55 protein-coding genes, 1 tRNA gene and 1 riboswitch (2 of these 57 only partly in view) are annotated in these 55,424 nt (G+C 66.2%); of the genes, 16 read left to right on the forward strand and 40 right to left on the reverse strand.

The genetic code is table 11. The features are described from left to right. The 10 genes from rpoN to AC13EK_RS10585 form a co-directional block, all read right to left on the reverse strand. Positions 1-1,130 carry the 5' portion of an RNA polymerase factor sigma-54 gene (gene rpoN / locus AC13EK_RS10540; RefSeq protein ID WP_017501512.1) on the reverse strand. It extends 388 nt beyond the left edge of the window, so only the first 1,130 of its 1,518 coding nucleotides appear in the window; the start codon lies at positions 1,128-1,130; the stop codon falls past the left edge of the window. A 45-nt stretch (positions 1,131-1,175) separates the two neighbouring features. Then, on the reverse strand, positions 1,176-1,961 hold the full coding sequence (lptB, locus tag AC13EK_RS10545) for an LPS export ABC transporter ATP-binding protein (RefSeq protein WP_010336951.1): 786 nt from the start codon (positions 1,959-1,961) through the stop codon (positions 1,176-1,178). Between the two features lie 152 nt (positions 1,962-2,113). Further along, positions 2,114-3,748, reverse strand: coding sequence for an arylsulfatase (locus AC13EK_RS10550; RefSeq protein ID WP_069337535.1), 1,635 nt, complete (start codon positions 3,746-3,748; stop codon positions 2,114-2,116). Positions 3,749-3,840: 92 nt separating this feature from the next. Continuing rightward, positions 3,841-4,779, reverse strand: coding sequence for a TauD/TfdA dioxygenase family protein (locus AC13EK_RS10555; protein WP_483022191.1), 939 nt, complete (start codon positions 4,777-4,779; stop codon positions 3,841-3,843). A 31-nt stretch (positions 4,780-4,810) separates the two neighbouring features. After that, positions 4,811-6,220: an MFS transporter gene (locus tag AC13EK_RS10560; RefSeq protein ID WP_010336955.1), complete on the reverse strand. Its 1,410-nt coding sequence runs from the start codon at positions 6,218-6,220 to the stop codon at positions 4,811-4,813. Positions 6,221-6,242: 22 nt separating this feature from the next. Then, positions 6,243-8,678, reverse strand: a complete 2,436-nt coding sequence (locus AC13EK_RS10565; RefSeq protein WP_483022192.1) for a TonB-dependent receptor — start codon at positions 8,676-8,678, stop codon at positions 6,243-6,245. An 8-nt stretch (positions 8,679-8,686) separates the two neighbouring features. After that, on the reverse strand, positions 8,687-8,845 hold the full coding sequence (locus AC13EK_RS10570) for a hypothetical protein (RefSeq protein WP_004209804.1): 159 nt from the start codon (positions 8,843-8,845) through the stop codon (positions 8,687-8,689). 287 nt (positions 8,846-9,132) lie between these two features. After that, positions 9,133-9,984 (reverse strand): formate dehydrogenase accessory sulfurtransferase FdhD, encoded by an 852-nt coding sequence (gene fdhD / locus AC13EK_RS10575; protein WP_069337537.1) that lies wholly within the window; start codon positions 9,982-9,984, stop codon positions 9,133-9,135. Then, positions 9,981-12,248 carry an FdhF/YdeP family oxidoreductase gene (locus AC13EK_RS10580; RefSeq protein ID WP_069337538.1) on the reverse strand — a complete coding sequence of 756 codons (2,268 nt, stop codon included), beginning with the start codon at positions 12,246-12,248 and terminating at the stop codon, positions 9,981-9,983. The genes fdhD and AC13EK_RS10580 overlap by 4 nt, the downstream gene beginning before the upstream one ends. Before the next feature lie 136 nt (positions 12,249-12,384). Next, a tRNA-Leu gene (locus AC13EK_RS10585) sits at positions 12,385-12,471 on the reverse strand. A gap of 140 nt (positions 12,472-12,611) precedes the next feature. Here AC13EK_RS10585 and AC13EK_RS10590 point away from each other — a divergent pair. Next, positions 12,612-13,127, forward strand: a complete 516-nt coding sequence (locus tag AC13EK_RS10590) for a hypothetical protein (RefSeq protein ID WP_004209808.1) — start codon at positions 12,612-12,614, stop codon at positions 13,125-13,127. On the opposite strand, the gene gltB is transcribed toward AC13EK_RS10590, so the two are convergent. From gltB to AC13EK_RS10620, 6 genes are all read right to left on the reverse strand, one after another. After that, the gene (gene gltB / locus AC13EK_RS10595) at positions 13,128-17,663 is read right to left on the reverse strand and encodes a glutamate synthase large subunit (RefSeq protein WP_069337539.1); all 4,536 of its coding nucleotides are present in this window, start codon (positions 17,661-17,663) and stop codon (positions 13,128-13,130) included. It lies immediately after the preceding gene. A gap of 85 nt (positions 17,664-17,748) precedes the next feature. Next, positions 17,749-18,468 carry a DUF2059 domain-containing protein gene (locus AC13EK_RS10600; RefSeq protein WP_483022193.1) on the reverse strand — a complete coding sequence of 240 codons (720 nt, stop codon included), beginning with the start codon at positions 18,466-18,468 and terminating at the stop codon, positions 17,749-17,751. Then, the gene (locus AC13EK_RS10605) at positions 18,468-19,919 is read right to left on the reverse strand and encodes an NAD(P)-dependent oxidoreductase (RefSeq protein ID WP_069337541.1); all 1,452 of its coding nucleotides are present in this window, start codon (positions 19,917-19,919) and stop codon (positions 18,468-18,470) included. Before AC13EK_RS10605 ends, AC13EK_RS10600 begins: the two co-directional genes overlap by 1 nt. A gap of 165 nt (positions 19,920-20,084) precedes the next feature. Further along, a complete protein-coding gene (locus tag AC13EK_RS10610; protein ID WP_048936215.1) occupies positions 20,085-20,894 on the reverse strand; it encodes an undecaprenyl-diphosphate phosphatase in 810 nt (269 codons plus the stop codon). A 183-nt stretch (positions 20,895-21,077) separates the two neighbouring features. After that, positions 21,078-22,007, reverse strand: coding sequence for a complex I NDUFA9 subunit family protein (locus tag AC13EK_RS10615; RefSeq protein WP_069337542.1), 930 nt, complete (start codon positions 22,005-22,007; stop codon positions 21,078-21,080). Positions 22,008-22,110: 103 nt separating this feature from the next. Further along, on the reverse strand, positions 22,111-22,689 hold the full coding sequence (locus AC13EK_RS10620; protein ID WP_069337543.1) for a TMEM165/GDT1 family protein: 579 nt from the start codon (positions 22,687-22,689) through the stop codon (positions 22,111-22,113). Positions 22,690-22,782: 93 nt separating this feature from the next. Beyond that, positions 22,783-22,891, reverse strand: a riboswitch (yybP-ykoY riboswitch). A gap of 34 nt (positions 22,892-22,925) precedes the next feature. Here AC13EK_RS10620 and AC13EK_RS10625 point away from each other — a divergent pair. Beyond that, complete coding sequence (locus AC13EK_RS10625; RefSeq protein ID WP_069337544.1) at positions 22,926-23,342, forward strand: DUF1801 domain-containing protein; 417 nt, start codon at positions 22,926-22,928, stop codon at positions 23,340-23,342. Between the two features lie 9 nt (positions 23,343-23,351). Here the strand turns inward: AC13EK_RS10625 and AC13EK_RS10630 are convergent, their stop codons facing one another. From AC13EK_RS10630 to AC13EK_RS10650, 5 genes are all read right to left on the reverse strand, one after another. Beyond that, complete coding sequence (locus tag AC13EK_RS10630; RefSeq protein ID WP_170828704.1) at positions 23,352-23,753, reverse strand: hypothetical protein; 402 nt, start codon at positions 23,751-23,753, stop codon at positions 23,352-23,354. Positions 23,754-23,850: 97 nt separating this feature from the next. Then, positions 23,851-24,411, reverse strand: a complete 561-nt coding sequence (locus AC13EK_RS10635; protein ID WP_010336965.1) for a hypothetical protein — start codon at positions 24,409-24,411, stop codon at positions 23,851-23,853. 15 nt (positions 24,412-24,426) lie between these two features. Continuing rightward, the gene (locus AC13EK_RS10640; protein WP_004209834.1) at positions 24,427-24,981 is read right to left on the reverse strand and encodes a demethoxyubiquinone hydroxylase family protein; all 555 of its coding nucleotides are present in this window, start codon (positions 24,979-24,981) and stop codon (positions 24,427-24,429) included. After that, positions 24,978-25,472 (reverse strand): disulfide bond formation protein B, encoded by a 495-nt coding sequence (locus tag AC13EK_RS10645; protein WP_010336967.1) that lies wholly within the window; start codon positions 25,470-25,472, stop codon positions 24,978-24,980. Before AC13EK_RS10645 ends, AC13EK_RS10640 begins: the two co-directional genes overlap by 4 nt. Positions 25,473-25,545: 73 nt before the next feature. Further along, positions 25,546-26,901, reverse strand: coding sequence for a S41 family peptidase (locus AC13EK_RS10650; protein ID WP_069337546.1), 1,356 nt, complete (start codon positions 26,899-26,901; stop codon positions 25,546-25,548). A gap of 175 nt (positions 26,902-27,076) precedes the next feature. Here AC13EK_RS10650 and AC13EK_RS10655 point away from each other — a divergent pair, with 175 nt between their 5' ends. Continuing rightward, on the forward strand, positions 27,077-27,814 hold the full coding sequence (locus tag AC13EK_RS10655) for a hypothetical protein (protein ID WP_004209837.1): 738 nt from the start codon (positions 27,077-27,079) through the stop codon (positions 27,812-27,814). A gap of 6 nt (positions 27,815-27,820) precedes the next feature. On the opposite strand, the gene AC13EK_RS10660 is transcribed toward AC13EK_RS10655, so the two are convergent. Genes AC13EK_RS10660 through AC13EK_RS10675 form a run of 4 tightly spaced genes read right to left on the reverse strand, consistent with a single transcriptional unit; the run spans position 27,821 to position 30,636 of the window. Next, complete coding sequence (locus AC13EK_RS10660) at positions 27,821-29,071, reverse strand: murein hydrolase activator EnvC family protein (protein WP_277788062.1); 1,251 nt, start codon at positions 29,069-29,071, stop codon at positions 27,821-27,823. Between the two features lie 57 nt (positions 29,072-29,128). Beyond that, entirely contained in the window at positions 29,129-29,551 is a 423-nt protein-coding gene (locus tag AC13EK_RS10665) for a 23S rRNA (pseudouridine(1915)-N(3))-methyltransferase RlmH (protein ID WP_004209840.1), read from the reverse strand. A 53-nt stretch (positions 29,552-29,604) separates the two neighbouring features. Then, a complete protein-coding gene (rsfS, locus tag AC13EK_RS10670) occupies positions 29,605-29,994 on the reverse strand; it encodes a ribosome silencing factor (protein WP_004209841.1) in 390 nt (129 codons plus the stop codon). 12 nt (positions 29,995-30,006) lie between these two features. Next, positions 30,007-30,636, reverse strand: coding sequence for a nicotinate-nucleotide adenylyltransferase (locus tag AC13EK_RS10675; protein WP_069337464.1), 630 nt, complete (start codon positions 30,634-30,636; stop codon positions 30,007-30,009). Between the two features lie 35 nt (positions 30,637-30,671). Here AC13EK_RS10675 and AC13EK_RS10680 point away from each other — a divergent pair, with 35 nt between their 5' ends. Then, complete coding sequence (locus AC13EK_RS10680) at positions 30,672-31,688, forward strand: acyltransferase family protein (protein ID WP_081331715.1); 1,017 nt, start codon at positions 30,672-30,674, stop codon at positions 31,686-31,688. Between the two features lie 11 nt (positions 31,689-31,699). Here the strand turns inward: AC13EK_RS10680 and AC13EK_RS10685 are convergent, their stop codons facing one another. Both AC13EK_RS10685 and AC13EK_RS10690 read right to left on the reverse strand, forming a co-directional pair. Then, positions 31,700-33,148 carry a DNA recombination protein RmuC gene (locus tag AC13EK_RS10685; protein WP_069337462.1) on the reverse strand — a complete coding sequence of 483 codons (1,449 nt, stop codon included), beginning with the start codon at positions 33,146-33,148 and terminating at the stop codon, positions 31,700-31,702. A 172-nt stretch (positions 33,149-33,320) separates the two neighbouring features. Beyond that, complete coding sequence (locus AC13EK_RS10690; protein WP_069337461.1) at positions 33,321-34,304, reverse strand: GlxA family transcriptional regulator; 984 nt, start codon at positions 34,302-34,304, stop codon at positions 33,321-33,323. A 130-nt stretch (positions 34,305-34,434) separates the two neighbouring features. Here AC13EK_RS10690 and AC13EK_RS10695 point away from each other — a divergent pair, with 130 nt between their 5' ends. From AC13EK_RS10695 to AC13EK_RS10705, 3 genes are all read left to right on the forward strand, one after another. Continuing rightward, on the forward strand, positions 34,435-35,265 hold the full coding sequence (locus AC13EK_RS10695) for an alpha/beta fold hydrolase (protein WP_069337460.1): 831 nt from the start codon (positions 34,435-34,437) through the stop codon (positions 35,263-35,265). 133 nt (positions 35,266-35,398) lie between these two features. Continuing rightward, positions 35,399-36,184: an SDR family NAD(P)-dependent oxidoreductase gene (locus tag AC13EK_RS10700; RefSeq protein WP_069337459.1), complete on the forward strand. Its 786-nt coding sequence runs from the start codon at positions 35,399-35,401 to the stop codon at positions 36,182-36,184. A gap of 58 nt (positions 36,185-36,242) precedes the next feature. Continuing rightward, the gene (locus AC13EK_RS10705; RefSeq protein ID WP_069337458.1) at positions 36,243-36,755 is read left to right on the forward strand and encodes a hypothetical protein; all 513 of its coding nucleotides are present in this window, start codon (positions 36,243-36,245) and stop codon (positions 36,753-36,755) included. On the opposite strand, the gene AC13EK_RS10710 is transcribed toward AC13EK_RS10705, so the two are convergent. Further along, positions 36,710-37,894, reverse strand: a complete 1,185-nt coding sequence (locus AC13EK_RS10710; protein ID WP_069337457.1) for an aminotransferase — start codon at positions 37,892-37,894, stop codon at positions 36,710-36,712. The genes AC13EK_RS10705 and AC13EK_RS10710 overlap by 46 nt on opposite strands. Before the next feature lie 96 nt (positions 37,895-37,990). Between AC13EK_RS10710 and AC13EK_RS10715 the strand changes: the two genes are divergently transcribed. Beyond that, on the forward strand, positions 37,991-38,767 hold the full coding sequence (locus tag AC13EK_RS10715; RefSeq protein WP_069337456.1) for a carbonic anhydrase: 777 nt from the start codon (positions 37,991-37,993) through the stop codon (positions 38,765-38,767). Between the two features lie 4 nt (positions 38,768-38,771). On the opposite strand, the gene AC13EK_RS10720 is transcribed toward AC13EK_RS10715, so the two are convergent. Beyond that, complete coding sequence (locus AC13EK_RS10720) at positions 38,772-40,229, reverse strand: amidohydrolase family protein (protein WP_069337455.1); 1,458 nt, start codon at positions 40,227-40,229, stop codon at positions 38,772-38,774. 102 nt (positions 40,230-40,331) lie between these two features. Here AC13EK_RS10720 and AC13EK_RS10725 point away from each other — a divergent pair, with 102 nt between their 5' ends. Further along, the gene (locus AC13EK_RS10725; protein ID WP_069337454.1) at positions 40,332-41,168 is read left to right on the forward strand and encodes a LysR family transcriptional regulator; all 837 of its coding nucleotides are present in this window, start codon (positions 40,332-40,334) and stop codon (positions 41,166-41,168) included. Positions 41,169-41,345: 177 nt separating this feature from the next. Here the strand turns inward: AC13EK_RS10725 and guaA are convergent, their stop codons facing one another. After that, positions 41,346-42,917 (reverse strand): glutamine-hydrolyzing GMP synthase, encoded by a 1,572-nt coding sequence (gene guaA, locus AC13EK_RS10730; RefSeq protein WP_010336491.1) that lies wholly within the window; start codon positions 42,915-42,917, stop codon positions 41,346-41,348. Positions 42,918-43,099: 182 nt separating this feature from the next. After that, positions 43,100-44,335, reverse strand: coding sequence for a TCR/Tet family MFS transporter (locus AC13EK_RS10735; RefSeq protein WP_069337453.1), 1,236 nt, complete (start codon positions 44,333-44,335; stop codon positions 43,100-43,102). 142 nt (positions 44,336-44,477) lie between these two features. On the opposite strand from AC13EK_RS10735, the gene AC13EK_RS10740 reads away from it, so the two are divergent. Together AC13EK_RS10740 and AC13EK_RS10745 are read left to right on the forward strand one after the other, a co-directional pair. Then, the gene (locus AC13EK_RS10740; RefSeq protein WP_010336493.1) at positions 44,478-44,645 is read left to right on the forward strand and encodes a hypothetical protein; all 168 of its coding nucleotides are present in this window, start codon (positions 44,478-44,480) and stop codon (positions 44,643-44,645) included. A 234-nt stretch (positions 44,646-44,879) separates the two neighbouring features. Beyond that, a complete protein-coding gene (locus tag AC13EK_RS10745) occupies positions 44,880-45,791 on the forward strand; it encodes a dienelactone hydrolase family protein (RefSeq protein WP_069337452.1) in 912 nt (303 codons plus the stop codon). A gap of 24 nt (positions 45,792-45,815) precedes the next feature. Here the strand turns inward: AC13EK_RS10745 and AC13EK_RS10750 are convergent, their stop codons facing one another. Both AC13EK_RS10750 and AC13EK_RS10755 read right to left on the reverse strand, forming a co-directional pair. Next, positions 45,816-46,349: a peroxiredoxin gene (locus tag AC13EK_RS10750; RefSeq protein ID WP_004209859.1), complete on the reverse strand. Its 534-nt coding sequence runs from the start codon at positions 46,347-46,349 to the stop codon at positions 45,816-45,818. 21 nt (positions 46,350-46,370) lie between these two features. Then, on the reverse strand, positions 46,371-46,763 hold the full coding sequence (locus tag AC13EK_RS10755; protein WP_004209861.1) for a VOC family protein: 393 nt from the start codon (positions 46,761-46,763) through the stop codon (positions 46,371-46,373). 101 nt (positions 46,764-46,864) lie between these two features. Between AC13EK_RS10755 and AC13EK_RS10760 the strand changes: the two genes are divergently transcribed. From AC13EK_RS10760 to AC13EK_RS10775, 4 genes are all read left to right on the forward strand, one after another. Next, positions 46,865-47,371 (forward strand): hypothetical protein, encoded by a 507-nt coding sequence (locus AC13EK_RS10760; protein ID WP_234792395.1) that lies wholly within the window; start codon positions 46,865-46,867, stop codon positions 47,369-47,371. A gap of 40 nt (positions 47,372-47,411) precedes the next feature. After that, positions 47,412-48,485 (forward strand): DNA replication/repair protein RecF, encoded by a 1,074-nt coding sequence (recF, locus tag AC13EK_RS10765; RefSeq protein ID WP_069337450.1) that lies wholly within the window; start codon positions 47,412-47,414, stop codon positions 48,483-48,485. Between the two features lie 107 nt (positions 48,486-48,592). Next, positions 48,593-49,126 carry a CHAP domain-containing protein gene (locus tag AC13EK_RS10770; RefSeq protein WP_069337449.1) on the forward strand — a complete coding sequence of 178 codons (534 nt, stop codon included), beginning with the start codon at positions 48,593-48,595 and terminating at the stop codon, positions 49,124-49,126. Between the two features lie 80 nt (positions 49,127-49,206). Beyond that, positions 49,207-49,962 (forward strand): CHAP domain-containing protein, encoded by a 756-nt coding sequence (locus AC13EK_RS10775; protein WP_069337448.1) that lies wholly within the window; start codon positions 49,207-49,209, stop codon positions 49,960-49,962. 38 nt (positions 49,963-50,000) lie between these two features. Here the strand turns inward: AC13EK_RS10775 and AC13EK_RS10780 are convergent, their stop codons facing one another. The 7 genes from AC13EK_RS10780 to AC13EK_RS10810 all read right to left on the reverse strand — a co-directional run bounded on the left by AC13EK_RS10780 (position 50,001) and on the right by AC13EK_RS10810 (position 54,845). Continuing rightward, complete coding sequence (locus AC13EK_RS10780; protein WP_004209867.1) at positions 50,001-50,279, reverse strand: DUF3297 family protein; 279 nt, start codon at positions 50,277-50,279, stop codon at positions 50,001-50,003. Positions 50,280-50,335: 56 nt separating this feature from the next. Continuing rightward, the gene (locus AC13EK_RS10785) at positions 50,336-51,166 is read right to left on the reverse strand and encodes a S1 family peptidase (protein WP_069337447.1); all 831 of its coding nucleotides are present in this window, start codon (positions 51,164-51,166) and stop codon (positions 50,336-50,338) included. Positions 51,167-51,170: 4 nt separating this feature from the next. Further along, positions 51,171-51,593 (reverse strand): DUF350 domain-containing protein, encoded by a 423-nt coding sequence (locus tag AC13EK_RS10790; RefSeq protein WP_004209870.1) that lies wholly within the window; start codon positions 51,591-51,593, stop codon positions 51,171-51,173. 73 nt (positions 51,594-51,666) lie between these two features. Then, entirely contained in the window at positions 51,667-51,975 is a 309-nt protein-coding gene (locus AC13EK_RS10795; RefSeq protein ID WP_037518720.1) for a hypothetical protein, read from the reverse strand. 163 nt (positions 51,976-52,138) lie between these two features. After that, positions 52,139-53,380: an SAM-dependent methyltransferase gene (locus AC13EK_RS10800; RefSeq protein WP_004209872.1), complete on the reverse strand. Its 1,242-nt coding sequence runs from the start codon at positions 53,378-53,380 to the stop codon at positions 52,139-52,141. A 32-nt stretch (positions 53,381-53,412) separates the two neighbouring features. After that, positions 53,413-54,159 (reverse strand): molybdopterin-binding protein, encoded by a 747-nt coding sequence (locus AC13EK_RS10805; protein WP_069337446.1) that lies wholly within the window; start codon positions 54,157-54,159, stop codon positions 53,413-53,415. Further along, entirely contained in the window at positions 54,156-54,845 is a 690-nt protein-coding gene (locus tag AC13EK_RS10810) for a cytochrome b/b6 domain-containing protein (protein ID WP_234792394.1), read from the reverse strand. The genes AC13EK_RS10805 and AC13EK_RS10810 overlap by 4 nt, the downstream gene beginning before the upstream one ends. 290 nt (positions 54,846-55,135) lie before the next feature. Here AC13EK_RS10810 and AC13EK_RS10815 point away from each other — a divergent pair, with 290 nt between their 5' ends. After that, positions 55,136-55,424, forward strand: partial view of an outer membrane protein gene (locus AC13EK_RS10815; RefSeq protein WP_037507272.1) — the 5' portion only. It continues 272 nt past the right edge of the window; 289 of the gene's 561 nt are visible here — the first part of the coding sequence; its start codon is at positions 55,136-55,138; its stop codon lies beyond the right edge, outside the window.

Raw genomic sequence — 55,424 nt, forward strand, 5'->3', positions numbered from 1 at the left:
TTGCGGAAGAAATCCTCCTGCTGGCGGACGATCTCGCTCGCCACCTTGATGATCGTCTTCTGCCGCTGGTCGAGCGCCTTCACCAGCCAGTTGGCGCTGGCGAGGCAGTCCGCAAGCCAGGCCTTGCTCGCCTTGTCCTGCGGGCCGCCGGCCAGTTCGACATAATAGGTGCGGTTGACCAGCACGCGCGGCAGGGTGGCGCTGTTGACCTCTATGCCCCAGCCTTCGCGGGTGCGGCTGACGAACAGGTCGGGCGTGACCGGCGTGGCGCTGTCGCTGGCGAAGCGCAGGCCGGGCTTGGGATCATAGCCGCGCAGTTCGCGGATCATGTCGGCCAGATCTTCTTCATCCACGCCGCAGATGCGGCGCAGCTGGGGCAGGGCGCCCTTGGCCAGCAGGTCGAGATTGGCGAGCAGCCGCTGGATGCAGGGATCGTAGCGGTTCGCCTCCTTCGCCTGAAGGGCGAGGCATTCGGCGAGCGAGCGGGCGCCCACGCCGGTGGGATCGAAGCTGTGGATAACTTCCAGCACGGCCTCGACCGTAAAGAGTGGAACGCCCAGGCCATGGGCGGTCTGGAGCAGATTGGCCTCCAGATAGCCCGCTTCGCTGATCTGGCCGATCAGCTGGGTGGCGATCAGCAGGTCCATGCCCGACAGCGTGCTGCGGGCCTGATCCATCAGATGTTCCTGCAGGCTGGGCGCGGCATTGGCGAAACTGTCGAAATCGACCGCTTCGCCCGAACCGCTGCCGCCGCCGAGCATGTCGAGCGAGCCTGAGCCGCTGCCCGCGGCCATGCGGTCGGCCGGGCCATCGTCGATGAAGGTTTCCGCGCCATGATCGACATCGAGCGGACTGTCGGCGCCGCCCAGCCCCTGGGCGATCAGATCGTCGCTGGCGCCGGTTTCGGCGGCCAGGGTGGGCGCCTCCACCTCACGGTCGACGCCGCTGCCTTCCCGGCCGCCGTCATCGGCGGCGCCCTGTTCGAGCAGCGGGTTCTTTTCGAGTTCGCCCGCGACGAACGCCTCGATCTCCAGATTGGACAGCGCCAGCAGCTTGATCGCCTGCTGGAGCTGCGGCGTCATCACCAGAGACTGGCTCTGGCGGATGTCGAGGCGTGGCCCGAGCGCCATCAGCCGGGCCGTCCTGCATCAGCGAGGGGGCGCCGGCCGATCATGTCAGAGCTGGAAATTCTCGCCCAGATAGAGGCGGCGAACATCGGGATGGGCGACCAGTTCGGTCGGGCTGCCGGCGAACAGCACCTGGCCGCTGTAGATGATGCAGGCGCGGTCGACGATTTCCAGCGTCTCGCGCACATTATGGTCGGTGATGAGGACGCCGATGCCGCGCGTCTTGAGCTGCTTCACCAGGTCGCGAATGTCGGCGATCGACAGCGGATCGATGCCGGCGAAGGGCTCGTCGAGCAGCACGATCGAGGGATCGGCGGCCAGCGCGCGGGCGATTTCGCAGCGGCGCCGTTCGCCGCCCGACAGCGCCATGGCGGCGGAATCGCGCAAACGGGTCAGGCCGAATTCGTCGAGCAGCTGTTCCAGCTTCTCGGCACGGGCGGCCTTGTTGGGTTCGGCCATTTCCAGCACGGCGCCGATATTCTGTTCGACCGTCAGGCCCCGGAAGATCGAGGTTTCCTGCGGCAGATAGCCCAGACCCAGGATCGCGCGGCGATACATGGGCAGGCCGGTAATATCCTGGCCGTCGAGGATGATGCGGCCCTGATCGGGACGGACGAGGCCCATGACCGAATAGAAGCAGGTCGTCTTGCCCGCGCCATTGGGGCCGAGCAGGCCGACGACCTCGCCCTTGCCCACGGTCAGCGACACGTCGGACAGGACGACGCGCTTGTCATAGCTTTTCGCGATCGAGATGACGGACAGGCCCTCGCCCACTTCCTGCGGAGCGAGCGGTCGCGCTGAAGCGGCCCTGTCCTGGATCGTCACATCGTCCATCACTTCAATCCTTGTGCCGCCAAATCGGGGTGCGGCGGACATGGGTCCGTCTGCGGCAATTGGCAAGCTTTGTGCATGGGATCGCCGCCGGGGCAAGGGGAAAATGCGATGGAGAAGAGGGGGATGGGCGCGCCAGCCCCCTCATGCGCGGGTTATTCCACCATGATGCGCGGGTTGGGCAGGACGACACCGACATCGCTGGCATAGGCGTCCCACGCCTTTTCCAGCGCCGCCCGGCGTGCCGGTTCGCGGGCGGACAGGTCCGTGGTCTCGCCCGGATCGGCGACGATGTTGAACAGATGCCATTGGCCATCGCCGGCATCGGTGATCTTCCAGTCGCCCTGGCGCAATGCGCGCGAGCCGAACAATTCGGTGCCGATCGCCTCGCTGGCGGGATGGACCGTCGGCGCCGTGCCGGCGAGCCAGGGCGCCCAGCTGGTGCCGCGGATCGGCTGGACGGTGCGGCCCTGGAACGTCCCCTTGGGCGGGGCGATACCGGCCAGGTCGATCAGGGTGGGGGCGATGTCCATGACGTTGAGATAGTCATGGGCGATGCTGCCGGGCTTCTTGACGGCCGGGCCGGAGAGGAAGGCGGTGGTGCGTGTGCCACCCTCGGTCGCGAATGCCTTGTAGAGCCAGGATGGCGTGGTTGCCGCCTGCGCCCAGCCGGGGCCATAGCTGATATAGCTGCTGTCCTTGCCGAGATTGTCATAGCTGTTGTCGGCCGCCTCGGCGCGGGCGCGGAAGCGGGGATTCCTGGCATGGACCAGGTCCATCCCCTCGGCGCCATTGTCGGCGAGGAAGAGGATGACGGTATTGTCATATTCGCCGCTGGCCTTGAGCGCATCGATCACCCGGCCGACATTCTGGTCGAGCCGGTCGACCATCGCGGCATAGATTTCCATCGTCCGCGACGCGGTCTTCTTCTCGTCCGGGGTCAGCTCTGCCCAGGGCTTGCTGTTTTCAAGGGGGTGCTGCGCGGCGCTGGCCGGGACCAGGCCGAGCGCGATTTGCTTCTTGAGCCGCTCGGCGCGCAGCGCTTCATAGCCCGCCTCATAGCGGCCCTTATATTTGGCGATGGTTTCGGCCGGAGCCTGCAGAGGCCAGTGCGGCGCGGTGAAGGCGAGATAGGCGAAGAAGGGCTTGTCGTCCTTGGTCGTCTTGATCTGGTCGATCAGTTTGGTGGCGAAGGCGTCGGAGGAATAATAGTCGCTGGGCAGGCTTTCGAGCGTGCGGCCATCCTCGCGATAGGTGGTGAAGCCGGGCTTGGGCGTGGCCGAAATGTCGGTGCCATAATGATTGCCCGCCCCCTGCAGCAGCGCGAAGCTGTGCTGGAAACCGCGGGCATGGGGATCCTGCTCGGGGGTGAGGCCCAGATGCCATTTGCCAGAGAAGAGGGTGCGATAGCCGCCGGCGGTCAGGACTTCGGGCAGGGCGGCGATGTCGGTGCGCAGATAGCCTTCATGGCCGGGCTTGCCGACCTGATTGGGGGCCTGCATTTCCGCCATGGTGCCAAGGCCGGCGCGATGATTGTCGGTGCCCGACAGCAGCATCGAGCGGGTCGGCGAGCAGGTGGGCGCGGTGTGGAAGCCGGTCAGGCGCACGCCCGACAAAGCGAGCCGGTCGAGATTGGGTGTGGATATCTCGCTGCCAAAGGCGCCGAGATCGGAATAGCCCAGGTCGTCGGCGACGATCACCAGGAAATTGGGACGCTTTTCCTGCGCCGCCGCGGGCGTGGTGAGGGCGGTGGCCAGCGCCAGGCTGGCAAGGACAGTGCGGAGCTTCATGGGGTCTTCCGTGAAAAGGGGCCGCGTCCGGAAGGAACGCGGCCCAGTGTGCCGAAGGTCAGGGTCAGGGTAGGGGGGTGAGCAAGCCCTGCTCAGGCGGCTTCGGCAATCTTGCCATCTTCCTTCTTGATGATGCGGCTGTTGCGGCCGTCGATCGAGACGGGGACGGTGCCGGCGATGGTGGCGCGGCGCAGCTGGCGATGCTGGGTGCCGAAATCGGCGATGGCGCGATGCTGGGTGGCGCGATTGTCCCAGATGGCGACGTCACCCGGCTGCCAGCGCCAGCGCACGGTGTTTTCCGGCCGGGTCACGGCATCCTGGAAGGTGGCGAACAGGCGCTGGCTGTCGGCCTGGCTGAGGCCGACGAACTGCTTGAAGAAATGGCCCAGGATCAGCGAGCGCTCGCCGCTTTCGGGATGGACATGGACCAGCGGATGTTCGGTTTCATAGACGGTCGAGGCGAAGACTTCGCGATAGCGCTTCACCGCTTCCTCATTCGCGTTGGTGACGACCGAGGCATAGTCATAGAGGTTGGAATGGACCGCCCACAGGCTGTTGGCGAGCTGGCGCAGCGGTTCGGGCAGTTCTTCATAGGCGCCCGCCGTATTGGCCCAGAGCGTGTCGCCCCCGGCCTGCGGGATGACGATGGCGCGCAGGATCGAGGATTCGGGGTAAGCGGGGACGAAGGTGACGTCGGTATGCCAGCTCGACGCGGCGCGGCCCTCCTTCGAATCCAGTTCCAGCAGATATTTGGAGCCGGGCACGACCGGGACGGTCGGGTGGGCGACGGGCTTGCCGAACCGTTCGGCAAAGGCTTCCTGGCCGGCATCGTCGAGATGATGCTGGGCGCGGAAGAAGATCACCTTGTGGCGGACGAGCGCGGCGCGGATCGCGGCGATGGTGGCGTCGTCGAGGTCGCCGCCCAGCGCGACGCCGCGGATCTCCGCGCCGATACGGCCGGCGACGGGAACGACATCGAGCGGACCGTCGGCATCGGCGGCGTTGAGGAAGCTCTGGGTCAGGATGGTCATGGCAGGTCTCCTTGAAATTATGCGTGGACGGTCAGGCGGGGATCGCGTCGCGCTGGTCGAGGGCGCGGCGGATTTCGGCATGGGCGGCTTCGTCGAGCGGGAAGCGCCAGATGATGAGGGTGGCGATGATGTGGGCCAGGGCCGGGCCAAGGGCGAAGACGGTCTTCAATCCTTCGAGCGCGGTGGGATCATTGTGCGGGCCGGCGGCAAAGCCGAGCCAGGCGATGAGCGGCAGGGCGATGCCGATGCCGATCGCCGGGCCGAGCTTGGCCGAGAGGGCGAAGACCGAGAAGAAGAGGCCGGTGCGGTCATGGCCGGTGCGCAGCCGGTGGGCATCGGCCACATCGGCGACCATGGCGCGTAGCATCAGGTTGCCCGAGCCCTGGGTCAGCCCCTGGGCGATGGTGAGGGCGAGCAGCAGCGGCAGGCCGCCGGGGAAGACGAAGAGCAGGCCGATATTGATCGCCGCCTGGGCGATTTCGCCGCTGATCGCCGCCTGACGCTTGCCGATGCGGGTGCCGATGCGCAGCCAGATCGGCGCGGCGGCGACGCCGAAGATGAACTGGAGCAGATAGAGGCCGCTCGCCCAGGCGGGCAGGCCCATATACCAGACGGCGAAGAAGACGATCAGGCTGGCGCGGATCGACTGGCCGGCGGTGACCACCGCGTCGGAGGCGAGGACGCGCAGCAGCAGCCGATCGGAGAAGATGACGCTGGTGGCGCGCCAGAAGCTTTGGCGGACCGGCGGGGTGGCGGGCACCGGCGGTTCGGGCACGGAAAAGAGGGTCAGGGCGAGGCTGGGGATGAGGGTGGCGATGATGAAGCCGCCGACCAGTTGCAGCTTCAGCGTGCCATTGCCCGGTTCGACCTGGTCGAGGATGGTCGGCAGCACCAGCACGGCGAGCAGGCCGATGGCGCGCAGCAGCGCCTGATAGCTGACGACGCGGGTGCGGCCATGATAATGGCGCGATAGCTCGCCGGCCCATGCGGAGGCCGGGATCTCGATCATCGACCAGCCGAGATAGAAGAAGAAGAGGGCGGCGCCGAGATAGGCGGGTGTCACCAGCGCGGCGGGCGGGAAGAAGAGCAGCGCCGAAGACAGGCCGAACAACAGGCCGCCGGCCGCGATCCACGGGCGGCGCCGGCCAAAACGGCTGCGGGTACGGTCGCTGAGCGCGCCGACCAGCGGATCGGCGCTGACGTCCCAGATGCGGCCCAGCAGGAAGATGAAGCCGATGGTGGCGAGCGAGAGGCCGAACTGGGTGGCGTAAAGCTGCGGCACGAACAGGGCGAGCGGCAGGCCGGCGCCGGCGATCGGCACCGCGATCGAGGCGAAGCCGGTGAGGCGCAGGCGCGAGGGCTCCCCCTCCCCGACGCGGGCGGGTTCCGGCCGGGTGATGCTCCGGTCATCCAGATAGTCTGCGTAGGGAAGGGTAGCCATGATCTTGCCTCCGTATTGGGGGTCAGAATTTGCTGCGCAGGGTGACGCCGATAGTGCGGGGATCGCCGACGGTGGCGGTGACGAGGCCGGTGTTCGCGACCGAGAGCGTGTCGACATAATCCTTGTCGAACAGGTTCTTGGCCCAGAGCGACAGGTCGATCAGGCCATCGTCCAGCCGCACGCCGATGCGCGCATTGGCGACGCCGTAGCTGGGCACCAGCGAGTAGCGGCTGTCCGACACGGCGGTGTAGTAGGAGGAGCGCCAGCTATAGTCGGCGCGGCCGTAAAATTGGGCGTCGCCCCATTTGGTGGTGCCGAGCGGAATGGCGAAGTCGCCGCCCGCGCTCCACGACCATTCGGGCACGCCCGACAGCGGCTTGCCGCTCAGGTCGGTCACGGCCGAGCCGCCGGTGGTCGGGTTCAGTGCCTCGACCGGGGTGGGGCCGTTCTTGAAGTCGACATAATAGGCGTCGGTATAAGCGAGCGAGGCGTTGAGGTTGACATAGCGGCTGAGCGCCAGCGCACCGTCCAGTTCGAAGCCGCGCGCGCGCGCCTCGGGAATGTTGGTGATATAATTGCGGGTGCTGTTGGTGCCGACAATCTGTTCGGTGATCGCGGTCTGATAGTCGAAGATATTGGTCCAGAAGGCGGCGGCGTTGAGCGTTGCCTTGCCGCCCCAGAACTGGCTCTTCACGCCGGCTTCGTAATTGTCGACCTTCTCGCCGCCGACATCGGGGCTGACCCCGGCCGGGATGTTGGTGAGGTTGAGGCCGCCCGGCTTGTTGCCGCGCGAATAGGTGGCATAGACCAGCATATCCGGCGTCACCTTGTAGGACAGGGTGGCCAGGCCCGAGAGGCTGTTGTCGGTGAAGCCGGTCGAGTAGCTGGTGACGGGGTTGAGGCTGTTGCGCAGCGCGATCGCGGCGGTGCGCTGGGCCGCGGTCAGGCTGGAAAGATCATTCCCCTCCGCCCACCACTGGCTGTAGCTGCCCTGTTTCTTCTCGTGCGTGTAACGCAGGCCGAGCGTCAGCGAGAGGCTGTCGGGGATGATGGCGTAGCTGGCCTGGCCGAACAGCGCGGCGCTCTTGGTTTCCGGATTGGAGCTGGAGCGGGCGACGAAGCCGTTGACCGCCGCATTGCTAACCACCGGATCGGCATTGGGGAAGAGCCAGAGCGGCGCGTCAACGCCATAGCCGGCGGCGCCCGACCCGTTGATGATCTGCCAGAAATAATAGGCGCCCAGCACATAGGAGAGGCGGGTGTCGCCATTGGAGGCGACGCGAAATTCCTGGCTGAACTGGCGCTGGTTATTTTCCTGATGGTTGAGCGTGTTGACCGAGAGCGAGGTGGCGTCGCTGTCGTTGCGCGGATACCAGTTCCAGGCGCGATAGGCGGTGATGGAGCTGAGCGTCACCGGGCCGACATCCCAGTCGGCCTTGCCCGAAATGCCCCACTGATTCATGTTCGCCTGGAACTGGCCGTCGACATCGACCTTGCGGGCGAAGGGATCGGTGGCGAGCGGCGTGTAGCCGGCGCGGGCGGCGCGGATCGCGAAATTGTTCGCGATCGTGTTGCCGTCATCATAGGTGGTGAAGACGGTGCTGGGCAGGCGGACGCAGCAGTTGAGCGTCTGCTTGGCATAGTCACCGATCAGGCGCAGGCTGAAGCCCTCACCCTGGGTCAGCAGCAGCTGGCCGCGCGCGGTGAAATTGTCGTAATCGTGAATTTTCTTGCCGTTATGGACATTGGTCAGGAAGCCATCGCGATGGGTGTCGGCAATGCTGACGCGCACCGCTGCCCAGTCGGTGAGGCCGCCGGTGACCGAGCCGCGCACCTGATGGAAACCATAGTCGCCCAGCGTCGCTTCCACCTGGCCGCCGAAATCGAAGCTCGGCTGGCGGGTGGTGATGTTGATCGCGCCGGCGGTGGTGTTCTTGCCGAACAGCGTGCCCTGCGGCCCGCGCAGCACCTCGATCCGTTCAAGGTCGACCAGATCGAACTGGCTGGCGCCGACGCGGCCATAATAGACATCGTCGATATAGACGCCGACGCCATTTTCGAGACCGTCATTGGTCAGCGCGACGTTGGAGCCGAGGCCGCGAATGTTGATGTTGGTGTTGCGCGGGTTGAAGCTGAACAGCTGGAGGCTGGGCGCGACCTGCTGCACGGCGGCGAGCGTATAGTCGCCGCGCTGTTCGACCAGATCGCCGCCGACGACGGAGAGGGCGACCGGCACGTCCTGCGCCTTTTCGGCGCGGCGGCGGGCGGTGACCAGGATGGGGGCGCCATAATCGCCTTCATCGACGGCGGCTTCGGGGGCCGGGGCAGGCGCGGCGGCGGCGGGTTCGTCGGCAGCATGAGCGGCGCTCGGCAACAGGCCGATGGCGACGCCGGTGAGCAGCAGGCGACGGAGGGACAGGCCGTGCCGGGGTCGGCTGGGCGCGAGGACTTGGGACATGAAGAGGCTTACTCCCTGAATTTCTTGTCTGTTCTGCTTGTGGGCTGCGGACGCAGGGCATCGTCGCGCACGGCATTCAGGCCGTAGAGCGCGGCGGCCGCCTGGAGCAGCGACACGGAATAGGCTGGGTGCGGCGACGCGCGTCGGCCGCGAGCTTCCACGGGCATGCGATCCCCCTTTCCCGCACGACGCATCGGCGGAGGACGGGCGGATGGAGGCGCGCTGACAAGCAGCGCGCTGCGTGGCGGGCGTCAGGCCCTAGATTTCAGATGGATGGCACATCGTTTCATTCCCCGTTCTGTTGGGGGGAACACGAAGCTGGCGTCGTCGCCCGAGCATCGTGCGCTTTAGCTGTTGGTGACGCGGAGCAAGCTGCATCCCGATCAAAAGCCGCGGGTCCGATGCCGATGTCGTCATCCGGGCGGGGACCAGTCCGCTCCGTTTCAAGCAATCTCTACTTATAAGATAGAGTGTCTGGCTCAACCAAGTTTTGCTTGGCCGTGCCCAAATTGCGCTGTGCCGGTCCGTCCGCCCGTTCGAGCATGGCGTCGCGCCGGGCGAGGGTGATGAGGCGCAGGCCCGATTCTGCGGCGCGATCGAGTGCGAGGCTGGTGGGGGCGGAGAGGGTGACGAGCAGCGGGCAGGCGGCGAGCGCGGCCTTTTCCACCAGTTCATAGGAACAGCGCGAGGAGAGGAGGGCGAAGCCGCCATCCCAGCCAAGGCCGGCGCGGGCCATGGCGCCGATCAGCTTGTCGAGGGCGTTGTGGCGGCCGACATCCTCGCGGGCGAGACGGAGCGTGCCGTTGGGCGCGGCGAGGGCGGCGGCGTGGAGGGCGCCGGTGCGCTGATTGCCCGGCTGGCGCGCGTCGAGCGCATCGAGGGCGCGGAACAGGGCATCGTCGCTGGCCTGGCTAGTGGCGGTGACGCGCGGCAGCGGGCGCAGCGCCTGTTCCAGATTCTCTATGCCGCACAGGCCACAGGCGGATTCGGCGACGCGGTGGCGGACGCGCGCGAGGATGCGGTCATGGCGGTCGGCGATCAGGCGGATGCGCAGCAGCAGGCCCTGGGGCGCTTCATGAATGTCGATATCGATGATGTCGGCGGCGGCATCGATCAGCCGTTCGGACAAAGCGAAGCCGGTGGCGAGATCGTCGAGATCGGCCGGGGTCGCCATCAGCACGGCATAGCCGATGCCATTATATTCGAGCGCGACCGGGCATTCGACCGCGACCGCGCGGGTGACGGGCGCGCGGCCGCCGTCCGGGGTGATCCGGGTGAAGCGGACGGGCCGGTCGGCGTCGCTCATCGGGCGGCGCGCACCGTGACGGGAATCGACTTGTAGGCGGGGGTGCCGCTGGCCGGATCATAATCGTCGAGCGGGACGAGATTGTTCGCCTCGGGATAATAAGCCGCGAGCGATCCGCGCGCGATGGCGTGCATGACGATGGTGAAGCCGCGCAATTCACGCCCGGCCGGCGTCGTCACATCGACCTTGTCGCCATGGGCCAGGCCCATCTCCGCCAGATCGATCTCGTTCGCGAAGATGATGTCGCGCCGGCCATGGATGCCGCGATAGCGATCATCATAGCTGTAGATGGTCGTATTATACTGGTCATGGCTGCGGATGGTGGTGAGCAGCAGCGGCAGCGCGCCCTCGTCCTGCGCGGCCGGGTGGGTGATGAACTGCGCCTTGCCGCTGGGCGTGTTCCAGATCCGGTCGCTGGGGCCAACGGTCAGGCGGAAGCCGCCCGGTTCGCGTACCCGGACGTTGAAGTCGCGGAAGTCGGGATAGACCGCCTCGATCCCGTCGCGGATGCGGTCATAATCGGCGACCATGCCGTCCCAGTCGGTGCAGCTGGCGGGCATGGCGGCCTTGGCCAGACCCGCGACGATCGCCGGTTCGGAGCGGACATGGGGCGAGGGCGGCTTGAGCTTGCCGCGCGAGGCATGGACCATCGACATGCTGTCCTCCACCGTCACCCATTGCGGGCCGGCGGCCTGCAGATCCAGTTCGGTGCGGCCAAGGCAGGGCAGGACCAGCGTCTCGCGCGCGGTCAGCAGGCAGGTGCGGTTGAACTTGGTGAGGATGTTGATCGACAGGTCGAGCCGGCGCACGGCGGCGAAACAGGCATCGGGATCGGGCATGGCGACGGCGAGATTGCCGCCGAGCGAGATCAGCGCTTTTGATTCGCCAGCGTGCATGGCGGCCAGCGCCTCGACCGCATTATGGCCATGCTTGCGCGGCGACTGGATGGAAAAGGCGGTGTCGAGCCGTTGCAGCATCGCCTCGGTCGGCAGTTCGGTGATGCCGACGGTGCGGTCGCCCTGCACATTGCTATGGCCGCGCAACGGGCAGATGCCGGCACCCGGCTTGCCGAAATTGCCGCGCAGCAGCAGCAGGTTGGCCAGCGCCTGCACATTCTGCGTGCCGTGGCGATGCTGGGTGATGCCCATGCCGTAGCAGATGATGACCCGATCGGCCCTGGCATAGACATGGGTCATGCTCTCGATCGCTTCGCGGGTGAGGCCGGACAGGCGCTCGATCCACGGCCATTGGGTGGCTTCGATGTCGGCGCACAGGGCGTCGAAGCCCTCTGTATGCTGGGCGATGAATTCGTGGTCGATCGTGCCGGGCTGCTGCGCCTCGATCGCCAGCAGCGCCTTCATCATCCCCTTGAGCATCGCCATGTCGCCGCCGATCCGCACCTGATGATAGGCGGACGCGAGCGGGGTGGCGCCGGGCGAGAGCATTTCTGTGGGATGCTGGGGCGACTTGAAGCGTTCCAGCCCGCGTTCGCGCATCGGGTTGGCGACGATGATCGGCACGCCGCGCTTGGAGGCGGCGGCGAGCGTGCTCAGCATGCGGGGATGGTTAGTGCCCGGATTATGGCCGATGCAGAAGATCGCGTCGGCATGGTCGAAATCCTCCAGCGTCACCGTGCCCTTGCCGATGCCGATCGACTTGGGGAGGCCGGTGCTGGTCGCCTCATGACACATGTTCGAGCAGTCGGGGAAATTGTTGGTGCCGAACTCGCGGGCGAACAACTGATAGAGGAAGGCGGATTCGTTCGAGGCGCGGCCCGAGCAGTAGAATTCCGCCTGGTCGGCATGGTCGAGCGCCTGGAGCGCGGCGCCGGCGCGGGCAAAGGCTTCGTCCCAGCTGATCGGCACGAAATGGTCGGTCGCGGCATCATAGCGCAGCGGTTCGGTCAGGCGGCCGGCATCTTCGAGCTTGTGGTCGGTCCAGTCCCACAATTCGCTGACGCTGTGGCGGGCGAAGAAATCGGGATCGACGCGCTTGACCGTCGCTTCCCAGGTGACGGCCTTGGCGCCATTCTCGCAGAATTCGAACGAAGAGGTGTGTTTGGGGTCGGGCCAGGCGCAGCCGGGGCAGTCGAAGCCGTCGGGCTGGTTCATCTGGAGCAGGGCGCGGGTGTCGGGGCTGGCGCGCATCTGTTCGGCGACCGTCTTTGCCACCGCACGCAGGGCGCCCCAGCCGCCGGCCGGGCCGTCATAGCTGGATACGCCTTCCACCGTGTCGGGGATCAGGTCTTCGGCGGATTTGTCCATGGTCGTCTGTCCCACATCATCGCGGTGCCCCGCGTGGGATATAGGAAAATTCGGCTGGAGAACCAAGGCCGGGCAGGCAGGGTGAGGGGGGCCCGCAGGGGGCTGTCATCATCATCTGCAGCTATCGGGAAAGTGATGGTGCGGTCGAGAAGACTCGAACTTCCACGGCCTTTCGGCCACAACGACCTCAACGTTGCGCGTCTACCAATTCCGCCACGACCGCACATCAACAGGGAAACCGGCGGGGCCGGTGCCTTGGTAGGAGGCGGCCCTTAGCAAAGGCTTTTGGGTCATGCAACCAGTGATCGGCATCAACGTTATCTTTGTTTGGCAGAAAGTCGGTTGCGAAAGGGGGCTGGCCCCATGTCGTTGCATTTCTGGGTGGGATCGGGCGGCGCGCTGGTGGCCGCCGCCGTGATGGGGCTGGGCCTGGGCGCCTATGTCACCAGCCCGCAAAAGCCGGTGCGGCCTGCGCTGGAGGCGGAACTGGATAGCGGCGACATGGCGACGGCGCAGACTCTGCCGGAGGCCGAGCGCGGACCGGCGTTCGTGACCTGCACCGGATGCGGACCGACCCTGGAGGAACGGCGGATGCAGGCCGACATGGCGGGGCTGGATGCCGATGGCATGATCGGCGAATCGCGCGATCCGGCGGTGCGCGACTATCTGGCGGAAGAGGAACAGCCGGTCGAATCGGCGGCGCTGGGGTATCCGCCGCTGCCGCAGCCGACGGTGCGGGTGGATCGCCTGCCGCCGCGGATCGAGCGATTCGCGGCGGGCGAGGCTCAACCGGGACCGGCGCTGAGGCCGGTCGCGGCGACGACGGCGTCGCCCCCGCCGGTCCCCGCAGAACCGGCAGAGGCGGGCTTGCCGCAGTAATTATTCGGCAGCGACCGGGGTCGATGCGTCGCTCAGCGGATGGGCCAGGCGATTGACCATTTCCTTCGGGCAGACCTGCCAGATGTAGCGGCGCCAGCGATCCCAATCCTCCAGGATGGTGTTCGACCATTTGCTGTCGGTCGCGACCGCATGTTCAGCAATCAGCGCCTTCAGCTCGCCTTCCCAATGGGCACTGTCCAGACGCTGCCAGACGATGCTTTCCGGGTTGGCGCGGCTCGGGAAGCTGCCATCCTCGTCGAGGATGAAGGCCATGCCGCCGGTCATGCCCGCGCCGAAATTGGCGCCGGTCTTGCCCAGGATGACGGCGGTGCCGCCGGTCATATATTCGCAGCCATTGGCGCCGCAGCCTTCGACCACCACCTTCGCGCCCGAATTGCGGACCGCGAAGCGCTCGCCGGCCTGGCCCGCCGCGAACAGCTTGCCGCTGGTCGCGCCGTAGAGGACGGTGTTGCCAAGGATGGTGTTGTCCTTCGACGATAGCGGCGAGGAGACGGTGGTGCGCACCTTGATGATGCCGCCCGAAAGCCCCTTGCCGACATAGTCGTTGGCGTCGCCGAACACTTCCAGGGTGATGCCCTTGCAGAGGAAGGCGCCGAGCGACTGGCCGGCCGAGCCGCGCAGGCGCACGGTCAGATGGCCGTCCGCCAGCGTCGACATGCCGAACTTTTCGGTCACGGCGGAGGAGAGGCGGGTGCCGACGGCGCGGTGCGTGTTGCGCACCGTGTAGGTCAGCTGCATCTTCTCGCCGCGCTCGAACACGGCGCGGGCATCCTTCATCATCTGCGCGTCGAGGCTGTCGGGCACTTCATTGCGCCACTGGGGCAGGCTGAAGCGGCGATGCTCGTCGGGGGCGTCGACCTTGGCCAGGATCGGGTTGAGGTCGAGATCGTCGAGATGCTCGGCGCCGCGATTGACCTGCTTCAACAGTTCGGTGCGACCGATCACTTCGTCCAGGCTGCGGAAGCCTAGGCGGGCCAGGATCTCGCGCACTTCCTCGGCGATGAAGGTCATCAGGTTGATGACCTTTTCCGGCGTGCCGGTGAACTTCTGGCGCAGCTTCTCATCCTGCACGCAGACGCCCACGGGGCAGGTGTTGCTGTGGCACTGGCGCACCATGATGCAGCCCATGGCGACCAGCGACAGCGTGCCGATGCCGAATTCCTCGGCGCCCAGGATCGCGGCGATGACGATGTCGCGCCCGGTCTTGAGGCCGCCATCGGTGCGCAGCTTCACGCGGTGGCGCAGGCCGTTGAGGGTCAGCACCTGATTGGCTTCCGACAGGCCCATTTCCCAAGGGGTGCCGGCATATTTGATCGAGGTCTGCGGGCTGGCGCCGGTGCCGCCGACATGGCCGGCGACCAGGATGACGTCGGCATGCGCCTTGGCAACGCCGGCCGCGACCGTGCCGATGCCGGCCTGGCTGACCAGCTTGACGCAGACGCGGGCGCGCGGGTTGATCATCTTGCAGTCATAGATGAGCTGCGCGAGATCCTCGATCGAGTAGATGTCATGGTGCGGCGGCGGCGAGATCAGCGTCACGCCGGGCGTCGAGTGACGCAGGCGGGCGATGAATTCGGTCACCTTGAAGCCGGGCAGCTGGCCGCCCTCGCCGGGCTTGGCGCCCTGCGCGACCTTGATCTCGATTTCCTCGGCGGAGCCCAGATATTCGGCATGGACGCCGAAGCGGCCGGACGCGATCTGCTTGATCACCGAATTGGCGTTGTCGCCATTCTCATAGGGCTTGAAGCGCGCGGCATCCTCGCCACCCTCGCCCGACACCGCCTTGGCGCCGATGCGGTTCATGGCGATCGCCAGCGTCTCATGCGCCTCGGGGCTGAGCGCACCCAGCGACATGCCCGGCGTCACGAAGCGCTTGCGGATCTCGGTGGTGGCTTCCACCTCGTCGATCGGCACCGCCTCGCGGGCGAAGTTGAACTCCATCAGGTCGCGCAGATAGACCGGCGGCAGGTCGCGCACGCCGCGCGAAAATTGCAGATAGGTCGAATAGCTGTCGGTGCCGACGGCGGTCTGCAGCAGATGCATCAGCTGGGCGGAATAGGCATGGGCCTCACCGCCGTTGCGCTGGCGATAGAAGCCGCCGATCGGCAGGCGGACGACCGCACTGTCATAGGCCTTGTCGTGGCGCAGCATCGCCGAATAGTGGAGCGAGGCATAGCCTTCGCCCGAAATCTTCGCCGGCATGCCGGGGAAGAGATCGTTGACCAGGGCGCGCGACAGGCCGACCGCTTCGAAATTATAGCCGCCACGATAGGAGCTGACGACCGCGATGCCCATTTTGGACATGATCTTGAGCAGACCCTCGTTGATCGCGGTGCGCTGACGCTCGAAACACTGGTCGAGGGTCAGGTCGCCGAACAGGCCACGGGCGTGGCGATCGGCGATGCTGGCTTCGGCCAGATAGGCGTTTACCGTGGTCGCGCCCACGCCGATCAGCACCGCGAAATAATGGGTGTCGAGCGCTTCGGCCGACCGCACGTTGATCGAGGCATAGCTGCGCAGGCCCTTGCGGACGAGATGGGTGTGGACGGCCGCGGCCGCCAGCACGCCCTGGATCGCGACCCGGTCCTGCCCGGCGCGCTCGTCGGTCAGGAACAGTTCGCTGCGCCCTTCGCGCACCGCCTGCTCGGCTTCCTCACGGATGCGGGCGATCGCCGCGCGCAGCTGCTCCTGGCCGCCGGTCGAGGGGAAGGTGCAGTCGATTTCGGCCACGGCCGGGCCGAAATAGGCCTTGAGCCGCGCCCATTCGGCACTGTTGAGCACCGGCGATTCCAGCACCAGCACATGGCTGTTCTGCGCATCTTCCTCCAGGATGTTGTGGAGGTTGGAGAAGCGCGTCTTGAGGCTCATCACATGCCGTTCGCGCAAGGGGTCGATCGGCGGGTTGGTGACCTGGCTGAAATTCTGGCGGAAGAAATGGCTGATGGTGCGCGGCTTGTCGGAGATGACCGCCAGCGGTGTGTCGTCACCCATCGAGCCGATCGCTTCCTTGGCATCCTCCACCATCGGCGCGAGGATCAGTTCCATATCCTCCAGCGTCATGTTGGCCGCGACCTGACGACGGGTCAGTTCCGCCTTGTCCCATGCCGGCAGGGCGCTGGGGACGTCGGGCAGGTCGGTGATGTCGAGGAAGTCCTTGATCAGGTCGCCATAGGGGCGCTCGCCCGCGATGCGATCCTTGATCGCGCGGTCGTCATAGACTTCGCCTTCCTGCAGATCGATCGCGATCATCTGGCCCGGACCCATGCGGCCCTTCTGGACGATGGTGGTTTCGGGCACGACGACCATGCCGGTTTCCGAACCCACGATCAGCAGATTGTCGCCGGTCAGCGTGTAGCGCAGCGGGCGCAGCGCGTTGCGGTCGACGCCGGCCACGACCCAGCGGCCATCGGTCATCGCGAGCGCGGCCGGGCCGTCCCACGGCTCCATCACGGAGGCGAGATATTCATACATGTCGGCATGCGCCTTGGGCAGCTCGGCGCTTTCCGCCTGCCATGCCTCGGGCACCAGCATCAGCTTGGCCGTGGGCGCATCGCGGCCCGAGCGGCAGATCGCCTCGAACACGGCGTCGAGCGCGGCGGTGTCCGACGCGCCGGCCGGGATCACCGGCTTGATATCCTCCGACTGCTCGCCGAAGGCCAGCGACGCCATCTTGATCTCGTGGCTCTTCATCCAGTTCTTGTTGCCGCGGATCGTGTTGATCTCGCCATTATGGGCGAGGGTGCGGAACGGCTGGGCGAGCCACCATTGCGGGAAGGTGTTGGTCGAATAGCGCTGGTGGAAGATGGCGACGCGGCTCTCGAACCGCTCGTCCTGCAGGTCCGGGTAGAAGACCGACAGCGATTCGGCGAGGAACAGCCCCTTGTAGATGATCGAGCGGCAGCTGAGCGAGCAGACGTAGAAGTCCTGGATCTGCGCGGCGATCACCTTCTTTTCGATCCGGCGGCGGATGAGGTAGAGATCCTTTTCGAACTCGGCCTGGTCGCGTTCCTCGGGCATCGGCCCGGCGATCATGATCTGCTCGATCTCCGGGCGGGTGGCCTGCGCCTTCTGGCCGATGACCGACACGTCGACCGGCACCTGGCGCCAGCCATAGATGGTGTAGCCCGCGTCGATGATCTCGCTTTCGACGATGGTGCGGCAGGCTTCCTGTGCGCTGAGGTCGGTGCGCGGCAGGAAGATCATGCCGACGGCCAGGCGGTTGGGCAGCGGCTTGTGGCCCGAATCGGCGATCGCGTCGTCGAAGAAGCGCACCGGCAAGTCGACATGGATGCCCGCGCCGTCGCCGGTCTTGCCGTCGGCGTCGACCGCGCCGCGATGCCACACGGCTTTCAGCGCATCGATCGCGGAGGAGACGACGCGGCGGCTGGGCCGGCCATCGGTGGCGGCGACCAGGCCGACGCCGCAGGCATCGCCCTCCATCTCGGGATGATACATGCCCTCGGCAGCGATGCGTGCGCGCTCTTCGGGGCTGGCCATGAAATTGGTGTCGGTCATGATGACTTACCCTTGCATCTGGCCGTCCCCTTCTTGGGGCACGGCCGCCTTCATTCTGTTGGTGCCGGCGTGCCGGCGTCGATCGTCAGTTTGCCTTTTGCGTGTCCGCCCCGAGCAATGCGGTGAGGCGGTCGCGTTCGGCCTTGGTCAGGTCTTTATAGGTGCGCGGTTTGGGCAGCTTGGCGAGTTCGGCCTGAGAGGATTGCATGATCTCCGGCATGGCCTTCATCATGTCGGGCATGATCTTCTGCATGCGGCCGATATAATGGGGGTCGGTTGCCAGCTGCATGAAGCCCTCGCCGAACTTGGCGCCGGTCGGCGTCTTCAAAAAGGCGGCGATCTGATCCAACTCGGTCGCATTGTAGCGATAGGCAAATGCCTCCGCCATGCCGGCGCGCATGTCCGGTTCGTAACGGCCCATGAAGCGGCCCATGGCCGGCATCATGGTGTTGACGATCACGTCCATCCGCTTGCGGAAATTGGGATCGAGGATCGCTATCATTTCCTCCATCGTGCCTTCGCCCAGACCTTCGGCCCGTTCGGGGTCGATGCCGCCGACCTTCAGGAACTCGCGGATGGGCATCTTGGTCATGCTGTCCATCATCGGGCCCATCATCTTCTGCATCATCGGGCCCATCATCTTTTCCATCGTGCCGTCGGGCAGGATGAGGGCCGCGATCGGCTGCGCCTTGGCGAGCAGCGCCGGATCGACCGGCTGCTCGGCGGCTACAGGCGCCGCCGGCGTCTGCGCCTGCACGGCGATCGGGGCCGCCAGCAGAAACAGGGACAGGAAGGCGACGCGCATCAGGCGGCAACCTTCTCGCTGGCGGCGGCGACGGCCTTGGCCTTGAGATATTTGTGCATATGGTCGGTCACGTCGCGGCCATCGCGGATGGCCCAGACCACCAGCGATGCGCCGCGCACGATGTCGCCGGCGGCGAAGACGCCGTCCATGCTGGTCATCATCGTCTTGTGATCGACGCGCAGCGTGCCCCAGCGGGTGACCGACAGGTCGTCGGCGCCGAACAGGCGGGGCAGGTCTTCGGGATCATAGCCCAGCGCCTTGATGACCAGATCGGCTTCCAGCGTATGTTCGCTGCCCGGATCGGGCTCGGGCGCGCGGCGGCCGGACGCGTCGGGCGAACCCAGGCGCATCTTGGTGACCTTGACGCCGGTGACATGTTCCGTGCCCTCGAAAGCGATCGGCGCGGTCAGCCAGACGAACTCGACGCCCTCCTCCTCGGCATTGGCGACTTCGCGCTGCGAGCCGGGCATATTGTCGCGGTCGCGGCGATAGAGGCACTTCACCGACTTGGCGCCCTGGCGGATGGCGGTACGGACACAATCCATCGCGGTGTCGCCGCCGCCGATCACGACGACATTCTTGCCGGTGGCGAGCAGGGTGCCATCCTCGTGGCCGGGCACGGCATCGCCAAAGCCCGCCTTGTTGGAGGCGGTGAGATAGTCGAGCGCCTTGACCACGCCCGGCGCGCCGACGCCCGGCGCCTTGATGTCGCGGGCCTTGTAGACGCCGGTGGCGATCAGGATCGCGTCATGCTTCGCACGCAGCTGTTCCATGCTGGCGTCGCGGCCGACCTCGAACCCTTCGTGGAAGATGATGCCGCCATCCTTGAGGCGCTGGACGCGGCGCATGACGACATCCTTTTCCAGCTTGAAGCCGGGGATGCCATAGGTCAGCAGGCCGCCGGCGCGGTCGTGCCGGTCATAGACATGCACTTCATAACCCGCGACGCGCAGATATTCGGCGGTGGTGAGGCCGGCGGGGCCGGCACCGATGACGCCGACCGACTGGCCGCGCGCGGTGCCGGGGACCAGCGGTTCGACCCAGCCTTCCTTCCAGGCGGTGTCGGTGATGAACTTTTCCACCGAGCCGATGGTGACCGATCCGTGGCCGGAAAATTCGATCACGCAATTGCCCTCGCACAGACGGTCCTGCGGGCAGATGCGGCCGCAGATTTCCGGCATGGTGCTGGTCAGGTTCGACAGCTCATAGGCTTCGCGCAACCGGCCCTCGGCGGTCAGGCGCAGCCAGTCGGGGATATGATTGTGCAGCGGGCAGTGGGTCGAGCAATAGGGCACGCCGCATTGCGAGCAGCGCGACGCCTGTTCCTCGGCCTTGTCCAGAATGAAGGACTTGCTGATTTCCAGAAAGTCCTCGGCGCGCGCATCAGCGCCGCGCTTTTCCGGATAGGCCTGTTCCTTGCCCACGAACTTCAGCATCGGATTTTCAGCCATGGCATTTCCCTGCAACGATTGTTTGCAGTGCGCATAGCAGGAAAACCCGCGGAGTCACGCGGATTCTGGCATTTAGGGCAGTTAAGCTTACCTATTATCTGGCGGTTTGGGAAAAGACTGTCGCGGCGCTGTAATTATCTTTCAAACATTAGGTCCGTATCGGCCTTATCTCAGGCTGAGCCAGACCAGCGCGCCGATGCCGGCAATGATTCGATACCAGGCAAAGGGTGCGAAGCCATGGCGCGACACCAGCCCGACGAACCATTTGATCACCAGCAGCGCGACGATGAAGGAGACGACGAAGCCGAGCGCGATGCTGTCCCAGCCGACCTGGGCGCTGGTGAGCTGGTCGCCCTTCTTGAGCAGTTCCAGCGTCGAGGCGCCGAGCATGGTCGGGATGGCGAGGAAGAAGCTGAATTCGGCGGCGGTGCGGCGTTCGACGCCCAGGGTCAGCGCGCCCATGATGGTCGCGCCCGAGCGGCTGACGCCCGGCACCATGGCGAGGCACTGGATGAAGCCGATGCCGATGACGCGGACCAGCGGAATGTCGGCGATGCCGTGGAAGCGCTGTTCCCTGATCAGGCGCTCGATCACCAGGATGGCGACGCCGCCGACGACCAGCGCGACGGCGACGACGCGGGGCGAGCCGAGCAGCGTGTCGATATAGTCGTGCAGGGCAAGGCCGATGACGACGGCGGGGATGAAGGCGACCAGCAGGTTGCGCACGAAGCGGATGCTGACCGGATCGAGGCGCAGCAGGCCCATGGCCACCGCCCAGAAGGTGCGCCAGTAGAGGACGACGACGGCGAGGATCGCACCGAGCTGGATCATGACATTGAACATCGCCCAGACCGACGCATCATAGCCGAGCAGCTCGCTCGCCAGGATGAGGTGGCCGGTCGACGACACGGGGAGAAATTCGGTCAATCCCTCCACGATGCCGAGCAGGATGACCGTCAGATAATGCATGTCCATGGGGATGTCGGATCCTCAAGCAGGGGGCGCATAAGCCAAGCCCTCCCCCCGCGAAGGGAGAGGGCCGGGCAATGCCTATATGTCAGGGATGCACCATGCCGCAGTGCAGCGAAAAGGCAAAGCGGCATGGCCACGGTCGGTCGTGGCCGATCATCGGCCCGTCGAGCCGATGGCGGGAATGGATCAGGCCTTCACGCGGCCGGCGAAGCGGCCATGCTTGCGATAGGGGACCATCCAGCGTTCGGCGACGGCGGCCATCGGCGTGGGCGCGACGCCCAGCGCCTCAAGGCCCGGCGCGCCGGGCGCGGCGACATTGTCCTGGCCCAACATGGCAAGCTGGTCGCGGGTGATCGGGCCGCCGGGCAGCATCGCCAGCAGCGAGGCGAAGGCGCCGGGCACTTCGACCAGCGGCTTGTCGCCCCGGCCGATCGCCTTGGCGACCCAGGCGTTGATTTCCTTCATGCTCATGACCTGCGGGCCGGCGAGTTCGAAGGTCTTGCCGCCAAAGACGCCGGGCTGCTGCGCCGCGTTGGCGATCGCCTCGGCAACGTCGCCGACATAGACGGGCTGGAATTTGGTGGCGGCGCCGATCACCGGCACGACCGGGCCGCTGCTGGCGACGCCGGCGAAGCGATTGAGGAACTGGTCTTCCTGGCCGAAGATGATCGACGGGCGCAGGATGGTCGCGGTCGGGAAGGCGGCCAGCACGGCGGCTTCGCCCGCAGCCTTGGACCGGCCATAGGCCGAGGGGCTGTTGGCGTCGGCGCCGATCGCCGAGACATGGACCAGCGCGGTGACGCCGGCGGCGGCGGCCGCCTTGGCGACATTGGCAGCGCCCTCATGCTGGACCGCATCAAAATCGCCGCTGAGGATGCCGACCAGGTTGATGACGATGTCGCTGCCGTGCAGGGCGCGGGCGACGGTGTCGGGCTTGCGGATATTGGCCGCGACGAACTGGGTCTGGCCCAGATTACCGAGCGCCTTCACCTTGACCGAATTGGCGAGGTCGCGCTGGGCGATGCGCACGCGCGCGCCGCGTGCCATCAGCGCCTGGGCGACCTGGCGCCCGAGAAAGCCGCCGCCGCCGAAGATGGTTACCAGATTGTCCTTCATCACGCGCGTCCCATGCTGTTCGAAAAGGGGAAAGTTCGTGCCGTTTCCCTTGCAACTTCCGCCGCCCGCTGACAACTGCCCGCCGGCGGCGGCGTTCCGATTTTTACCCGATCCAGCCCTGCAGCCCGGCGATCATCCACAGGCCCAGCAGCAGGAAGAGCAGGGCCGCGCCGACCTGCAGCGCGCGCATCGGCACGTGCTTCGCCAGCGCTTCGCCGAACAGCACGGCCGGGACATTGGCCAGCATCATGCCGCAGGTGGTGCCCGCGGTGACGGCGAGCAGATTGTCGAACTGGGCGCCCAGCGCCACGGTCGCGACCTGGGTCTTGTCGCCCATCTCCACCAGGAAGAAGGCGACCAGCGTGGTCACGAACACGCCGGCCTTGGACGGGGCCTTGAGCGGCGCATCCTCGTCGATCTTGTCGGGCACCAGCGTCCAGAGCGCCATGGCGATGAAGCTGCCCGCCACGGCATAGCGGAACCAGGGCTGGGTCAGCACCCCGGCGATCGAATGGCCGACCAGCGCGGCGAGGAAATGATTGGCGATGGTGGCGACGAAGATGCCCAGGATGATCGGCACCGGCTTGCGAAAGCGGGTGGCGAGCAGCATGGCCAGCAACTGCGTCTTGTCGCCCATTTCGGCGAGCGCGACGAGGGCGGTGGAGGTAAGGAAGGCTTCCATGAAGAACGTCCGGGCCGGGCTCTGACAAAAGACACAATGCCACCGTCTTCCCCGCCCGGCCGGACTGGGAAGCCGATGCCATTGGTCTCGCCCGATGCGGCTGATACCGCATCCCATATGCCATGGCCTCTCGGCCAAATATGTTGACATATGGCCCGTCCCTTTCGGCGGAACGGCTGGCTACTCCCCAGATGACGCGCTAGCCTGTAGTCGGACAGGCCGCGAAAGGCAAGCCGATGGCGACGGGTGAGAACAAGACCATGGAGACGGCGGCGGATGTCGCCGCCTATCTCGACACGGTCGAACCGGCCGAGCGACAGGCGGATGGTCGGATGGTCGCGGCGTTGATGGCGCGGCTGTCGGGCGAGCCGCCACGGCTGTGGGGGCCGAGCATCATCGGCTTTGGCCGCTATCATTATCGCTATGACAGCGGGCGTGAGGGCGACATGTGCCGGATCGGCTTTGCGCCGCGCAAGGCGGAACTGGTCTTCTATCTGGCCGGTCTCGACGACGCCGATTTCATGGCATTGGGCAGGCATGGGCGCGGCAAGGGCTGCCTCTATGTCAAGCGGCTGGCCGATATCGACATGGGCGCGCTGGAGGCGCTGATCGTGCAGAGCCTGGCGCATATGGACGGGCTGTATCCGCGCTAGGAAAAGCGCTCAGGGCGTGCTGCTACTACTCTGCTGCATCCGCCGTTCGGCGAACCATTGTTGCAGCATCTGGGCGGTGCAGCCGGTGAAGCCGTTGCTGCCGATGGCGGAGCAGCTGTTGGGCAGGATCTGGCGCTGGGTCTGTTCCATCGTCGCGACCTGGCTGCCCCAGCCGGGGCCTCCCACTTCTTCGGGCTTTTCGCGCAGCTTCTTGGGGATGCGATAGCGTTCGGATTCGGGCTTGCGGGCGCAGACCACGATTTCCTCGCCCTGGCCGGTCGGGCAGGGGTCATCGCCATAGACGATGAGGTTGAAGATCTTCTGCGGCGGATCATCCTGGGCGACGGCCGGCGCGGCGGGCAGGGCGAGCGCGGCCAGGCCGGCGATCAGCAGGGGGCGGGGGAGACGCATCATCAATTCCTTCATTCGCCCCGGTTGCACCCCGTTCGTCCCGCGCTGCACTGGCGCGGGATCGATATGAACAGACGCCGCAGGACGCCCCATGCCGTCACGGCCGGGGCGGGACTTCCTGTTCCTGCGCCTTCTTGGCATCGGCGTCGGCCTTTTCCTCGGCCAGAACGCGCTTTTCGATCGCTTCGCTGTCGGCGTCGATGGTCGACAGGCGCCTGGCGCGCTCAGCTTCGACCAGATCCTTCCAGCTGGCATTGTCGGCCTGCTGCCGTTCCGCCTTGGCCAGGCGCGACAGCTTGGCGAAGCAGCCGGTGGCGCCGCCGCCGCCGACCGGCGAGCAGCTTTCGGTGCCGTCGCGGCCGACATATTCCATCGACTTCACCCGCTCGCCCCAGGCCTGGTTGCTGGGCTTGTTCGGATCGCCGCGCAGCGGCTCAGGAATGCGGTAGCGTTCCTCCTCGCCCTTGCGCGCGCACACGACGATGCCGTCGCCCTGGCTCTGGGGACAGGCATCATCGCCATAGACGATGACCAGATTGACCTTTTCGGAGCCGGTGCTGGTGGCGGCCGTGGGGGCGCTGTCCTGCTGTGCGAGCGCGGGGGCGGCGGTGCCCAGCATCAGGCCGGCGGCCAGAGCGATCAACGGGGTCTTCATCATCGGTCCGTCCCTTGTTCAGATGCGCTTCGAGAGCGCGATGGCGGCGCGGCAACCCAGGCGGATCGCGCCGGACAGCAGCGGATAGGCCGGGGCCTGTTCCGCACCATGAGCGATGGCGGCGTCGCGATGCTCGACCTCCTCCGCCTGGAAATCCTTGATCAGGGCAGAGAGTTCCGGATCATCCTCGCCCAGTTGCTGCAACTGTTCTTCATAATGCAGGTCGATCTCGGTCTCGATCGCGGCGGTGCAGGCCATGGCGGCCTTTGGTCCCATCGCGGCGGTCACGGCGCCCAGGGCGAAGCCGGCGACGTTCCAGATCGGGTGGATCGCGGTCGGCCGCACGCCGCGTTCGGCGATCAGCGCGTCGAAAGCGGCGCGATGGCGTTCCTCCTGCGCGGCCATGCCGGCGATCAGCCGGCCATAGGGATGGCGATCGCCCATCACCGCAAGCTGCCCGGCATAGATGCGCACCGCGCCGAATTCGCCGGCCTGGTCGACGCGCACCATGGAGGCGCGATCGGCACTATTGGTGCGACGTCCGGGACGCGGGAAATCCTTGGTGGCGCTCATGCCTTCCTCGCTTTCAGCAGCAGGGCCAAGATGGCGAGCGCGGCCGCGCCCGACAAGAGGCCGTTATAGCCTGCCAGCGAAATGCCGAAGAGGCTCCAGGGCGCGACATCGCAGCGGGTGATCGGCGTCGCCATGATCTGGCTCAAAATATCGGCGCTGCTGCCGCCGGTCGGCGTGGTCGAGCAGGCGGTCAGCCCTTCCCACCAGCCATATTCGACCCCGGCATGGAACAGGCCGATGGCGCCGCTGATGCCAATGGCGATGCCGGCGAAACCGGCGAACAGGCCGCTCATGCAGGCGCGGCCGCGCAGGGCATAGGCGACCAGCGCCAGCGGGATCGCGGCCATATGGGGATAACGCTGCCACCAGCACATTTCGCACGGATGCAGCCCGCCCAGATATTGGGAGGCATAGGCCGTGCCCAGCGCGATCACGGGCACGAGCAGGGCAAGCAGGCGGGCGCGGCCCAGGGCGGGGGACAAGCTGTTCATATCGCCCGCTTAAACCCTTGTCCGCCTTTCGTCATGCTGAACTTGCCCGTCCGGTCATCCGAACGGGCACGACTCATTTCGCGCCGGGCTTGCGCGCAGCGGCCTGCTGCGCCTGGGCGATGGTGGCGCCCGGCGTGCCGGCGAGGCGGGAAATGGTCTTGAGCGCATAATCGAGCTGGAAGTCCTCGATCCCCTTCTTCTTCAGCTCCTCGGCCGTCTGGGCGAAGCGCGGATCTTCCTTGCTGTCCTCTTCCAGCGCGGCGTCGTCGGTCTTGATCTCGTTGATCAGGTGGCGGCGCAGGTCGCTTTCGCGGAACTTGGGGCGATCCTTGTAATCCGGGTCGCTGAGCTGCGGCACCTTGATGTCCGGCTGGATGCCGCCTTCCTGCACGCTGCGGCCCGAAGGCGTGAAGTAGCGCGCGGTGGTGAGCTTGAGCGCGGTGGTGTTCGACAGCGGCAGCATGGTCTGGACCGAGCCCTTGCCGAAGCTGCGTTCGCCCATGATGAGCGCGCGATGCTGGTCCTGCAGCGCGCCGGCGACGATTTCGGAGGCCGAGGCGGAGCCCGCATCGACCAGCACGATCACCGGCAGGCCCTTCGCGTCATCGCCGGGCTTGGCATAATAGCGCTCGACATCGCCCTTGTTGCGGCCGCGCTGCGACACGATCTCGCCGCGTTCCAGGAAGACGTCGCTAGTCGACACCGCTTCATCCAGCAGGCCGCCGGGATTGGAGCGCAGGTCGAGGATATAGCCGGTCGGCTTGTGGCCCAGGCTCTTGTCGATGCTGCGGATCGCCGAGCGGACATCGGCGCCGGTATTGGCCGAGAAGCTGACGATGTTGATGACGCCGATATTGTTTTTCACTTCCCACTTCACCGGCTTGATCTCGATGATCTCGCGGGTGAGGCTCATCTCGATCGGCTTGTCGCGACCGGTGCGCACGATGGTGAGCTTGAGGCTGGTGCCCGGCGCGCCGCGCATCTTGTCCACCGCCTCGTCCAGCGTGCCGCCATAGATGAGCTGGCCGTCAATATGGGTGATATAGTCGCCCGCCTTGATCCCGGCGCGCCAGGCCGGCGTATCCTGGGTGGGCGCAATCACCTTGACCGCGCCATCCTCCTGCGTGACCGACAGGCCAAGGCCGCCATAGCTGCCCTCGGTCTGGGTGCGCAGATTCTGGAAATCGCGCGCATCGAGGAAGCTGCTGTGGGGATCGAGGCTGGCAAGCATGCCGTCGATCGCGCCCTTGATCAGCTTCTCGTCGTCGACCTTCTCGACATAGTCGCTGCGGACCTTCTGGAAGACGTCCATGAATTCGTCGAGCGCCTTGTAGCTCGATGCCTCGCCATCGGCGAGCGCCGCGGTGGTGGCGGGGATGAGCGCAAGCGCGCCGAGCGCGACCGCGCCCTGCAGGAAGGTGGATTTCATGGCTGTCCTTGGAGTCCGCATCAAGGGATCGATATACGTCGATTCGCTATCCAACGCAAAAGCGCGCTTCGACCAATGTTGCCTGGCGTCGATGAGCGTGGGGTTAATGAGTTTGACCTTCGAGCGGTATTCGCCTGAATGACCAGTGCTTACATGATCATATGCGAGGTGGTCTTTGCGTTTCTATATTCCGCAGTTGGACGTTGCAGGCCAAATGGAGGAGAGTTCCGCTCATCCTGAGCATCTGGGAGGGTTGCCCTTTGGCTTGCCAGCGGATCTTTGGCCCACTTGCGCCGAATGTGGGGGAACGCAGTCACTGATTGCGCAGTTTTTGCATGATCCGCTGCGGCTTGATCTCGGCCGTTCGGGCAGAATGCTGTTTGTTTTTCAATGCAATCACGATCCGGGAATGTGTGCAACTTGGGAGGCGTTCTCGGGCGCCAACAGTTGCCTGATTCTGGAGCCTGAAATGCAGACAGGCCATCTTACAGAATATCCTGCGGACAGTCCGCCTCTCGACAATGCGGCATTTGTGCGCGGATGGGACGAACGAGGCCTGCACTTGGCTGTGGCCGATGAACTGGCTTTCTACACCGACGAGGCTTTCTTCCAGCTGAGCGACGAAATGCTCGCAAATGTCAGTTGGTCTACACGGCTAGGTGGCGTTCCGCGATGGATACAAAGTGCAGAAGAATCGCCACGACCGGGATGGCGGTTCGTTGGGCAGCTGGATTCACTCTACAGTTTCCGCTCGGCTCCGTCCTTCAGTCCAGACTGGATATCCGTTGATAGCGAGCAGTTCGAGGGCCGGACACATATAGGGGAAGGACCGAACTTTGGCGGCGGGATTGCCTACCTCTTTTTACGCGAAAATGAGGGTAACCCTGCCGCAGCCATGTTCTGGCAGCGTTAGTCTGAATCAGCCCAATCCCACCAGCGGGACGATGTCCACCGGGCGGCCGTTGCGGCGCAGTTCGATGGTGACGGTGGGGCGGCCCTGGGCGGCGGTGAGGCCGACCGGGTCGCCCTGGCGCACACTCTCGCCGACCTGGGCGGTGACGCGGTGCAGGCCGGTGATGAGGGTGGCCCAGCCCTGGCCATGGTCGATGATCAGGATCTGGCCATAGCCGCGATAGGGGCCGGCAAAGGCGATGCGGCCGGCGGTCGGCGCGACTGCTTGGGCGCCGGCCTGGGTCACCAGGGTCAGGCCGCGCGATCGCACGCCGCCGTCATTCACCTCGCCCATGCCGGTGACGAGCTGGCCGACGACCGGCAGGCGATAGGGCGGCGGGCCGCTGTCCAGCGTCTCGCGGTCGGGGGCAGGGGCGCCGGCCCGGTCGGGGCGGGCGGGCCGCAGCACCGGACCGGACAGTTGCGCCAGGCGATCGCGCAGGTCGCTCGCCACCTCCAGCTGGTCCATCAGGTCGACAATGTCACGCGCCTTCTCGCCCAGCGCCAGCGCGCGTTCGCTCTCCAGCCCGGCATTGGCGCGATAGTCGCGGGCGGCGACGCGCTTTTGCGTTTCGAGCTGGCGCAGGGCGGCCTGGCGATCGGTGAGGTCGCGGCGGCTCTTTGTCAGGGCGTCGGCGGCCTGCTGCGCGGTGGCGCGGATCGCGCGGCTGCGGTCCAGTTCGGCGCGCAGGCCCGCTGTGCGCTGCTCGATCACCGGCAGCACCTGTCCCAGCACCGCGCGCATATGGACGGCGTCGCTGATCGATCCGGGCTGGACGAGGGCAAGGGCGAGCGGACGGCGGCTCATCATCTGCAGCGCAGCGGTCAGGCGCACCACCGGTTCCTGCCGGACGGCGAGGCGCGCGGCCTGGGCGCGCTGCATGCGGGCAATGATGGCGATGCGGGCCTGGGCGGCCTGCACATCGGCCTCGGCCTGCTGGATGCGGGCGGCCATGGCGGCGGCGCGGCGGCCGGCCTGTTCAGCCTCGTCACGGGCCATGCCGGCCTGCCGCTCCAGCCGGACCGATCGGTCGGCGGCCTCCACCGACTGGCGGCGGGCGTCGCGCAGGGCCTTTTGTTCCTGCGCCAGCGTGGTGCCGGCGGTGCCGGGCAGGATGATCGCGGCATCGTCCGCGGCGGGCAGGCGCGTGGCGACAAGGGCCACGATGCCCGCCAGTGCGATGCCCGTGATGCTGTTGCTGATGATGCTGCGCTTCAACCGCTTGTCCCGCCCGATAGGGCTTTGACTAGGCGCAAGCCGCGGGCATGTCGAGCCTCAGCCTTCGCGGTGATAGGGGTGGTTGGCGAGGATCGAGCAGGCGCGCCACAGCTGTTCGGCGAGCATGGCGCGGGCGATCATGTGCGGCCAGGTCATGGCGCCAAAGGCGATCAGCAGGTCGGCATTGGTCCGTTCGGCATCGTCGAAGCCGTCGGCCGCGCCGATCAGGAAACGGATCTCGCGCGTGCCGGTGTCGCGCCAGCCCTCGATCCGCCGGGCAAAGTCCATCGAGGAGAGCTGCTTGCCCTTTTCGTCGAGCATGACCGTCACCGTGCCGGGGCCGACGGGCGGCAGCTTGCCGCCCCGGTCGGGCATTTCGGTGATCTTGTGCGGCATGGTCAGCCGCTTGACATAGCGGTCGACCAGATCGGCTTCGGGCGAGCGCCCGATCTTGCCGCGCGCGATGATATGGAGGAGCATGGCTCCTCCCTAGCCTGTCATCGCGCCCATGTCGAAGGGCGCGACGGCAAGGATCAGGCGTTGCCCGCGACCGGTGCGTCGACGAAGCCCCACATCCGTTCCAGATTGTAGAAGCTGCGCACTTCCGGCTTGAACAGATGGACGATCACGTCGCCGGCATCGATCAGCACCCAGTCAGCGACCGGCAGGCCTTCGACCCGCGCGGAGCGGCCGGTGGCCTTCTTGATCCGTTCGGCCAGATGCTGGGCGATCGCCGCGACCTGACGCGACGAACGGCCGCTCGCGATCACCATATGATCGGCGATGCTGCTCTTGCCTTCGAGGGGGATGGAGATGGTTTCCTGCGCCTGGTCGTCGTCGAGCGACTGCATGACAAGGGCGTGCAGGGCGGCCACGCTATCGGCGGCAGGCGCCGTATCGTTGGCAGGGGCGAGGTTAGTCAATTAAACTCCAATCTAGACGATCAACCGGCGCGTGAGCGGATCGCGCACACACGTTGCTTCATATTCGCGATGCCAGAGGGGGTCCGCCTGCCGTAGCAGGGTTGCCGATCTTGGATCAGGGCGAAAGCGCAATAGCACGAGCGCCGGTGGTCTCCAATTCGTCCAGTCTGCACTCTGGCGCGCGGACCGGACGAAGCGCCGCAGCCAGCTCATGGCCGTAGAGCCACGGGCAGCGTCATCATAACCCGGACGGGCGATTACGGCAATGGGCATCTGTCGCGCTATGCCGCGCCAGTCGCGCCATTGGCCAAATTGCGCCAGATTGTCGGCGCCCATCAGCCAGACGAAGCGGTTGCGGGGGTAGCGCTGGCGGAGCGCGCGCAGCGAGTCGACGGTGTAGCGGGTGCCCAATTGCCGCTCGATCGCGGTGGCGCGAATCGGCGCGCGGCGGGCGATTTTCTGCGCATGGGCAAGGCGGACCGGCAGCGGCGCCATGCCCCTGGCGGGCTTCAACGGATTGCCGGGCGATACCAGCCACCAGATTTCGTCGAGACCCAAGGCGTCCCTGGCGAACAGCGAAATGGCGCGATGCCCGCCATGCGCCGGATTGAAGGAGCCGCCAAGCAGGCCGATCTTTTTCATGGGGCACGCCATGCCAGCGCCGGGGCGGGGCGGCAATGGGCAGATTCTTAAGGCTTGCCCGCTATCGCCGCGCCATGCAGGGGCGGCTGATCGGATTCGATGGATTGCGCGGGATCGCCGCGCTCAGCGTCCTGCTGTTCCATGCGCTGACCTGGACTACGGGCGACGCGCGGGGCAACGGCTATCTGGCGGTCGACTTCTTCTTCATGCTGAGCGGCTATGTGATGGCGCGCACCTATGAGGCGCGGTTGGGGCAGGGGCTTTCCACCGGCGCGTTTGTCCGCGCGCGATATCGGCGTTTCGTGCCGGTCATGGCCATTGCCGGGCTGATCGCGCTGCCCGGCTTCCTCCTCACCAATGAGATGTGGCTCTGGCCGGTGGCCCTTGCCAATCTGCTGCTGATTCCCAGCCTATTCACCGGGCGTCTCTATCCGTTGAACGGGCCGGCCTGGTCGATCCTCCTGGAACTGATCGCCAATATGGCCCACGGCCTTGTCCTGCGGCGCTTGTCGACCAGGATATTGGTGCATGTCGTGCTGCTGAGCGCGACCCTGTTCGCGGTTGTCGCCAGTCGTGTGGGGATGGACGTGGGGGCGCAGCCTGCTAGCTTCCTCTTCGGCCTGCCGCGGGTGATGTGCGCCTATGGCATGGGAGTCATATTGTGGCGCTGGTGGCGTGACAGGCCGACCATAGCGGTTCCGCCGATGGCGGCCCTGGTCGCGATGCCGCTCTATTTCGGCATCGGCACGATGATCGACGCGGATGGCTGGGCCAGCGGCATAGTCTTCATCCTGCTGATCTGTCCCCTGATGCTGGCGGGCGGGCTGCGCTGGCAGCGACAATCGCGGTGGATGACGGCGGCGGGCGCACTTTCCTTTCCGCTTTATGCCGTTCATGCCCCGGTCTGCATGACGGGGCTGATGCTGGGCGTGCCCGTGGCTGGCGGGGTTGCCGCCAGCCTGGCGGTTGCGGGGCTGATTGCCTGGGTGCAGGCCCGGCCGCGCCGTCCGGGATCCGCGACGCTTCCGTCCGCGCCTTTGGCTGCAAGCTAGCCGAGACGATCCTATTCCGCTGCCGGCAGCGCCCGGGCTTCGTCGGCCTGGGCGTCGCGGGCGAGGACGTCGAGCGGCTCCATCGCCTCGATCTCCTTGCCGCCGGTCTCGATGTCGAGATCGCGGAATTTGCGTCCGGTGGAGAGAACACGCGTCTCGAAGCTGCCGATGAAGCTGTTATAGTTGGAGACCGCGCTGTTGAGGCCCGAGCCCAGCTTGCGCAAATGGGTCGCGGCGACGGCCAGGCGCTCATAGAGTTCCTTGCCAAGCTGGCCGACCTGCTGCGCCTGTTCCTGCATCTTGGCCTGGCGCCAATGGCCCGCCAGCGTGCGGGCGAGCGGCAGGAAGGTGGCCGGGCCGCAGATGATGACGCGGTTCTTGGCGGCGCGTTCCCACAGCTCCATGTCCGCCTCCAGCGCGGCGGTGACGAAATTGTCGCCCGGCACATACATGATGACGAAGTCGGGGGCCTTGTCGAACTGTTCCCAATAGGCCTTGCGCCCCAGCGCGTCGGCATGGGTGCGCATGGCGCGGGCATGGTCGAGCATATGGGCGTCGCGCAGCGCCGGATCGACCTGGTCGACCGCGTTCAGATAGGCGATCAGCGAGCATTTGACGTCGACCACCATCTGCTGGTCGCCGGGCAGGTTGATGACGAAGTCCGGGCGCAGGCGGCCGTCCTCGACCGCGACCGACACTTCCTCCTTGAAGTCCACGAAGGGGGAAAGGCCGGCGGTTTCGATGAGATTCTTGAACTGCTGCTCGCCCCAGCGGCCGCGCGTCTTGGGCGCGGCGCGCAGGGCGTTGACCAGCTTGGCCGTTTCCTCGCGCACCTGCCCCTGGCCCAGATGAACCTGCTGCACCGCCTCGCGCAGTTCGGCATAGCTGCCGACCCGATCCTTCTCGACGCGGGCGAGGCCCTCCTCATAGCGTTTGAGCGTGGTTTCGACCGGGTTGAGCAGCGTCTTCAACTGCGCCTCGCTCTTCTCGCTCGCCTGGGCGAAACGCTGGTCGGCGCGGGTCAGGAACTGGGTCTGGGCGGATTCGAGCAATTTGCCGCCGATTTCGCTGAACTGGGCGGAGAGCTGTTCCTTGGCATCCTTGAGCGCCGCAATCTGCTGCTCGAACGCCTGGGTGCGGGCATGGATGTCGGACTGGAGCGCTGCGAGATCACGCAGCGCGGCCTCGCGCTCGGTCTGGATCGCCTCGATCCGCTGTTCGGAGGCGGCCTGCGCGGATTCGAGCCGGGCGAGCTGGGCCATGCCCTGTGCCACCCGTTCCTTCTCCACTGCCAGTTCGGCGATCGCGCCGTTGCGCTGGGCGGCGGCGATGTCGAGCTTGCCGGCCAGATCGGCCTTTTCGGCGGTCAGCGGCGCCAGCGCCTTGCCCTTGAGCAGCCAGCCGACGGCGATGCCGATCAGCAGCGCGACGGGAATGAGAAGGGCGGCGAGGCTGTCCATAACTATCCTTTTTGGGAACGAAACGGGAACTTAGCGGGCGAAGGAGGCGGCCGCAAGCCGGAAGCGCCATCCTCCGTTCGTTTCGAGCCTGTCGAGAAACGGAGGCGGAACTGGGGGGGGCTTGCCGTGCCCGGCTTCTCGACTTCGCTCGAAGCGAACGGAAGGGGATGGGCTACGCCGCCTGCGCGCTGGGCGCGGCGAAGCGGGCGCGATAGTCGCCTGGCGACAGGCCGACCAGGCGGTGGAACAGCTTGCGGAAGGCGGCGGCATCCTCATAGCCGACGCTCCAGGCGATCTGGTCGATCGTGCGCCGGGTAAATTCCAGATGCTCGCGCGCCCGCGCCACGCGCAGATGCTGGACATATTCGATCGGGGTCATGGCGGTCGCCGCCTTGAACCGGCGCTGGAAGGTGCGTTCCTCCAGCGCGGCCTGCGCCGCCATCTCGGTGACGCTGACCGCCTTCGCCTCCCGCGCGGCGAGCCAGTGCTGCACCTTCAGGATCGGCTCGTCGCCATGGGTCAGGCGCGGCAGGAAGCGGGCGAAATGCTTCTGTTCCCGCCCGGCCGTGTCGATCAGCAGGAATTTGGCGGTGTCGAGCATCACCGTCGGGCCGAGCAGCCGGTCGACCAGCCGCATGCCAAGGTCGGTCCAGGCCATCAGCCCGCCGGCGGTGATGATATCGCCATCGTCGATGACGATGCGGTCGCAATCGAGCTTCACGGCCGGGAAGCGGGTGCGGAAGGCGTCGGCGAACCACCAGTGGGTGGTGGCGGGGCGACCATCGAGCAGGCCGGTCGCCGCCAGCAGGAAGGCGCCGCCGCAATTGGAGGCAAGGGTAGCGCCGGCGGCATGGCGATCGAGCAGCCAGCGGGCATAGGGCGCGGCTTCCTCCGCCTCGGGCACGCCGGTCAGGCGACCGGGGACCAGCCAGATGTCGGGCGTGCCGCCCAATCCTTCATGCGTGTCATGGCTGCGGGCAAAGCAGCCGTCATCGCCCATCTGCCAATGGCTGACGCGCACCACCGGGCCGCCATGCTGAACCGAGAACTGCCCGGCAATGTCGATCAGGTCGGTCATGCCATGGACCATCGCCTGCTGACAGCCCGGATAGAGCAAGATGCCCACTTCGGCGCGCGGAAGGCTGCTGTCGGCCATATGCTGGTCCTTTGTCGGAATCGGCCCACTTAATGTCGGAACCGCCAATCCCGATCCTCGGCCATTGCCCGTAATTCTGCAAGCACAGGGCGTGAAGGCGCCCTTCTGGAACAGAAGAAGGGAATTTCACATGAGCAACTATGTCACCACCAGGGACGGCACCCGCATCTTCTACAAGGATTGGGGACCGCGGGACGGCCAGCCGATCGTCTTTTCCCATGGCTGGCCGCTCAGCGCCGACGCCTGGGACGCGCAGATGGTCTATTTCGCCAATCAGGGTTTCCGCACCATCGCCCATGACCGCCGCAGCCATGGCCGGTCGGACCAGGTGTGGGACAATAATAATATGGACCAATATGCCGACGATCTGGCCGATCTGGTCGCGGCGCTGGACCTGTCCGACGTCATCCTGGTCGGCCATTCGACCGGCGGCGGCGAAGTCACCCGCTATATCGGCCGCCATGGCACCAGCCGGGTCGCCAAGCTGGCGCTGATCGGTGCGGTGCCGCCGCTGATGCTGAAGACCGAAGCCAATCCGGGTGGTCTGCCGATCGACGTGTTCGACGGCATCCGCAAGGGCACGTTCGACAATCGCAGCCAGTTCTTCAGGGATCTGACCATCCCCTTCTACGGCTATAACCGGGACGGCGCGGTCATCTCCGAGGGCATCGTGCAAGAATTCTGGCGGCAGGGGATGATGGGCGGCCTCAAGGGGCAACTCGACTCGATCCGCGCCTTTTCCGAAAGCGATTTCCATGCCGACCTGGCGAAGGTCGATGTGCCTACCCTCGTCCTCCATGGCGATGACGACCAGATCGTGCCGATCGGCGCGGCTGCCCTGTCGACGGTGAAGATCGTTACGGATGCGGTTCTGATCGTGTATGAAGGCGCCGACCATGGGCTGACACAGACACACCAGGACCGGTTCAACGCCGACCTGCTCGATTTCATCAACGGCTGACACAAATACCGTTCGCCCTGAGCGAAGTCGAAGGGTTCTACCGAGCGGAGCGAGGTGCCTTCGCTTCGCTCAGGCAAGGGCTTCGACTTCGCTCAGCCCGAACGGGAAAATAGTCTTTCAAAGGAGACATCCCATGACCAAAGAAACCATCCTCATTACCGGCGCGTCGGACGGTATCGGCGCCGTCTATGCCGATCGCTTTGCCAGGCGCGGCGCCAATCTGATCCTGGTCGCCCGTCGCGCCGATAAGCTGGAGGCGCTGGCCGCCCGCCTGCGCGCCGACAGTGGCATCAGCGTGGAAGTGATCGCCGCCGATCTGGCCAAGGCTGACGATCTGGCACGGGTCGAGGCGCGGCTGCGCGACGATGACGCGATCACCGGCCTCGTCAACAATGCCGGCATCGCCGGGGAACAGGCCTTTGTCGAGACCGATCCGGCCTATCTCACCGGCCTCATAGACCTCAACATCCTGGCGGTGACGCGGCTGTCCCGCGCCATTGCGCCGCGGCTGGCCGCGAAGGGCGCTGGCACGCTGATCAATATCACGTCGGTCACCGCGCTGATGCCGGACGGCTTCACTGCCGTCTATCCCGCGACCAAGGCCTATGTGCTGGCCTTTACCGAGGCGCTGCAGGTCGAACTGGGCAGCAAGGGCGTGAAGGTGCAGGCGGTGCTGCCCGGCATCACCCGCACCGCCATCTGGACGGCGGAACAGATTGCCGGCCTGCCGCCGCACATGGTGATGGATGTCGAGGTGATGGTCGACGCGGCGCTGGCCGGGCTCGACATGGGCGAGGCGATCACCATCCCTGCCTTGCCGGACCGGGCTGACCTCGACGCCTATCTCGCCGCGCGGGCCGCGCTTCGGCCCAACCTGTCGCTCAAGGATGCAGCGCCCCGGTATCGGGTGACCGCCTGACCTCTTTTGTCACCCCCGCTTTCGCGGGGGTGACGGGAATTTTCCAGGGAGAAGCATCATGATCCTCGGTCTTTCCATTCCCGCCTTCATCGCCCTGCATGTCGCGATCAGCCTGATCGGCATCGTCAGCGGCCTTGTCGCTCTGCCGGCCATGGCGAAGGGGCATATCCTGCCCAAAATGCAGGGCCTGTTCCTAGTGACGACCCTGCTCACCAGCCTGACCGGCTTCCTCTTTCCCTTTCGCGGCTTCACCCCGGCGATCGGCGTCGGCATTCTCTCGACGCTGGTGCTGATCATCGCCTTCGCCGCCTTTTACGGCCTTGGCCTGCGGGGCCGGGCGCGGGGCATTTATGCGGTGACCGCGACCATCGCTTTGTGGCTCAACCTGTTCGTGCTGGTCGTGCAGGGTTTCCTCAAGGTGCCGGCGCTCAATCGGCTGGCGCCGACCGGCACGGAGCCGCCCTTCCTCGCCGCCCAAGGCCTTCTGCTGATCGTCATGCTGATTCTGGGCGCGGCGATCCTGCGTCAGCCAAGGCTCGCGCGGAAGGCGGCGAGCCGCTCGATCGCCTGATCCAGCGTCGCGTCCGACTTGGAGAAGCACAGGCGGACCAGATGGGTGACCGGATCGTCGGGGTAGAAGGCGGAGATCGGGATCGCCGCCACCCCGGCTTCGTCGATGATCCGGTTGCAGAAGGTCACATCGTCCATCGTAATGCCCGACGCGGGCAGGTCGATCGACAGGAACCAGGTGGCGCCGCTCGGTTGCACGACATAGCCCGCCCTGATGAGCCCCGCCGCCAGCCGATCGCGCGACGCCTGATAGGCGGCGCGCTGATCGTTCAGCCAATCATCGGGCCAGCCCAGCCCCTGCGCCACCGCCCATTGCAGGTTGGGCGGGGTGGTGAAGGTCAGGAACTGGTGCGCGCGGGCGAGCAGGGTGGCGATCGGCGGCGCGGCGCACATCCAGCCGACCTTCCAGCCGGTGACGGAAAAGATCTTGCCCGCCGACCCGATCTTGACCGTGCGCTCGCGCATGCCGGGAAAGCCGATCAGCGGGCGATGGGGCACGCCGTCATAGACGGTCTCCTCCCAGACTTCGTCGCACAGCGCGATCAGGTCATGGCTGACGCACAGGTCGGCCAGCAGCGCCAGTTCCGCCTCACGCAGCACGATGCCGGTCGGATTGACCGGATTGTTCATCAGCAGGATGCGGGTCCTGGGCGTGATCGCCGCTTCCAGCGCGTCGCGAGTGACGCGCCAGTCGGGCGGGGTCAGCTTCACCACCCTGGCCACGCCGCCGACCCGCTCGACCAGCGGCAGATAGGCGTCATAGAGCGGCGCCAGCATCAGCACCTCGTCCCCCGGCCGCACCAGCGCCAGCAGGCTGGCGGCAATCGCCTCGGTCGCGCCAGAGGTCACGATGATTTCCTGCGGGCTGAGGTCGAGGCCCTGGCGCCGGGCATAATGATCGGCCAGCGCCGCGCGCAGTTCGATCTGGCCCGGCATCGGCGGATATTGGCTGGAGCGGGTCAGCAGCGAATCCGCCGCCGCCTGCAGCACTTCCTGCGGTCCCGGCCCCTCGGGAAAGCCCTGGCCCAGATTGATCGCGCCGGTTTCGCGTGCGCGGGCCGACATATGCTCGAAAATGGTGGTCGGCATATCGCGATAGACGGGATGGCCAAGTCGGGTGTCGGGCAAGCGGGGCTCCATCGGATCGTCGGCGGTGCCAGCGGTCTAGGTCTTTCCATTGCCCTGCGCAAACCGGTCCGGCATCATGGCGCCTCCTCTTCACAGGGAGACAGACCCATGTGTTCGGACGTCGATGGCATGCATGACCAGCCGCACGGGACGCAGGAGGAGGATGGCGCCGCGCCCTCCCGCCGCGCTTTTCTGACCGCGATGACGATGGCGGGCGGGGTGGCCATGGCCGCCCTGCCGTCCGTGTCGGCGATGGCGGCGCCCCCCGCCGACGGACCGGATGCGTCGATGACGCCGGACGCTGCCCTGGCCGAGATCATGGCCGGCAACGCCCGCTTCGTCGCCGGCAAGCCGACCGCCCATCTGCAGGACCTGTCGATCATCAAGGCGCGCGCGGCCGAGGGGCAATGGCCCGTGGTCGGCGTCCTGTCCTGCGCCGACTCGCGCGTGCCGGTGGAGATGGTGTTCGACGAATATATCGGCCGGCTGTTCGTCACCCGCATCGCCGGCAACATCACCACGCCTGAAATCGTCGCCAGCCTGGAATATGGCGTGGCGGTGCTGGGGCTGAAGGCGCTGGTCGTCATGGGCCACAGCAATTGCGGCGCGGTGAAGGCGGCGATCGACAATCCCGAGGTGCCGGGCCAGATCAGCGCGCTCTTCCCCGCGATCCTGCCCGCCCTCTATCTCGCCCGCAGCAAGGATGCGGCCATCGTCACCCGCACCAATGCGCTGGTGCAGGCGGCGACTCTGGTCAACGCCTCACCGGTGATCGAGGAGAAGGTGAAGGCCGGCACGCTGAAGGTGGTCGCCGCCGTCTATGACGTGGCGACCGGCAAGGTCGACATGCTGCCGGTGCCGGCCGACATGCTGATGCGCGGCTGATCCGTCAGGGCCGGGTCGCGGCATTCCAGGCGGCGACCTTCGCCTTCGTCTCTGCCAGCAGCGCGTCGAGCCGGGCGCGGTCCTGCAACGTGCCGCGCAGGATCACCGCGTCGATCGCCTTTGTGGCGTGGATATCCTCCAGCGGATTGGCGGTCAGCAGGACCATATCCGCCTGCTTGCCCTCCGCCACCGCGCCATAGCGGTCGAGCAGGCCGAACCAGGCCGGGCCGGCGCGGGTGGCGCTGGCCAGCGCCTGGGCCGGGGTCAGGCCGCGATCGACATAGAGCGCCAATTCCTGATGCAAGGCGAAGCCGGGATAGTCGAAGCTGTTGAGGAAGCCCGCATCGGTGCCGGCCATGATGGTGACGCCGGCCTGCTGCAGCAGCGGCAGGATCGCGGCATTATGCTCGTAAATGGCGTGGCGCTGGGCGATCTGTTCGGGCGTCGCCTTGGCCGCGCGCTCGATCCGCCAGTCATAGGTCTTGCGCAGGCGCGGGCCGATATAGGCCAGTTCGGGATCGGCGCTGTGATCGTTCTGGTCGAGATAGGCGACGGTGCGCGAGATGCTGAGCGTGGGCGTCACGAACACGCCGCGCGCCGCCATGTCGCGATAGGCCGCCATGGCGGTGGCCTCATCGAAGCCGGCATCCAGCTGCGCGCTGGCCTGTGCCCGGTCGATCTTGCCGGCGGCGAAATCGGCGGTGATCCGCGCCTCATCCTTCACGCCCGCCTTGTGCGCATAGTCGATATGCTCGATCGAGCTGATCCCGGCGTCGATCGCATGGCCGACGGTCAGCGCCATCGGGATATGGCCCGACGCGCGCAGCCCGGCACCGCGCGCCTGACGCACGGCATAGAGGAACAGATCGGGCTTCAGGGTGCTGTCGGTGATCTTGACGAAATTGACGTTCAGTTCTTTCAGCTTAGCGATCGCCTGGTCGACATCGGCCTGCGACCCGGTTTCCAGCGTGCCCTTCCACACCGGCTTGATCCCCTCGATCTTGGGGCCGGAACTCAGCAGGGTCGGGCCGAACAGCCGCCCGTCGGCAATCTCGCCGCGCCAGCGCAGCACATCATAGGGCAGGTCGCCCGACGCATCGCGCACGGTGGTGATGCCATTGGCGATATAGAGCGGCAGCAGCGCCTTATTCTCTTCGATCAGATCCGGCCCGCCGCCGAAATGGACATGCATGTCCCACAGGCCGGGGATCAGGTAGCGGCCCTTCGCCTCGACATTCTTGCCCGCGCGCCAGGCGGCGGCGATCGCGGCGTCGTCGCCGACCGCGACGATCCGGTCGCCCTGGGTCGCGACGGCCTGGTCGGGGACCAGACGGCCATGCTCGACATCGATCAGCGTCGCATGGCGGATCAGCAGGTCGGCGTGGGCCGGCGCGGTCGTTGCCGTGGCAGGCAGCGGCAACAGGGCAGTGGCGGCCAGCAGCGCGGCGAGAAGCGTCTTCATGAAAATCCCCGGTTCTTGTGCGGCGCGCAGGATAGGCAGGGGCTGTATCATCGACAAACAACATATATGAATGGCAATCATTCATGATCCAAATGGAATGCCATGCTCGATCCGCGCCTGCTCCGTGCCTTTGTCGCGATCGCCGACAGCAGCAGCTTCACCATCGCGGCGCAGCGGCTGCACATGACCCAGTCGACCATCAGCCAGCAGCTCGGCCGGCTGGAACAGGCGGTGGGGCATATGCTGGTCGATCGGGCGGCGCGGCCGGTGCGGCCGACCGCGGCGGGCGAGCGGCTGCTGGGCCATGCAAGGCGCATCCTGTCGCTGCAGCAGGAGGCGGAAAGCCTGCTCGCCGATCCGGCCGGCAGCGCGTCGATCCGCATCGGCCTGCCCGACGACATCGCCAGTCGCGACATGATGCGGGTGTTCGCCCGCTTTTCCGAGCAATATCGGGCGGTGCGGCTGGACGTTACTACCGGGCTCAGCCGCGATCTCACGCGCCGATACCGCGCGGGCGAGTTTGACATCATCGCTGTCAAGGAACCGACGCCGAGCGCCGATTGTCGCGCCAGTTTTCCCGAACCGATCGGCTGGCATGAAAGCGCGGACCGGCAGGGCGACTGGCCCGATCCACTGCCGCTGGTCGCCTTTCCGGCAGGCGGCCTCTATCGCGACGCGATGTTCGACCGGATCGGGCGGGAAAGGCGGCGCTGCCATGTCGCCTTCACCGGCAGCGACCTCACCAGCGTACTGACCGCGGTGGAGGCCGGCATGGGCCTGTCGCTGGTGCCGATGCGCGCGGCGGCCGGCCGGGCGGTGCGACCCTATGCGCCGTTCGGGGCGGAGGCCGATATGCGCGTGTCGCTCTATGCCTGGGACGATGCCGGGCCGACCGCCGAACTGGTTGCGCAGATGGCGGCGGTGCTGGCGGAGCGGTAAGCGGCAAGGGCTGCGGCTGTTTGCGCGGCCGCAACTAGGTCTAAGTGGTGCTGCACCTTGCGGTGCCGAATAAACCGGATCGCCGTCCCCCGGACGGCGATTGAGTTCGATACCCACGGCCGCTCGCGCGGCCGAGTAAAGCCGGCGAATGTCCCCCGGACATTCGCTATTTCGGCTTTACTCCCACTCGATCGTGCCGGGGGGCTTCGAGGTGTAGTCGTAGACCACGCGGTTGATGCCCTTGACCTCGTTGATGATGCGGGTCGCGACGCGGCTCAGGAAAGCGGCGTCGAAGGGATAGATGTCAGCGGTCATGCCGTCGGTCGAGGTGACCGCGCGCACCGCACAGACGCTGTCATAGGTCCGGTAATCGCCCATCACGCCGACGGTGCGGACCGGCAGCAGCACGGCGAAGGCCTGCCAGATCGCGTCATAGAGGCCCGCATTGCGGATTTCCTCCAGATAGATGAAGTCCGCCTTGCGCAGGATGTCACAGCGTTCCTTGGTGACTTCGCCGGGGATGCGGATGGCAAGGCCCGGCCCAGGGAAGGGATGGCGGCCGACGAAGATGTCGGGCAGGCCCAGTTCCTTGCCCAGCACGCGCACTTCGTCCTTGAACAATTCACGTAGCGGCTCGACCAGCTTCATGTTCATGCGTTCGGGCAGGCCGCCGACATTATGGTGCGACTTGATCGTCACGGAAGGGCCGCCGGTGAAGCTGACCGATTCGATCACGTCGGGATAGAGGGTGCCCTGCGCCAGGAAGTCGGCACCGCCGATCTTGGCGGCTTCCTCCTCGAACACGGCGATGAATTCGCCGCCGATGAACTTGCGCTTCTTTTCCGGGTCGGTGAGGCCGGCGAGGCCGCCCAGGAAGCGTTCCTCGGCGTTCACATGAACGAGCTTGATGCCATAATGTTCGCGGAACAGGCTGACCACCTGCTCGGCTTCGCCCAGGCGCATCAGGCCATGGTCGACGAACACGCAGGTCAGCTGGTCGCCGATCGCTTCATGGATGAGGACGGCGGCCACCGCGCTGTCGACGCCGCCCGACAGGCCGCAGATGACCCGGCCATTGCCGACCTGCTCGCGAATCTCGGCGATCTTGACCTGGCGGAATTCGGCCATGGTCCAGTCGCCGGCGAGGCCGCAGACATGGCGGACGAAATTGGCGATCAGCTTGCCACCGTCGGGCGTATGCACGACTTCGGGGTGGAACTGCGTGCCGTAGAATTTCCGTTCCTCGTCGGCGATCACCGCGAAGGGGGCGCCGTCCGACACCGCCACGATCTTGAAGCCGGGCGCGAATTTCGTGACCTTGTCACCATGGCTCATCCACACCTGATGCCGTTCGCCGACTTCCCACAGTCCGTCGAACAGGGCGCAGGGTTCGGTCACGGTCAGGAAGGCGCGGCCAAATTCGCCGCCTTCGCCGGTCTCGTGGCCGGGGCGCACTTCGCCGCCCAGCTGATGGCTCATCACCTGCTGGCCGTAGCAGATGCCCAGGATCGGCACGCCGGCGTCGAACAGGGCCTGCGGCGCACGCGGGCTGCCTTCCTCCGGCACGCCGGCGGGCGAACCGGACAGGATGATGCCCTTGGGCTTCATGCGGTCGAACGCGGCCTGGGCCTGGGTGAAGGGGGCGATCTCGGAATAGACGCCGGCTTCGCGCACGCGCCGGGCGATGAGCTGCGTCACCTGGCTGCCGAAGTCCACGATAAGGATGGAATCCTGAAGGGGCAGCGTCATCGAATCGCCTTTATATCGAGCGTGGGAAGGGATTCGCGCCCGGTTAGTCGCACCGCCCCGATATGTCCAGTTTTCCCGGTTCAGAGCATCATCCGATTAGGGTAAATCGGATGATGCTCTGATTTTCTTTTGTTTGCCGCATTCTGCGAGTCGTCGGCTGTTCCAGCCGACTTCAGAATGCTCTAGGCCGGCGCAGGACCATCCTGTTTGCGTCCTGCCGCGTGGCCGAGCAAGGCGGCGCCGGCCAGCACCAGCGCCGCGATCAGGAAGGCGCTGCCGATGAAGGGCAGGATCGGGCGGGTGCCGACCGAGGCGGAATAGACCGCGCCGAAGAATAGCGGGGAGACAATGCCGGCGATCGCGCCGACACTGTTGTTGGCGCCCTGCAACTGGCCCTGTTCGCTTTCGGAGACGCGCTGCGTCATCAGCGACTGGATGGTCGGCATGGCGAGGCCCCAGAGCGCGTTGGGGAACATGGCGGCGACGAACAGCCAGCCTGTCGGCGCCAGGCCCATGGCGGCGATGCCGACCGCGCCGAAGCCAAGGCCCACGACCATCGTCGTGCGATCGCCCAGTCGCTTCACCACCGGGCCGACCAGCAGGCCCTGCACCGCCATGTCGAGCAGGCCGACCATCGCCAGTAGGGTGCCGACCTGCCAGGCGCCCCAGCCATAGCGGTCGCCGGCATAGAGGACGAACACGGCCGAGAAGAGATGATGAGCGAAATAGAGGAGGAAATTGACGATCGCGAGGCTCGACAATTCGGGGTGCGAGCGCAGCAATTGCAGCGCGCCGAAAGGATTGGCGCGGCGCCAGCTGAACGCCATGCGCTTTTCCGGGGCGAGCGATTCCGGCAGAACGACGAGGCCATAGAGGAAGGCGAGGCCGGATAGGCCCGCCGCAGCCCAGAAGGGGGCGCGGTGCGAGATCTCGCCCAGCACCCCGCCCAGCAGCGGCCCGGCGACGAAGCCCGCGCTGAACGCCGCGCCGATCAGGCCATAGCCGCGCGCCCGGCCCTCTGGCGGGGTGATGTCGGCCATATAGGCGAAGGTGGAGGTGAAGCTGGACGAGGTGATGCCGGCAAGGATCCGGCCCAGCGCCAGCCACCAGAGATTGGGCGCCAGCGCCATCAGCACATAGTCGAGCGCCAGCCCCGCGACCGAGATCAGGATCACCGGCCGGCGCCCGAAGCGATCGGACAGCGAGCCGATCACCGGCGAGCAGAGAAACTGCATCGCTGCCCAGAGCGCGACGAACAGGCCATTCCACAGGCCCGCGCTGGTGCTGGAGCCGGACAATGTCTCGATCAGCTGCGGCAGCACCGGAATGACGATGCCCATTGACATGACGTCGAGCAGCGCCGTCACCAGGATGAAGGCGATGGCGGCGGTGCGGCGCGGATGGGCGGGGGCAGTCATGGCGCAGGCGCTATCCTGCCGGGACGGCGATGCCAAGCGCGATGGCGCGATGTTCAGGCATGGGGCGCCGTTTCAGCATGTCTGACGCCCCCAAAAAAAGGGCCGCCCCGGCGGGACGGCCCCAGCTCATGCTATGGGATGCATGAAGGGATCAGCGCTGCTCGCGATCCTGATTGTCGCGGCGTTCCTGCTGGCCGCCGCCTTGCTGGCGACGCTGTTCATCCTGTTGGTTCTGCTGGTCGGGCTTGCCGGGCTGACCGCCCTGCTGACCGGGATTCTGGTTCTGGTTTGCCATCTCACACTCTCCTAACGGGCATCGTAACCCGCCTGCGCTCAACTTGGGCCGGCGCAGCGATGTTCCGAAAAATCATGCTGATCGAAATCAAGTCCGCCACAAGTTGCGGACAAGCTGCCATATTTCCTGCCTCTCGCCCAAAATCGGATCGGAACGCTGATGCGACGATGGCGTCATGAGACTGTCCTGTCGGCTTGCGCGACCGTGGGCTTGGGCTAGTCTGCGCCCGTCCACAGCAGGAGAGCGCCGATGACCACCGATCGCGATGATGTGCCGTCCCCCGTCGAGCGGCTGGCGGAGGATCGCAACTGGATCGCCTCGACCGGTCTCAGCCGGCGTCACATCCTGGCCGGGGGCGCCTTTGCCGCCGGTTTTGCCGCCGCCTGCCAGCCGGTCGCGGCCAGCACCATCCAGACCCCGGCCGACGGGCTGGTGGAGGAAGCCGTCTCGATCCCGACCAGCGACGCTTTCGCCATGCCCGGCTTCGTCGCCCGGCCGGCGGGCAAGAAGAAGGCGCCGGTGATCGTCGTCGTGCATGAGATTTTCGGCGTCCATGAATGGGTGCGCGACATGTGCCGGCGTTTCGCGAAAGCGGGCTATCACGCCGTCGCGCCGGATCTGTTCGCCCGCCATGGCGATGCCACCAAGGTCAGCGACTTCAAGCAGTTGGTGGCGGAGATCGTGAGCAAGGCGCCCGATGCGCAGGTCCTGTCCGACATCGATGCCACCTATGCCTTTGCCGGCGCCCATGGCGGCGATGCGGCGCGGCGCGGCATTACCGGCTTCTGCTGGGGTGGCCGGGTGGTCTGGCTCTATGCCGCGCATAGCGCCGCGCTCGACGCCGGCGTCGCCTTCTATGGCCGGCTTGTGACCCAGAAGAACGACCTCCAGACCCTGTCTGTGATCGAGGAGGTGGGGCAGCTCAAGGCGCCGGTGCTCGGCCAATATGGCGAACTCGACAAGGGCATACCCCAGGCCGATGTCGAGGCGATGCGCGCCGCGCTCAAGGCGGCGGGCAAGTCGCCACCCGATGCGATCACCGTCCATGTCGGCGCCGACCATGGTTTCATGGCCGATTATCGGCCCAGCTATAATGCGGCGGCGGCGAAGGCCGCGTGGACCGAAACGATCGGCTGGTTCGGCAAATATGTGAAGGGGTGACCGGCACCCCTTCGCCGTTGCGCCTTATTTCTGCTTCATCGCCTCGACCGCAGCCAGCGTGCTCTTCACATGGCCGGCATAGCTCATCTCGCTATGGACGAACGCGATGCGGCCGCTGGGCGCGATCACATAGGAGGTGCGGTCGGTCATGCCCGGCCGCATCTTGAGCGCGACATCATAGCCCGACACGATGTTCGGCCCGGCCGAGGCGACCGCGAACTTGCCGGCGCATTCCTTGGTGGAGAAGGCGACCAGATCATCGACCGGATCGGCCGACATGCCGATCACGGTGGCGCCCGCCGCCTTGAACTTGTCGATATTCTCCGCGAACTCGCGCGCCTCGGCCGAACAGCCCGGCGTGAAGGCCTTGGGGAAGAAATAGAGGACCACCGGCCCGCGCTTCAACTGGTGCGACAGGGTGACGGTGAAGGTCTTGCCGGCCAGCGCGCCGCGCGTGGTGAATTCCGGCGCCTTGGCGCCGACCGCCAGTGCCGCCATGCTGCCCTGCGTGCCTAGGGCTGCGGCCGCCAGGGCCAGGATGATCTTCGCGCTCTTCATAATCTAGCTCCCATGGGTCGGTCAGGCGGCGGGGGTGGGCGGTTCCCACAATTCGATGGCATTGCCCTCGGGATCATGGATGCGGGCAAAGCGCCCGACATCGGGATGATCCCATTCGGGCTTGGTGATGGCCTCAACGTCCGCCGCGCGCAAGTCCGCCAGCAGCCCGTCGAGATCGGACACGCGCAGATTGATCATGAAGCTCTTGTCGGCGGCGAAATAGTCGCTGTCCTGCTTGAACGGCGAAAAGACCATCGGCCCGCCCAGCGTCTGCCAGACATATTCGTTGACCGCCGGAATGTCGGGATCGGCGCTGCATCCGCCGCCGACGCCAAGATGGGTGCGATACCAGGCGGACAGCGCCTGCGGATCACGCGCGCGAAAGAAAAGTCCGCCCATTCCCAGGACCGGCATGGCATCCCTCCTCGATTGTCTCTGTGGTGATAGCATGGCCGCGATGGCCGGTCACGCGAGGGTTGGGGGAACCCGATGCTGCCCTGCCGGGTTGGCATCGCATGCGTAACCATTTCCTCCTCGCCCTTCCGCTGCTGCTGCTCGCCGGTTGCGGCAGCAAGGAACAGAATCAGTCCGGCATGGTCACCAACATCCTGGACCAGGCCTTGCCCAGCACGCGCGATGTCCCGCCCGGCGCCAATGCCATCACCCCGGTCGAGCCTGCGCCCGACCTGCCGGTGGCCAAGGGGGAGGCGCTCCACGCCAACGCGATCCCGATCGCGCTGCAGGGGCGCTGGACCGGCACCAATGAGCGCTGCGGTGACCGGGCGGCGGCCCAGGCGCTGGAACTGACGGCGGCCAGCCTGATCTTCCACGAGAGCGTTGGCACGGTGCAGCGCGTCACGCGCGAGGCGGAGGGGCGGCTGGCGGTCGTCGCCAGTTTCACGGGTGAGGGCGAAAGCTGGACCCGGACCCTGATGCTGCGTCCCTCGACCGATGGGCAGCAGCTTACCATCACCAATGACGGCAGGGCGATCGTGCGCAAGCGCTGCACCCCGGCCGCCTGAACCGCTTCCCCCGGCGCGCAGTCCTCGCTACAGCGGCGCGATGATCGGCCGCCTCACCCTGAGTGATTTCCGCAACCATGCGGACGCGCTGATCGTGCCCGACCAGCCATTCGTCCTGCTGACCGGCGATAATGGCGCGGGCAAGACCAATATATTGGAAGCGGTATCGATGCTGGCGCCCGGCCGGGGGCTGCGCGGCGCGGCGCTGCGGGCGATGGCGCGGCAGGATGGCGGCGGCAGCTTCGGCATCGCGGCGGAGGTGGATGGCGTGGTGCTGGGCACCGGCGTCAGCGTGGATGCGCCTGACCGGCGGCAGGTGCGGATCGGCGGGGTCGCCTCCTCTGCCAACGCGCTCGCCGATCATCTCTCGATCGTCTGGTTGACGCCGGCGATGGACCGGCTGTTCCTCGACAGCCCCGGCGGTCGCCGGCGTTTCCTCGATCGTCTCACCCTGGCGCTCCATCCCGGCCATGCCGCGCACAGCGCCCGTTATGAAGCGGCGATGCGGGCGCGCAACCGGCTGCTGACCGATCTGCGCCGGGCGGACCCGGCATGGATCGGCGCGCTGGAGGCGCAGATGGACGAGCATGGCACGGCGCTCGCCGCTGCCCGCGCCGACCTGGTCGCGCGCCTCAACCGGCAATTGGTCGATCAGCCCGACGAGCCCTTCGCCCGGCCGCTCATTCGAATCGCGCAGGAGGACGGTGCCAGCGACGAGCCGCTCGCCCAGCGGCTTGCCCGCGAGCGGCGACGCGATGCCGCGGCCGGCCGCACCCTGTCGGGGCCGCATCGTCAGGATCTGGATGTCATCCACATCGCCAAGAATCAGGCGGCGGCGCTCTGTTCGACCGGCGAGCAGAAGGCGCTCCTGCTTTCGATCCTGCTGGCGCATGCGGCTCTGGTGTCGGCTGATCGCGGCCAGCCGCCGGTGCTTCTGCTCGACGAAGTGGCGGCGCATCTCGACCCGTCGCGACGAGCTGCGCTGTTCGACCGATTGCGCGAAACCGGCGGCCAGGTCTGGATGACTGGCACGGAAGATAGTCTTTTCAACGAGTTGAACGGTGCAACCCGGCTTCATGTAACGGCCGGGCATGTTTTTCGTTCCGCAGCATGACGCATCGCAGCAACGACTCATCGCTCGGCGGTTTTCAAGACGAACGGCGTCTGCCCTAAGGAGGTCATCGGGGATTATACCTACCTACAAGTCGGGGGTCGCAAGGAATGATCGGTGGTTTTCGCGCGCTGTTCGCAGCCGCCATGCTTGCGCTCGGTGCCTTCTCTGCCGTTCCCGCCACCGCCGGTGTCCTGCAATGCGCGCCCTTCGCCCGCGAAGTCTCCGGCATCGAAATTTTCGGCAATGCCAACACCTGGTGGAACCAGGCCGCCGGTCGCTACGACCGTGGCCATGAGCCCCGCGTCGGCGCCGTCCTCTCTTTCGCTTCCAGCCGCGCCATGCCGGTCGGCCATGTCGCCATGGTCAGCAAGATCGTCAATGATCGCGAAGTGCTGCTGACCCACGCCAACTGGTCCTATCGTGGCGGTGTCGAGCGCAATGTCCGCGCCATCGACGTGTCGCCCAACAATGACTGGACCGACGTACGCGTATGGTATGGCCCGATCGGCGACGTTGGCCTGCGTTCGAACCCGACCAACGGCTTCATCTATGCCGACAAGCCGGAAATCGATCAGCCGGTCCAGATCGCCCTGGCCGATCGCGCCACCGCCGGCAGCGACAGCGCCAAGGGTGCTTTCTGAGCCGTTAACCCAATCCTTACGGATGGGGCTCTAGGGTCGATCGCGGTGGGGCGATACTCGACGCTTAGAGGTCGCATTAAATGTTTCGATATGTCCGCTGGATGGCTTTGCTGTCCGGCCTGACGGCGGCGCCCGTGCTGGGCGCCACGGCGCTGCAGTGCGTTCCTTATGCGCGCATCGTGTCGGGCGTGGAAATCTATGGTGATGCGCTGACCTGGTGGGACCAGGCACAGGATCATTACAAGCGCGGCAGCATCCCCAAAAAGGGGGCGGTGCTCGCCTTCCGGCCCGTCGGGCCGATGACCCTGGGCCATGTCGCCGTGGTCAGCCGGATATTGGATGATCGCCGCGTGCTGATCCGCCATGCCAACTGGTCGTCGCCTGGCGCGATCGAGGAGGATGTGCTGGCGATCGACGTGTCGGATGCGGGCGACTGGAGCCAGGTGCGCGTCTGGCACAGCCCGACCGGCCAGATGGGCGCCCGCATCAACCCGACCTTCGGCTTCATCTATCCGGCCAAGGCGAAACTGCATCCCTTCACGCCCGATCCGGCGCTGGGCAGCAGCCTTCGCTATGCCAGTGCCGCGGCCGACACAGGCGATGGTGAGGACGGTGCGGAGCTTGCGCCGCTGCCCAGGGCGGCGACACGGATGGCGTCGGTTCAGACGCATGCGATGGTGGCGGCGGTTTCGCCCAAGCCTGCTGCGCCCCGGCGCAAGGCGGCGCCCCGTATCGAGGCGGACCCGTTCATCATCGAATATGCGGACAACAGCCCGTCGGATCGCTCGCTGGGCGACGTCATCGCCGACGTGAAGCGCGAATCCCTGATGAACTGACCGGCCCCCGCGATCGAGCGGGGACCGGCCTTATCTGCTTATTCGGCGTCGGCGGCCTTGTCGCCCTCGGCGCCTTCGGCCGGATTTTCGAACCAGGCCTCGACCTCACCCGACAGCTTGATGGTCAGCGGGTTGCCGTGACGATCGCGGGTCTTGCCGGCGGCAACGCGAATCCAGCCCTCGGAAATCGAATATTCTTCCACATCCTTGCGCTCGCGGCCCTTGAAACGGATGCCGATGCCGCGCTGCAGCACCTCCATGTCGAAATGGGGGCTGCGCGGGTTGGTGGACAGATGGTCGGGGGGCGTGTCGCTCATGATCTCAATTTCCCTGAAAATGCTGCGCAGCGCCTACTCTTTCCTGCCCGCAGGCGTCAACCGCCGCGCCCGTCATCGACATCGCAGAAGATGCGGCGGATGACGCCATCGTCCAGCCAGTTGGCGAAACGTTCCTGCGCGTCGGTCAGCCCGGCAAAGGGATAGGCCACCGGCTGGTCGCCAACGGCGCGGCTGGCGGCGGTCAGGCGCATCATCGCGTCGGGCGCGACGGTCAGGATGCGGCCGCGTCGGTCGGTCGATGCGCTGTTGATGCCGACGACCCGGCCATCGGTGGAGAAGACCGGGCCGCCGCTGATCCCCGACAGGGTGCCATCGCCCTCGGGCAGGCGGCCGCGCTCCGCCCAGACCAGCACCGGCTGGTCGATGCCGCTGCTGCCGCGCCGGGCTTCGGCCCGGCCGATCAGTTCGGACAGGACCAATGTCGGTTCGCCGGCGGGGAAGCCCATATGATAGCCGGTGGAGCCGGGCGAGGGCGCGCCGCTGCGCAGTGGCAGGGCGGTGGGGCTGCGGGGGCCGCGCGGGATGATCGCGGCATCCGATTCCCGGCTTTCGATGACGCGCGGCACTTCCAGCGCGCGGCCGCGCTGTTCCAGCCCGACGCGCGAACAGCCATGGGTGACATGTTCGGCGGTCATCCACACGCCGCTGCGATCGACGGCAAAGGCCGTGCCCATGGCGTCCGCCGGGCCGCCGGGCCGATCCTCGATAATATATTGTTCCTCGCCCCCGCGTGGTAGCGGGCGGCGGGGCGACCGGGGATCATATTGTTCGACCTGCAAGGATGGTGCCTGCATCTCGCCCAGCCAGGCGAGCAGCAGGATCAGGCCCAGCAGCCAGGGCAGGCAGCCACAGCCCCCACGCCCCATCGCGTCAGCCCGCCACGGCCGCAGCCGTCAGGCAGGCGACCGCGGCCTTCATCATCGCCAGGAAGATCGCGGCGGAGCGCTCATTCGCCTCGATCCGGCCCGACAGCGATCCCAGCAACAGGTCGACCAGGCGAAAGGCGATGAGTTGCAGCACCAGCGTGACGCTGCCCCAGATGACGACGTCCCAGACATTGACCGATCCGGCGAGGCAGAAGGCGAGTGGCACGGCGAGGCCGACGGATGCGCCGCCCAGCGAAATGGCGGCCGCCTCATTGCCGGCTCGGATCAGCTTGAACTCGTCGTGCGGGGTTATCCACATATAGACCGCCATGGCGGCCGCCCAGACCAGGGTGGCGCAGGCGAGGTGGAGAAGCAGGATCGGGAGGCCCGACAACAGGCTCTGGATGACGGGTGTAGGATCGCTCATGGGCACAGAAATGCCGCAACCCGCCCTCGGGTTCAATCGGGGCGGGCCGCGATATGGATTTGGTCAGGCGGGATCAGCGACAGATGCGGACCCGGACCCGACGGTCGCGATAGGAATTATAGCGCCATTCGTCCCAGCAGCGCTGGCGATAGGCGGAGCGATGATAGCCGCGTCGTCCGTCATAGTAGCGGCGGTCGCCGCGCCAGCGACGGCGGTCGTCCCAGCGGCGATTGTCCCAATGGCGCCGGCCATCCCAGCGGCCGTCACGATCGCCGCGCCAGCCGTCGCTGCGATAATGCTGCGCCTGGGCAGGCGCGCTCGTGGCGGCGATGCCGGCCATGGCCAGGCCCAGCATCGCGGCGCTTTTCCATAGGAATTTCATCTTGCTTCTCCTCTGTCCGGCCCGGCTGCCGGGGCAGCGCGGGGACGTGGGGAGGAGAATGGGGGCCGGTCACTGAACCGTCCGGGAACGGGGCTGACAGGCTTTGTTCAGCCCGCCCGGACGGTCGCAATTCTGCCTCGCATCATCGGTGCGCGATGGTGTTTCAGCGCCCGCGCAGCGCGGTCTCTGCCTCGATCATGTAGTCGCGGGTGATAGGTAGCGCGCGGCGGTCGCGCACATATTGGACCTGGAAATTGACCATCGACCCATGTTCGAACACGGTCGCCGCGCCCGCCAGATAGAAGGTCCACAGGCGGAAGAAGCGCTCGTCATAGAGGGCGACGATATCCGCCTTGTGCGCCATGGTCCGTTTGTACCAGTCGCGGATGGTCAGGCCATAATGGATGCGCAGCACCTCCACGTCGGTGATCATCAGCCGCGTGCCTTCGCTGCCTGCCACCATTTCCGACAAAGCGGGGATATAGCCGCCGGGGAAGATATATTTGGTGGTGAAGGTGTCGGTGATGCCGGGGCCATCGACCCGGCCGATCGTGTGGATCAGCATCACGCCGTCGGGCGTCAGCAGGTCGCGGCACTTGTTGTAGAAGACGCGATAGTCGGCGGTGCCGACATGTTCGAACATGCCGACCGACACGATCCGGTCGAACGGCCCTTCAATGTCGCGATAGTCGATCAGCTCGAACCGGACATGGTCGGCCACGCCGGCGTCAATCGCCCGCTGGCGCGCAACCTTCAACTGCTCTTCCGACAGGGTGATGCCGGTGACGTCGACACCGAAATGCTTGTGCAGATACAGCGCCATGCCGCCCCAGCCGCAGCCGATGTCCAGCACCTTCATACCCGGCTTCAGGTAGAGCTTGGCGGCGATATGCGCCTTCTTGTCTTCCTGCGCCTGCTCCAGGCTGATCCCGGCCTCATTCTCCGCATCGGGGAAATAGGCGCAGCTATATTGCCGGTCACGGTCGAGGAAGAGGGCGTAGAGCGCGCCCGACAGGTCATAATGATGGGCGACATTGGCCTTGGACCGACTGCGATGATTGGCCTTCCACAGCTTGCGGCGCACCGTCTTCAGCGCGCGCTGCACCGGCCCCTTGGCGTCGATCGACTTGCCATTTTCCCAGGCGTTGTTCTGGCGGATCATGGACACGAATTCCATGATGCCGCCGCCTTCGATCGCCACCCGGCCATCGATATAGGCCTCGGCCATGCCCAGGCGCGGATCCTTGACGATGTCGAGGGGCACGCGCTTGTCGAGGAAGCGCAGCGCCAGCGGGGGCAGGTCGGGATCGGGCGAACCGACGGTAACGCTACGGCCATCGGCATAGAAAACGGTCAACTGACCCTTGGTGACAAGACGTCTCAGAACGCGGTCGAAAATCTTCATGGAGCAGGCTGGTCCTTCTCGTTACGCGGCCGTCAAATACCTGCATACCAATCATAATTGGCGCGGTCTTCCCAAAAACCGCCCTTGCCCCGACCGATGGACAATAGGCTCTCGACCGCCTCGATCCGCATCAGATATTTGGCCTGCTTATAGCCCAGTTGCCGCTCCACCCGCAGTCGCAATGGCGCGCCATTGGCGACGCTGAGCGGCCGGTCGTTGAGCGCGAAGGCCAGGATGGTCTGGGGATGGAAGGCATCGATCAGGTCGATGCTCTCATAATAAGCGGTGCCGCCGCCCATGTCGTCGGCGCAGTGGAAGACGATATAGCGGGCGCGGTCGCGCAGGCCCGCGCCGTCGAGCAGCAGCTTCAACGGCACGCCGCGCCATTTGCCGATCGCGCTCCACCCCTCGACACAGTCATGGCGGGTGATCTGTTCGCGATGGGGCAGGGCGTGCAATTGCGACAGCGAAAGCGACAGGGGCCGGGCGACCAGTCCGTCGACGCGCAACCGCCAGTCGGCAAAGCCGCTGCGCCACAGCGCCTTGTAGGCCGGGGTGTTGGGATTGGCGGTGCCGTTCGCGCGGAAGAAGGGCGAAATCTGCTCGGGCCGGAATTCCTGCGCCAGTGCGTCGCGCGCCATGATCTTGCGCTGCGCCCATTGATGGAAATTGTCGGCGGAAAAGAGGATGTCGCGGGCCAGCGGCTGGCGCGCGATCCGGTCGCATCCCGCCAGCGTCGCGGTCGCGCCCAGCAGCAGGGTGCGGCGGGTCAGGATCATGGCCGGTCCTTAGGCAGGCGAGAGCGGCCGGTGATCATCGATCCTATCTCGTTCACCGGGCCGGCCAGCAGCACCATCAGCATATGGACCAGGAAGAAGGCGACCAGCGCGAAAGCGGTCAGGAAATGGATCGACCGCGCCGACTGGCGCCCGCCGAACAGGTCGACCAGCCAGGGCCAGGCGGCGTTCATGCCGGGCGACATGGTAAGGCCGGTCAGGATCAGCAGCGGCAGGGCGATGAAGAGGACGGCGATATAGCTCGCCTTCTGCAGCACGTTATAGCGCAGCGCCGCGGCGCCGGTGGGGAAGCGCAGCCGGGCATGGTCCCTTATGTCCTGCCAGACATGGCGCGGCGCCAGTTCGCCCCGACGAAAGGCCAGGTCGCGGGCGATATGGCCGCCGGCCAGACTCCAGATCATGTAGAAAAGCAGCGCGAAGGCGAAGATCGGCGCGGCGGTCAGGTGCCAGTGGCGCGACAGCGCCAGATTATAGAGGGCGGGCAGGGTGATCCAGCCGGGGAACCGGTCCAGCTCCAGCCAGGCATGGTCGAAATTGGCGCCATATTGCCCCCAATAGAGGCGGGGATGGGCGTTGAAGATGCCAAGGCCGGAGGTGAAGAGGATATAGAGCAGCAGCGCGTTCAGCCAGTGCCACAGCCGGGTGGCCAGGCGGTGGCGGCGGACCATGTCCCCTGGGGCGTAAGGCGGCTCCATGGGCATGACCCTATTGTCTTTCGTCGAAATATCCAGCCGCATCGCGGTCGTTCGCATGGCCAGGCCTGTCGTTGGTCGAATGGCCATGGTGCGCGCCGTGCGATTGCGATCAACGGCTGGCCCTGCAAGGGACTGATGAAGTCGACTTCAAAGAATTTTCGTACAGAAATTTGAATTGATAAAATTCCTCCACGAAACGGGAGTATAAACAAGGTCGCCTGTCACGATTTTCGGCGCTTCGACGCAGATATTGGATGGGTAATATGAAGAGTATCACGTTTTTTATCGCTTCGGCTGTTCTATGTTTTGTTTCTGCGCCTGCCTTTGCGCAGGATTATGCCCCTTTCACGGGTGCCCATGCCGAAATCATCACCGGCTATGATGTGGTCGATGCCAAGGGCGTCAAATCGGCCGACGGCCTGCTCTATGGCCTCAATGCCGGCTATGACTTTGCCCTGGGCGGCCTGATCCTGGGCATCGAGGGCGAGATTTCCGATTCCACCACCCGCCTGCATGTCGCCGGCGGCAAGAGCGAGACCGACCGCGATCTTT

The sequence above is a fragment of the Sphingobium sp. L-44 genome (assembly GCF_056859495.1).

Bases quoted from the DNA above. Each gene is read 5' to 3' on its own strand.
- AC13EK_RS10785 (WP_069337447.1), bottom strand. From the start codon at position 51,166: ATGGGGCGTGGGGGCTGTGGCTGCCTGCCCTGGCTGCTGGGCCTGATC.
- fdhD (WP_069337537.1), bottom strand. From the start codon at position 9,984: ATGAGCGACGCCGACCGGCCCGTCCGCTTCACCCGGATCACCCCGGAC.
- recF (WP_069337450.1), top strand. From the start codon at position 47,412: ATGATCGGCCGCCTCACCCTGAGTGATTTCCGCAACCATGCGGACGCG.
- AC13EK_RS10675 (WP_069337464.1), bottom strand. From the start codon at position 30,636: ATGAAAAAGATCGGCCTGCTTGGCGGCTCCTTCAATCCGGCGCATGGC.
- AC13EK_RS10665 (WP_004209840.1), bottom strand. From the start codon at position 29,551: ATGCTCCTCCATATCATCGCGCGCGGCAAGATCGGGCGCTCGCCCGAA.
- AC13EK_RS10570 (WP_004209804.1), bottom strand. From the start codon at position 8,845: ATGCCCGTGGAAGCTCGCGGCCGACGCGCGTCGCCGCACCCAGCCTAT.
- AC13EK_RS10790 (WP_004209870.1), bottom strand. From the start codon at position 51,593: ATGAGCGATCCTACACCCGTCATCCAGAGCCTGTTGTCGGGCCTCCCG.
- AC13EK_RS10580 (WP_069337538.1), bottom strand. From the start codon at position 12,248: ATGGACAAATCCGCCGAAGACCTGATCCCCGACACGGTGGAAGGCGTA.
- AC13EK_RS10550 (WP_069337535.1), bottom strand. From the start codon at position 3,748: ATGAAGCTCCGCACTGTCCTTGCCAGCCTGGCGCTGGCCACCGCCCTC.
- AC13EK_RS10700 (WP_069337459.1), top strand. From the start codon at position 35,399: ATGACCAAAGAAACCATCCTCATTACCGGCGCGTCGGACGGTATCGGC.
- AC13EK_RS10735 (WP_069337453.1), bottom strand. From the start codon at position 44,335: ATGACTGCCCCCGCCCATCCGCGCCGCACCGCCGCCATCGCCTTCATC.
- AC13EK_RS10630 (WP_170828704.1), bottom strand. From the start codon at position 23,753: ATGCGTCTCCCCCGCCCCCTGCTGATCGCCGGCCTGGCCGCGCTCGCC.
- AC13EK_RS10715 (WP_069337456.1), top strand. From the start codon at position 37,991: ATGTGTTCGGACGTCGATGGCATGCATGACCAGCCGCACGGGACGCAG.
- AC13EK_RS10760 (WP_234792395.1), top strand. From the start codon at position 46,865: ATGCGTAACCATTTCCTCCTCGCCCTTCCGCTGCTGCTGCTCGCCGGT.
- AC13EK_RS10650 (WP_069337546.1), bottom strand. From the start codon at position 26,901: ATGAAATCCACCTTCCTGCAGGGCGCGGTCGCGCTCGGCGCGCTTGCG.
- AC13EK_RS10755 (WP_004209861.1), bottom strand. From the start codon at position 46,763: ATGCCGGTCCTGGGAATGGGCGGACTTTTCTTTCGCGCGCGTGATCCG.
- AC13EK_RS10555 (WP_483022191.1), bottom strand. From the start codon at position 4,779: ATGACCATCCTGACCCAGAGCTTCCTCAACGCCGCCGATGCCGACGGT.
- AC13EK_RS10600 (WP_483022193.1), bottom strand. From the start codon at position 18,468: ATGCGCGTCGCCTTCCTGTCCCTGTTTCTGCTGGCGGCCCCGATCGCC.
- AC13EK_RS10810 (WP_234792394.1), bottom strand. From the start codon at position 54,845: ATGGTCCGCCGCCACCGCCTGGCCACCCGGCTGTGGCACTGGCTGAAC.
- gltB (WP_069337539.1), bottom strand. From the start codon at position 17,663: ATGACCGACACCAATTTCATGGCCAGCCCCGAAGAGCGCGCACGCATC.
- AC13EK_RS10605 (WP_069337541.1), bottom strand. From the start codon at position 19,919: ATGGCTGAAAATCCGATGCTGAAGTTCGTGGGCAAGGAACAGGCCTAT.
- AC13EK_RS10780 (WP_004209867.1), bottom strand. From the start codon at position 50,279: ATGAGCGACACGCCCCCCGACCATCTGTCCACCAACCCGCGCAGCCCC.
- AC13EK_RS10720 (WP_069337455.1), bottom strand. From the start codon at position 40,229: ATGAAGACGCTTCTCGCCGCGCTGCTGGCCGCCACTGCCCTGTTGCCG.
- AC13EK_RS10795 (WP_037518720.1), bottom strand. From the start codon at position 51,975: ATGAAATTCCTATGGAAAAGCGCCGCGATGCTGGGCCTGGCCATGGCC.
- AC13EK_RS10745 (WP_069337452.1), top strand. From the start codon at position 44,880: ATGACCACCGATCGCGATGATGTGCCGTCCCCCGTCGAGCGGCTGGCG.
- AC13EK_RS10685 (WP_069337462.1), bottom strand. From the start codon at position 33,148: ATGGACAGCCTCGCCGCCCTTCTCATTCCCGTCGCGCTGCTGATCGGC.
- guaA (WP_010336491.1), bottom strand. From the start codon at position 42,917: ATGACGCTGCCCCTTCAGGATTCCATCCTTATCGTGGACTTCGGCAGC.
- AC13EK_RS10750 (WP_004209859.1), bottom strand. From the start codon at position 46,349: ATGAAGAGCGCGAAGATCATCCTGGCCCTGGCGGCCGCAGCCCTAGGC.
- AC13EK_RS10800 (WP_004209872.1), bottom strand. From the start codon at position 53,380: ATGAAGATTTTCGACCGCGTTCTGAGACGTCTTGTCACCAAGGGTCAG.
- AC13EK_RS10680 (WP_081331715.1), top strand. From the start codon at position 30,672: ATGGGCAGATTCTTAAGGCTTGCCCGCTATCGCCGCGCCATGCAGGGG.
- AC13EK_RS10725 (WP_069337454.1), top strand. From the start codon at position 40,332: ATGCTCGATCCGCGCCTGCTCCGTGCCTTTGTCGCGATCGCCGACAGC.
- AC13EK_RS10775 (WP_069337448.1), top strand. From the start codon at position 49,207: ATGTTTCGATATGTCCGCTGGATGGCTTTGCTGTCCGGCCTGACGGCG.
- AC13EK_RS10710 (WP_069337457.1), bottom strand. From the start codon at position 37,894: ATGGAGCCCCGCTTGCCCGACACCCGACTTGGCCATCCCGTCTATCGC.
- AC13EK_RS10635 (WP_010336965.1), bottom strand. From the start codon at position 24,411: ATGATGAAGACCCCGTTGATCGCTCTGGCCGCCGGCCTGATGCTGGGC.
- AC13EK_RS10690 (WP_069337461.1), bottom strand. From the start codon at position 34,304: ATGGCCGACAGCAGCCTTCCGCGCGCCGAAGTGGGCATCTTGCTCTAT.
- AC13EK_RS10740 (WP_010336493.1), top strand. From the start codon at position 44,478: ATGAAGGGATCAGCGCTGCTCGCGATCCTGATTGTCGCGGCGTTCCTG.
- AC13EK_RS10610 (WP_048936215.1), bottom strand. From the start codon at position 20,894: ATGGACATGCATTATCTGACGGTCATCCTGCTCGGCATCGTGGAGGGA.
- AC13EK_RS10705 (WP_069337458.1), top strand. From the start codon at position 36,243: ATGATCCTCGGTCTTTCCATTCCCGCCTTCATCGCCCTGCATGTCGCG.
- AC13EK_RS10640 (WP_004209834.1), bottom strand. From the start codon at position 24,981: ATGAGCGCCACCAAGGATTTCCCGCGTCCCGGACGTCGCACCAATAGT.
- AC13EK_RS10695 (WP_069337460.1), top strand. From the start codon at position 34,435: ATGAGCAACTATGTCACCACCAGGGACGGCACCCGCATCTTCTACAAG.
- AC13EK_RS10770 (WP_069337449.1), top strand. From the start codon at position 48,593: ATGATCGGTGGTTTTCGCGCGCTGTTCGCAGCCGCCATGCTTGCGCTC.
- AC13EK_RS10620 (WP_069337543.1), bottom strand. From the start codon at position 22,689: ATGGAAGCCTTCCTTACCTCCACCGCCCTCGTCGCGCTCGCCGAAATG.
- AC13EK_RS10590 (WP_004209808.1), top strand. From the start codon at position 12,612: ATGTCGTTGCATTTCTGGGTGGGATCGGGCGGCGCGCTGGTGGCCGCC.
- AC13EK_RS10615 (WP_069337542.1), bottom strand. From the start codon at position 22,007: ATGAAGGACAATCTGGTAACCATCTTCGGCGGCGGCGGCTTTCTCGGG.
- AC13EK_RS10625 (WP_069337544.1), top strand. From the start codon at position 22,926: ATGGCGACGGGTGAGAACAAGACCATGGAGACGGCGGCGGATGTCGCC.
- lptB (WP_010336951.1), bottom strand. From the start codon at position 1,961: ATGGACGATGTGACGATCCAGGACAGGGCCGCTTCAGCGCGACCGCTC.
- AC13EK_RS10805 (WP_069337446.1), bottom strand. From the start codon at position 54,159: ATGATCCTGACCCGCCGCACCCTGCTGCTGGGCGCGACCGCGACGCTG.
- AC13EK_RS10645 (WP_010336967.1), bottom strand. From the start codon at position 25,472: ATGAACAGCTTGTCCCCCGCCCTGGGCCGCGCCCGCCTGCTTGCCCTG.
- AC13EK_RS10565 (WP_483022192.1), bottom strand. From the start codon at position 8,678: ATGTCCCAAGTCCTCGCGCCCAGCCGACCCCGGCACGGCCTGTCCCTC.
- AC13EK_RS10560 (WP_010336955.1), bottom strand. From the start codon at position 6,220: ATGGCTACCCTTCCCTACGCAGACTATCTGGATGACCGGAGCATCACC.